53 protein-coding genes and 1 pseudogene (2 of these 54 running past the window's edge) are annotated in these 55,035 nt (G+C 69.1%); 31 read left to right on the forward strand and 23 right to left on the reverse strand.

The window, feature by feature from the left end:
* The 6 genes from phnD to BUR28_RS00675 form a co-directional block, all read left to right on the forward strand.
* Window positions 1-209 carry the 3' end of a phosphate/phosphite/phosphonate ABC transporter substrate-binding protein gene (gene phnD / locus BUR28_RS00650; RefSeq protein WP_074218348.1) on the forward strand. Its footprint begins 742 nt before the window's first position, so the window shows 209 of its 951 coding nt (coding positions 743-951); its start codon lies off the left edge, out of view; it ends in the stop codon at window positions 207-209.
* A gap of 65 nt (window positions 210-274) precedes the next feature.
* Entirely contained in the window at window positions 275-1,096 is an 822-nt protein-coding gene (phnC, locus tag BUR28_RS00655) for a phosphonate ABC transporter ATP-binding protein (protein WP_074218349.1), read from the forward strand.
* Window positions 1,093-1,899, forward strand: a complete 807-nt coding sequence (gene phnE / locus BUR28_RS00660; protein WP_074218350.1) for a phosphonate ABC transporter, permease protein PhnE — start codon at window positions 1,093-1,095, stop codon at window positions 1,897-1,899. The genes phnC and phnE (BUR28_RS00660) overlap by 4 nt, the downstream gene beginning before the upstream one ends.
* Window positions 1,896-2,708, forward strand: coding sequence for a phosphonate ABC transporter, permease protein PhnE (gene phnE, locus BUR28_RS00665; RefSeq protein ID WP_074218351.1), 813 nt, complete (start codon window positions 1,896-1,898; stop codon window positions 2,706-2,708). Before phnE (BUR28_RS00660) ends, phnE (BUR28_RS00665) begins: the two co-directional genes overlap by 4 nt.
* 89 nt (window positions 2,709-2,797) lie before the next feature.
* Window positions 2,798-3,586, forward strand: coding sequence for an inositol monophosphatase family protein (locus BUR28_RS00670; RefSeq protein ID WP_074218352.1), 789 nt, complete (start codon window positions 2,798-2,800; stop codon window positions 3,584-3,586).
* A 78-nt stretch (window positions 3,587-3,664) separates the two neighbouring features.
* The gene (locus BUR28_RS00675; RefSeq protein WP_074218353.1) at window positions 3,665-3,904 is read left to right on the forward strand and encodes a hypothetical protein; all 240 of its coding nucleotides are present in this window, start codon (window positions 3,665-3,667) and stop codon (window positions 3,902-3,904) included.
* Between the two features lie 39 nt (window positions 3,905-3,943).
* Here the strand turns inward: BUR28_RS00675 and BUR28_RS00680 are convergent, their stop codons facing one another.
* Window positions 3,944-4,678 carry a rhomboid family intramembrane serine protease gene (locus BUR28_RS00680; protein ID WP_074218354.1) on the reverse strand — a complete coding sequence of 245 codons (735 nt, stop codon included), beginning with the start codon at window positions 4,676-4,678 and terminating at the stop codon, window positions 3,944-3,946.
* Between the two features lie 31 nt (window positions 4,679-4,709).
* Window positions 4,710-8,173 (reverse strand): annotated as a pseudogene (gene putA / locus BUR28_RS00685) (bifunctional proline dehydrogenase/L-glutamate gamma-semialdehyde dehydrogenase PutA).
* Between the two features lie 104 nt (window positions 8,174-8,277).
* Here putA and BUR28_RS00690 point away from each other — a divergent pair.
* Both BUR28_RS00690 and BUR28_RS00695 read left to right on the forward strand, forming a co-directional pair.
* Window positions 8,278-8,754 carry an Lrp/AsnC family transcriptional regulator gene (locus tag BUR28_RS00690; RefSeq protein WP_074218355.1) on the forward strand — a complete coding sequence of 159 codons (477 nt, stop codon included), beginning with the start codon at window positions 8,278-8,280 and terminating at the stop codon, window positions 8,752-8,754.
* Between the two features lie 115 nt (window positions 8,755-8,869).
* The gene (locus BUR28_RS00695; RefSeq protein WP_074218356.1) at window positions 8,870-10,084 is read left to right on the forward strand and encodes an META domain-containing protein; all 1,215 of its coding nucleotides are present in this window, start codon (window positions 8,870-8,872) and stop codon (window positions 10,082-10,084) included.
* Between the two features lie 271 nt (window positions 10,085-10,355).
* Here the strand turns inward: BUR28_RS00695 and BUR28_RS00700 are convergent, their stop codons facing one another.
* The 4 genes from BUR28_RS00700 to BUR28_RS00715 are packed head-to-tail and all read right to left on the reverse strand — an operon-like array spanning window position 10,356 to window position 14,278.
* The gene (locus BUR28_RS00700) at window positions 10,356-10,916 is read right to left on the reverse strand and encodes a PqiC family protein (protein WP_074218357.1); all 561 of its coding nucleotides are present in this window, start codon (window positions 10,914-10,916) and stop codon (window positions 10,356-10,358) included.
* 1 nt (window position 10,917) lies between these two features.
* Complete coding sequence (locus BUR28_RS00705; RefSeq protein WP_074218358.1) at window positions 10,918-12,999, reverse strand: MlaD family protein; 2,082 nt, start codon at window positions 12,997-12,999, stop codon at window positions 10,918-10,920.
* Window positions 12,996-13,652, reverse strand: a complete 657-nt coding sequence (locus BUR28_RS00710; RefSeq protein WP_254813668.1) for a paraquat-inducible protein A — start codon at window positions 13,650-13,652, stop codon at window positions 12,996-12,998. The genes BUR28_RS00705 and BUR28_RS00710 overlap by 4 nt, the downstream gene beginning before the upstream one ends.
* Window positions 13,631-14,278, reverse strand: a complete 648-nt coding sequence (locus BUR28_RS00715) for a paraquat-inducible protein A (protein ID WP_074221458.1) — start codon at window positions 14,276-14,278, stop codon at window positions 13,631-13,633. Before BUR28_RS00715 ends, BUR28_RS00710 begins: the two co-directional genes overlap by 22 nt.
* Window positions 14,279-14,565: 287 nt before the next feature.
* On the opposite strand from BUR28_RS00715, the gene BUR28_RS00720 reads away from it, so the two are divergent.
* On the forward strand, window positions 14,566-15,027 hold the full coding sequence (locus tag BUR28_RS00720; RefSeq protein WP_074218359.1) for an NUDIX hydrolase: 462 nt from the start codon (window positions 14,566-14,568) through the stop codon (window positions 15,025-15,027).
* A gap of 20 nt (window positions 15,028-15,047) precedes the next feature.
* On the opposite strand, the gene BUR28_RS00725 is transcribed toward BUR28_RS00720, so the two are convergent.
* Window positions 15,048-16,559, reverse strand: a complete 1,512-nt coding sequence (locus BUR28_RS00725; protein WP_074218360.1) for a malonate--CoA ligase — start codon at window positions 16,557-16,559, stop codon at window positions 15,048-15,050.
* A gap of 312 nt (window positions 16,560-16,871) precedes the next feature.
* Between BUR28_RS00725 and BUR28_RS00730 the strand changes: the two genes are divergently transcribed.
* Window positions 16,872-19,151 carry a calcium-binding protein gene (locus BUR28_RS00730; RefSeq protein WP_074218361.1) on the forward strand — a complete coding sequence of 760 codons (2,280 nt, stop codon included), beginning with the start codon at window positions 16,872-16,874 and terminating at the stop codon, window positions 19,149-19,151.
* Window positions 19,152-19,193: 42 nt separating this feature from the next.
* Here the strand turns inward: BUR28_RS00730 and BUR28_RS00735 are convergent, their stop codons facing one another.
* From BUR28_RS00735 to BUR28_RS00745, 3 genes are read right to left on the reverse strand one after another with little or no spacing between them, the layout of a single operon-like run.
* Window positions 19,194-20,258: a TRAP transporter substrate-binding protein gene (locus BUR28_RS00735; protein WP_074218362.1), complete on the reverse strand. Its 1,065-nt coding sequence runs from the start codon at window positions 20,256-20,258 to the stop codon at window positions 19,194-19,196.
* A gap of 17 nt (window positions 20,259-20,275) precedes the next feature.
* Window positions 20,276-21,817 carry a TRAP transporter large permease gene (locus tag BUR28_RS00740; RefSeq protein ID WP_083626310.1) on the reverse strand — a complete coding sequence of 514 codons (1,542 nt, stop codon included), beginning with the start codon at window positions 21,815-21,817 and terminating at the stop codon, window positions 20,276-20,278.
* Window positions 21,814-22,320 (reverse strand): TRAP transporter small permease subunit, encoded by a 507-nt coding sequence (locus tag BUR28_RS00745; RefSeq protein ID WP_074218363.1) that lies wholly within the window; start codon window positions 22,318-22,320, stop codon window positions 21,814-21,816. Before BUR28_RS00745 ends, BUR28_RS00740 begins: the two co-directional genes overlap by 4 nt.
* Window positions 22,321-22,432: 112 nt before the next feature.
* Here BUR28_RS00745 and BUR28_RS00750 point away from each other — a divergent pair, with 112 nt between their 5' ends.
* Window positions 22,433-24,070, forward strand: coding sequence for an FAD-dependent oxidoreductase (locus tag BUR28_RS00750; protein WP_074218364.1), 1,638 nt, complete (start codon window positions 22,433-22,435; stop codon window positions 24,068-24,070).
* A 70-nt stretch (window positions 24,071-24,140) separates the two neighbouring features.
* Here the strand turns inward: BUR28_RS00750 and BUR28_RS00755 are convergent, their stop codons facing one another.
* From BUR28_RS00755 to puuE, 4 genes are read right to left on the reverse strand one after another with little or no spacing between them, the layout of a single operon-like run.
* Window positions 24,141-25,574 carry a uracil-xanthine permease family protein gene (locus BUR28_RS00755; protein ID WP_074218365.1) on the reverse strand — a complete coding sequence of 478 codons (1,434 nt, stop codon included), beginning with the start codon at window positions 25,572-25,574 and terminating at the stop codon, window positions 24,141-24,143.
* Between the two features lie 28 nt (window positions 25,575-25,602).
* On the reverse strand, window positions 25,603-26,079 hold the full coding sequence (locus BUR28_RS00760) for an ureidoglycolate lyase (RefSeq protein ID WP_074218366.1): 477 nt from the start codon (window positions 26,077-26,079) through the stop codon (window positions 25,603-25,605).
* Entirely contained in the window at window positions 26,076-26,906 is an 831-nt protein-coding gene (locus BUR28_RS00765; protein WP_074218367.1) for a bifunctional allantoicase/(S)-ureidoglycine aminohydrolase, read from the reverse strand. The genes BUR28_RS00760 and BUR28_RS00765 overlap by 4 nt, the downstream gene beginning before the upstream one ends.
* Window positions 26,903-28,321, reverse strand: coding sequence for an allantoinase PuuE (puuE, locus tag BUR28_RS00770; RefSeq protein WP_074218368.1), 1,419 nt, complete (start codon window positions 28,319-28,321; stop codon window positions 26,903-26,905). Before puuE ends, BUR28_RS00765 begins: the two co-directional genes overlap by 4 nt.
* A gap of 145 nt (window positions 28,322-28,466) precedes the next feature.
* Here puuE and uraH point away from each other — a divergent pair, with 145 nt between their 5' ends.
* A complete protein-coding gene (gene uraH / locus BUR28_RS00775) occupies window positions 28,467-28,811 on the forward strand; it encodes a hydroxyisourate hydrolase (RefSeq protein WP_074218369.1) in 345 nt (114 codons plus the stop codon).
* On the opposite strand, the gene BUR28_RS00780 is transcribed toward uraH, so the two are convergent.
* Window positions 28,796-29,728: a LysR family transcriptional regulator gene (locus tag BUR28_RS00780; protein ID WP_074218370.1), complete on the reverse strand. Its 933-nt coding sequence runs from the start codon at window positions 29,726-29,728 to the stop codon at window positions 28,796-28,798. The genes uraH and BUR28_RS00780 overlap by 16 nt on opposite strands.
* A gap of 105 nt (window positions 29,729-29,833) precedes the next feature.
* Here BUR28_RS00780 and BUR28_RS00785 point away from each other — a divergent pair, with 105 nt between their 5' ends.
* The 19 genes from BUR28_RS00785 (at window position 29,834) to BUR28_RS00875 (ending at window position 47,741) form a co-directional block, all read left to right on the forward strand.
* Window positions 29,834-31,084, forward strand: coding sequence for a urate hydroxylase PuuD (locus BUR28_RS00785; RefSeq protein ID WP_074218371.1), 1,251 nt, complete (start codon window positions 29,834-29,836; stop codon window positions 31,082-31,084).
* A gap of 201 nt (window positions 31,085-31,285) precedes the next feature.
* On the forward strand, window positions 31,286-32,665 hold the full coding sequence (locus BUR28_RS00790; RefSeq protein WP_074218372.1) for a hypothetical protein: 1,380 nt from the start codon (window positions 31,286-31,288) through the stop codon (window positions 32,663-32,665).
* A gap of 86 nt (window positions 32,666-32,751) precedes the next feature.
* On the forward strand, window positions 32,752-34,056 hold the full coding sequence (locus BUR28_RS00795; protein WP_074218373.1) for an ABC transporter substrate-binding protein: 1,305 nt from the start codon (window positions 32,752-32,754) through the stop codon (window positions 34,054-34,056).
* Window positions 34,057-34,112: 56 nt separating this feature from the next.
* Window positions 34,113-35,039 carry a branched-chain amino acid ABC transporter permease gene (locus BUR28_RS00800; RefSeq protein ID WP_074218374.1) on the forward strand — a complete coding sequence of 309 codons (927 nt, stop codon included), beginning with the start codon at window positions 34,113-34,115 and terminating at the stop codon, window positions 35,037-35,039.
* Entirely contained in the window at window positions 35,036-35,974 is a 939-nt protein-coding gene (locus BUR28_RS00805; protein ID WP_074218375.1) for a branched-chain amino acid ABC transporter permease, read from the forward strand. The genes BUR28_RS00800 and BUR28_RS00805 overlap by 4 nt, the downstream gene beginning before the upstream one ends.
* Window positions 35,971-36,696: an ABC transporter ATP-binding protein gene (locus BUR28_RS00810; protein WP_074218376.1), complete on the forward strand. Its 726-nt coding sequence runs from the start codon at window positions 35,971-35,973 to the stop codon at window positions 36,694-36,696. The genes BUR28_RS00805 and BUR28_RS00810 overlap by 4 nt, the downstream gene beginning before the upstream one ends.
* Window positions 36,689-37,384 (forward strand): ABC transporter ATP-binding protein, encoded by a 696-nt coding sequence (locus BUR28_RS00815; RefSeq protein WP_074218377.1) that lies wholly within the window; start codon window positions 36,689-36,691, stop codon window positions 37,382-37,384. The genes BUR28_RS00810 and BUR28_RS00815 overlap by 8 nt, the downstream gene beginning before the upstream one ends.
* Window positions 37,385-37,774: 390 nt before the next feature.
* Entirely contained in the window at window positions 37,775-38,065 is a 291-nt protein-coding gene (locus BUR28_RS00820; RefSeq protein ID WP_074218378.1) for a hypothetical protein, read from the forward strand.
* The gene (locus BUR28_RS00825; protein ID WP_074218379.1) at window positions 38,065-38,433 is read left to right on the forward strand and encodes a response regulator; all 369 of its coding nucleotides are present in this window, start codon (window positions 38,065-38,067) and stop codon (window positions 38,431-38,433) included. Before BUR28_RS00820 ends, BUR28_RS00825 begins: the two co-directional genes overlap by 1 nt.
* Window positions 38,434-38,436: 3 nt before the next feature.
* A complete protein-coding gene (locus tag BUR28_RS00830) occupies window positions 38,437-40,686 on the forward strand; it encodes a chemotaxis protein CheA (RefSeq protein ID WP_074218380.1) in 2,250 nt (749 codons plus the stop codon).
* Window positions 40,661-41,128, forward strand: a complete 468-nt coding sequence (locus BUR28_RS00835) for a chemotaxis protein CheW (protein WP_074218381.1) — start codon at window positions 40,661-40,663, stop codon at window positions 41,126-41,128. The genes BUR28_RS00830 and BUR28_RS00835 overlap by 26 nt, the downstream gene beginning before the upstream one ends.
* Window positions 41,125-42,027: a CheR family methyltransferase gene (locus BUR28_RS00840; protein WP_074218382.1), complete on the forward strand. Its 903-nt coding sequence runs from the start codon at window positions 41,125-41,127 to the stop codon at window positions 42,025-42,027. The genes BUR28_RS00835 and BUR28_RS00840 overlap by 4 nt, the downstream gene beginning before the upstream one ends.
* Before the next feature lie 3 nt (window positions 42,028-42,030).
* Window positions 42,031-42,417: a response regulator gene (locus tag BUR28_RS00845; RefSeq protein WP_074218383.1), complete on the forward strand. Its 387-nt coding sequence runs from the start codon at window positions 42,031-42,033 to the stop codon at window positions 42,415-42,417.
* Window positions 42,414-42,782, forward strand: a complete 369-nt coding sequence (locus tag BUR28_RS00850; protein WP_074218384.1) for a hypothetical protein — start codon at window positions 42,414-42,416, stop codon at window positions 42,780-42,782. Before BUR28_RS00845 ends, BUR28_RS00850 begins: the two co-directional genes overlap by 4 nt.
* A 271-nt stretch (window positions 42,783-43,053) precedes the next feature.
* Window positions 43,054-44,049 (forward strand): CheB methylesterase domain-containing protein, encoded by a 996-nt coding sequence (locus BUR28_RS00855; protein WP_074218385.1) that lies wholly within the window; start codon window positions 43,054-43,056, stop codon window positions 44,047-44,049.
* Window positions 44,046-44,609, forward strand: a complete 564-nt coding sequence (locus tag BUR28_RS00860) for a chemotaxis protein CheD (RefSeq protein ID WP_074218386.1) — start codon at window positions 44,046-44,048, stop codon at window positions 44,607-44,609. Before BUR28_RS00855 ends, BUR28_RS00860 begins: the two co-directional genes overlap by 4 nt.
* Before the next feature lie 468 nt (window positions 44,610-45,077).
* The gene (locus BUR28_RS00865) at window positions 45,078-45,608 is read left to right on the forward strand and encodes a hypothetical protein (protein WP_139307455.1); all 531 of its coding nucleotides are present in this window, start codon (window positions 45,078-45,080) and stop codon (window positions 45,606-45,608) included.
* A 273-nt stretch (window positions 45,609-45,881) separates the two neighbouring features.
* Complete coding sequence (locus BUR28_RS00870) at window positions 45,882-46,712, forward strand: glycosyltransferase family 92 protein (protein WP_175566866.1); 831 nt, start codon at window positions 45,882-45,884, stop codon at window positions 46,710-46,712.
* A gap of 69 nt (window positions 46,713-46,781) precedes the next feature.
* Window positions 46,782-47,741 carry a sulfotransferase family protein gene (locus BUR28_RS00875; protein ID WP_074218389.1) on the forward strand — a complete coding sequence of 320 codons (960 nt, stop codon included), beginning with the start codon at window positions 46,782-46,784 and terminating at the stop codon, window positions 47,739-47,741.
* Window positions 47,742-47,757: 16 nt separating this feature from the next.
* On the opposite strand, the gene BUR28_RS00880 is transcribed toward BUR28_RS00875, so the two are convergent.
* The 8 genes from BUR28_RS00880 to BUR28_RS00915 all read right to left on the reverse strand — a co-directional run.
* A complete protein-coding gene (locus BUR28_RS00880) occupies window positions 47,758-48,507 on the reverse strand; it encodes a 3-deoxy-manno-octulosonate cytidylyltransferase (RefSeq protein WP_074218390.1) in 750 nt (249 codons plus the stop codon).
* A 3-nt stretch (window positions 48,508-48,510) separates the two neighbouring features.
* The gene (locus BUR28_RS00885) at window positions 48,511-49,497 is read right to left on the reverse strand and encodes a class I SAM-dependent methyltransferase (protein WP_074218391.1); all 987 of its coding nucleotides are present in this window, start codon (window positions 49,495-49,497) and stop codon (window positions 48,511-48,513) included.
* Window positions 49,494-50,282: an HpcH/HpaI aldolase family protein gene (locus BUR28_RS00890; RefSeq protein WP_217693498.1), complete on the reverse strand. Its 789-nt coding sequence runs from the start codon at window positions 50,280-50,282 to the stop codon at window positions 49,494-49,496. Before BUR28_RS00890 ends, BUR28_RS00885 begins: the two co-directional genes overlap by 4 nt.
* Complete coding sequence (locus BUR28_RS00895) at window positions 50,264-50,926, reverse strand: HAD family hydrolase (protein WP_083626316.1); 663 nt, start codon at window positions 50,924-50,926, stop codon at window positions 50,264-50,266. The genes BUR28_RS00890 and BUR28_RS00895 overlap by 19 nt, the downstream gene beginning before the upstream one ends.
* 3 nt (window positions 50,927-50,929) lie before the next feature.
* A complete protein-coding gene (locus BUR28_RS00900; protein WP_074218393.1) occupies window positions 50,930-51,805 on the reverse strand; it encodes an NAD-dependent epimerase/dehydratase family protein in 876 nt (291 codons plus the stop codon).
* A complete protein-coding gene (locus BUR28_RS00905; RefSeq protein WP_074218394.1) occupies window positions 51,805-52,788 on the reverse strand; it encodes a phosphoglycerate dehydrogenase in 984 nt (327 codons plus the stop codon). The genes BUR28_RS00900 and BUR28_RS00905 overlap by 1 nt, the downstream gene beginning before the upstream one ends.
* 16 nt (window positions 52,789-52,804) lie before the next feature.
* Window positions 52,805-54,115, reverse strand: a complete 1,311-nt coding sequence (locus BUR28_RS00910) for a hypothetical protein (RefSeq protein WP_074218395.1) — start codon at window positions 54,113-54,115, stop codon at window positions 52,805-52,807.
* A 138-nt stretch (window positions 54,116-54,253) separates the two neighbouring features.
* Window positions 54,254-55,035 carry the 3' portion of a surface carbohydrate biosynthesis protein gene (locus tag BUR28_RS00915; protein ID WP_074218396.1) on the reverse strand. The gene runs 586 nt beyond the window's last position, so the window shows 782 of its 1,368 coding nt (coding positions 587-1,368); the start codon falls outside the window, past its right edge — the gene reads right to left on this strand; it ends in the stop codon at window positions 54,254-54,256.

A 55,035-nucleotide genomic window follows, 5' to 3' on the forward strand; every position in this document is an offset into this window, starting at 1 on the left:
CGGGTTACGGCACGGTCTACAACCTGGCGCCCGAGCTGCAGGAGAAGATCCGCGAGGCGTTCTTCAGCTTCGACTGGGAAGGCACGGCGCTGGCCGAGGAGTTCGGCCGCAACGGCGAGGACCAGTTCATCGAGATCACCTTCAAGGACGACTGGGCGGTGATCCGCACCATCGACGAGGCCAACGGCGTCGTCTACGAATGCCAGTGACCTAGAACCGGAACGTCAGGGCGCGGGCGGCTGCGGCCGCCCGCGCGTCATTGGGGAGGGGCGGGATGCTGCGGATCGAGGGCTTGTCCAAGACCTACCGGACCGGCGACAGGGCGCTGAGCGACGTGTCGCTGACCGTGCCCGAGGGCCAGATCATGGGGCTGATCGGGCCGTCCGGGGCGGGCAAGTCGACGCTGATCCGCTGCATCAACCGGCTGGTGGAGCCGTCCGAGGGCCGCGTGCTGCTGGGCGCGGTCGACCTCGCGCATGTCGGCAAGGCGGAGCTGCGCCGCCAGCGCCGCCGCATCGGCATGATCTTCCAGGAATATTCGCTGGTCGAGCGGCTGACGGTGATGGAGAACGTGCTGTCGGGCCGGCTGGGCTACGTGCCGTTCTGGCGCAGCTGGCTGCGCCGCTTCCCGCCAGAGGACATCCGCCGCGCCTACCGGCTGCTCGACCGGGTCGGGCTGCTGGAACACGCCGACAAGCGCGCCGATGCCCTGTCGGGCGGTCAGCGCCAGCGGGTCGGCATCGCGCGGGCGCTGGCGCAGGAGCCGGAACTGCTGCTCGTGGACGAGCCGACCGCCAGCCTCGACCCCAAGACGAGCCGCCAGATCATGCGCCTGCTGGTCGAGATCTGCGCCGAGCGCGGCCTGCCGGCCATCGTCAACATCCACGACGTGCCGCTCGCGCAGCAATTCATGCAGCGCCTCGTCGGGCTCAGTGCCGGCCGGGTCGTTTTCGACGGTGCGCCCGGCGATCTGACGGAGGCGGCGCTGACCACGATCTACGGCACCGAGGACTGGAACGCGATGCGCCGCGGCGACGAGGAACAGGCGGCCGCCGAGGCCGATGCACGGGACCGCATGGCGGCGCTGGCGCGATGACCCAGACGGCCTATCCCGCGACCTGGCGCCGCCCGCCGCAGATCGTCAAGGACCGGCGCTGGCGCATCGCGCTGCAACTGGGCATCCTCGCCTACCTGGTGCTCGCGATCGGTTCGCTCGAGGTCGACTGGAACCGCGTCGCCGTGGGGCTCGAACGCGGCCAGCGCTTCGTCATGGGGTTCCTCCAGCCCGATTTCGCCAGCCGCTGGGGCGACATCTCGCGCGGGCTGGTCGAAAGCCTGACGATGACGCTGACCTCCACCGTGGTCGGCATCGCGATCTCGGTGCCCATCGGCGTGGGCGCGGCGCGCAACCTCGCCCCGCGGGCGGTCTACCTGGCCTGCCGCGCGATCATCGCGGTCAGCCGGTCGTTGCAGGAGATCATCATCGCGATCTTCCTCGTCGCGATGTTCGGCTTCGGCCCCTTCGCGGGGTTCCTGACCCTCTCCTTCGCGACGATCGGCTTCCTCGCCAAGCTGCTGGCCGACGACATCGAGGAGATCGACGAAACCCAGGCCGAGGCGATCGAGGCCACGGGCGCATCGTGGGTCCAGCTGGTCAACTACGCGGTGCAGCCGCAGGTGATGCCGCGGCTGATCGGGCTGTCGCTCTACCGGCTCGACATCAATTTCCGCGAGAGCGCGGTGATCGGCATCGTCGGCGCGGGCGGCATCGGGGCCACGCTGAACACCGCCATCGACCGCTACGAATACGACAGCGCGGGGGCGATCCTGCTGATCATCATCGGCATCGTGATGGTGGCGGAATACGGCTCCAGCTATCTGCGGAAGTTCCTGCAATGAGCGAAATCACCCATTACAGCGAGGTCTGGCGGCACCGCACCACCCGGGCGCGGCTGCTGATCTGGTTCGGATGGCTCGCGCTGGTGGCGCTTTTCGTCTGGTGCTGGCGGCTGATGACCGAGAACACGATCTGGGCCTTCGTCGCCGACGCGCCGCGGCAGGCGGTGGATATCGGCAGCCGGATGGTCCCGCCAAGGTGGGGGTATCTGCCCGAACTCATGGTCCCGCTCTGGGACACGCTCAACATCGCCACGCTCGGCACCATCGGGGGCGTGATCATGGCGGTGCCGGTGGCGTTTCTGGCAGCGCGCAACACCACGCCGTCGGCCACCGTCCTGCGGCCCGTGGCGCTTTTCGTCATCGTGGCGTCGCGCTCGATCAATTCGCTGATCTGGGCGCTGCTGCTGGTGGCGATCATCGGCCCCGGCATCCTTGCCGGCATCGTCGCCATCGCGCTGCGCTCCATCGGGTTCGTCGGCAAGCTGCTTTACGAGGCGATCGAGGAGACCGACGCCCGCCAGGTCGAGGCGATCGAGGCCACCGGGGCCAGCGCGTGCCAGGTCCTGAATTACGGGATCGTGCCGCAGGTGATGCCGGCCTTCTGGGGCATCTCGGTCTTTCGCTGGGACATCAACATCCGCGAAAGCACGATCCTCGGCCTTGTCGGCGCGGGCGGGATCGGGCTCAAGCTGCAGGCCTCGCTCAACGTGCTGGCCTGGGGCCAGGTGACGGTGATCCTGCTGCTGATCCTCGCCACGGTGGTGCTCAGCGAATGGGTCTCGGCGCGGGTGCGGCACGCGATCATCTGACCGGCCCGGAACCGCCTGCGCGCGCTGCGGGGCCTTGGCACCGGCCGCGGCCCCGTGTATGGCCCCCGTCGGACCCCGAGGAGACCCCGATGCAAGGCAGCGCCAATCTCAACATCATGATCAAGGCCGCGCGCAAGGCCGGCCGCGGCCTCGTCAAGGATTTCCGCGAGGTCGAGAACCTGCAGGTCTCGATGAAGGGGGCGGGCGATTTCGTCAGCCGCGCCGACACCCAGGCCGAGCAGATCCTCAAGGAGGAACTCCGCGGCGCGCGGCCGAACTACGGCTGGCTCGGCGAGGAGACCGGTGAGGAGCCGGGCGAGGACCCGACGCGGCGCTGGATCGTCGACCCGCTGGACGGCACCACCAACTTCCTGCACGGGCTGCCGCACTGGGCGATCTCCATCGCGCTGGAGCACAAGGGCGAGATCGTCGCGGGCGTGATCTTCGACGCCGCCAAGGACGAGATGTTCGTCGCCGAAAAGGGCGCGGGGGCCTGGATGAACGAGCGCCGGCTCAGGGTCTCGTCGCGCGCGCGCATGGTCGAGGCGATCTTCGCAACCGGCGTGCCCTTCGCCTCGAAGACGACGCTGCCCGCGACGCTGCAGGACCTTGCCCGGCTGATGCCGCTTTGCGCGGGGGTGCGCCGCTGGGGGTCGGCCGCGCTCGACCTCGCCTATGTCGCGGCGGGCCGCTACGACGGCTACTGGGAGCGCGAGTTGAACGCCTGGGACATCGCCGCGGGCCTGATCCTGGTGCGCGAGGCCGGCGGGCTGGTGGATGCCGTCCGCGAGGGGCATCGGCCGCTGGACCACGGCGACGTGCTGGTCGCCAACCAGGCGATCTTCGATCCCTTCGCCCGCGTCATAAGAAACACTTAACGGCCTGCCACGCGCCCTTGTTATGCCCCGTTCCCCGGCGAAAACCGGGGAAGAACCGGTAGAACTGGGGAGCGAAGCATGAGTGACGTGACGCGTGAATCCGCCGCGCCCGGGCCATCGGCGCCGTTTCGGGCCTTTCTTGCGGGCGAGCGGGGGGCGGTGACGGTCGACTGGGTGGTGCTGACCGGCGCCGCCGTGGGCCTTTGCATCGGCATGTTTGCCGCCGCGAACAGCGGCGTCTACACGATCGGCGAGACGATCGGCACGACCCTGTCTTCGGCCGAGGTGCAGGATCTGGGCGTCATCAACGACTGGTAAGGCGGCCGGCCTGCCGCGCGGCCGACCTGCGCCGCCGTCTCAGCGGCGGCGCCCCGCGCGGGGCACGCTGGTGCGCCGATAGGTGACTTCGGGGTGCGGCGGGTGGCCGTGATTGCGCGCCCAGTAGGCCGGCCCGCCCCGCAGCATCCACAGCGGCAGCGTGAGCGCGAGGCCCGCGAGGAACCCGCCCGCATGGGCCCAGTAGGCCACGCCGCCGGCGTCGGCCGCGGCCACCGCCCCGGCGCCCACCTGCAGCCCGAACCACAGCCCCAGCATCAGCCAGGCGGGCACCGGCAGGATGCGGATGATGAAGATCAGGAAGATCAGGATGTCGACCCGCGCCTTGGGGAAGAGCAGAAGATAGCCGCCCATCACCGCGGCGATGGCGCCCGAGGCCCCCACCATGGGAACCGTGGAGAGGGGCGCGGCGGCATATTGCGCGACACCGGCCGCCAGGCCGCCCGCCAGGTAGAAGAGCAGAAAGCCCAGATGGCCGAATTCCTCTTCCATGTTGTCGCCGAAGATCCAGAGAAACAGCATGTTGCCCCCCAGATGCATGATCCCGCCATGCAGGAACATCGAGGTCAGGAAGGTGTGGGTCTGCAGCCCTTCGGTGATCGCCGCGGGGATCAGCCCCCAGTGCAGGAACACGAGGTTCGCCTGCACCGGCCCGAGCCAAATGTAGGACAGGAACACCCCGATATTCGCCGCCATCAGCGCGTAGACGACGTAGGGCGTTTGCCGTGAGGGGTTGTGGTCGCGCAGCGGGAACATGGCGCGCAGGCTAGCCGGTCGCGGGTCCCGGTCAAGCGGAACCGACCTCGGCCAGCAGGGCGGCGTTCCCGCCCGAGGCGGTGGTGTCGATGCACAGGTGCCGTTCGAGCCGGGCATGGGCGGTGTCCGGGCGCCCGCCGATCAGCGGGACGAGCGGGCCGTCGCGCCGCGCAAGCGCCCGGGCATAGGCGCGCGCGGTTTGCGCGTCGCCCCACCACACCACCCCGCCGAGCGGGTCCAGCGTTTCCAGCACCTCCGGGGCGACGGCGCCGGTCACCGTCACCGCCGCCCCCCCGGCGCCCCGCACCTCGTCGGCCTGCGCCTGGGCCGCCGCGCGGCCGGGGCCGAAGCACAGCAGCGGCGGGCGGGCATGGGTCGTCAGCCGGTTGGACTCGCCCGTTGGGCCGGGCAGGGCGCGCGTCTCCGGCCCGCGGGCGGGGGTGGCCGCGGCCAGCGCCATGGCCAGCGCATCAGCGGTCGCCTCGCCCTCGGCCACGCCTGCCAGCGGCGCGGCGGGTCTGGCGGTGAAGCGGGCCAGGTAGTGCGGCCCGCCGGCCTTGGGCCCGGTGCCCGACAGACCCTCGCCGCCGAAGGGCTGGCTGCCGACGATGGCGCCGATCTGGTTGCGGTTGACGTAGAGATTGCCGGCCCGAAGCCGGTCGGCCACGTGTTGCACCCGGTCGTCGATCCGGGAATGCAGGCCAAAGGTCAGCCCGTAGCCCCGGGCGTTGACCGCGTCGATCACCCGGTCGATCTCTTCCGCGCGGAAGGTGGCGACATGCAGCACGGGGCCGAAGATCTCGCGCGCCAGCGTTTCGATGCCGGGCACGCGGATCAGGGTGGGGGACAGGAAATGGCCCGTTTCCGGGACCGACTCCGACTCCCACATCACGCGGCCCTCGGCGCGCGCCGTCGCGACATAGGCCGCGAAATCGTCCCGGGCCGCGGCCTCGATCAGCGGGCCGACATCGGTGGACAGGTTCCACGGGTCGCCGAGGCGCAGTTCCGCCATCGCGCCGGTCAGCATCTTCAGGAACCCGTCCGCGATATCCTCCTGCACGTAGAGACAGCGCAGCGCCGAGCAGCGCTGCCCGGCCGACTGGAAGCTTGAGGCGACGATGTCCTGCACCGCCTGTTCGGGCAGCGCGGTCGAGTCCACGATCATCGCGTTGAGCCCGCCGGTCTCGGCGATCAGCGGCGTGCCGGGGGCCACGTGCTCGGCCATCGCGCGGGCGATGATCCGGGCGGTTTCCGTCGAGCCGGTAAAGGCCACGCCGTCGATCCGCGCGTCCGAGGAAAGCCGCGCGCCCACCGTCGCGCCGTCGCCGGGCAGGAGTTGCAGCGCGTCCTGCGGCACGCCGGCCTCGTGCAGGAGCCGAACGGCGAGATGCGCGATCAGCGGGGTCTGTTCGGCAGGCTTGGCCAGCACCGCGTTGCCGGCGGCAAGCGCCGCCGAGACCTGGCCGGTGAAGATTGCCAGCGGGAAGTTCCAGGGTGAAATGCAGGCGAAACGGCCGCGCGAGGGCGCGTCGAGGGCCTCGGCTTGGCCCGCGTAGTAGCGCAGGAAATCGACCGCCTCGCGCAGCTCGCCCAACGCGTCGGGCAGGGACTTGCCGGCCTCGCGCGCGACGATGGCGAAGATTTCGCCGAAATGCGCCTCGTAGAGGTCGGAGGCGCGGCGCAGGATGTCTGCCCGCTCGGCCGGGGTGGCATCCCAGGGCCGGGCGGCGGCCAGCGCGGTCTCGACATCGGCCGCCGAGGCCGCGCGCACCGTGCCGACGACGTCCGAAAGCGCCGCGGGGTTGCGCAACTCGACCGCGTCCTCGGGCGCGGTCGGCCCCGCGATCTGCGGGCCGGCCTCGAAGCTGGCCGTCCGGTGGGGCGCGCGGGCGGCCTCGATCCCGCCGAGGTCGGGCCCGTGCGCGAGGTCCCAGCCGCGGGAATTGCGCCGGCCGGGGCCGAAAAGGGCGGGCGCGCGCCGGATCGCCGGGTGTTCGGGCGCGTCCAGATGCGCCTCGATCTCGGCCAGCGGGTCGGCGGCGACCTCTTCGGGGGGACCTCGTCATCGACGATCTGGTTGACGAAGGAACTGTTCGCGCCGTTTTCCAGAAGCCGCCGCACGAGATAGGCCAGAAGGTCGCGATGCGCGCCGACGGGGGCGTAGATGCGGCAGCGGGTGCCGCCCGCGCCGCTCATCACCACGTCGTGCAGCGACTCGCCCATTCCGTGCAGGCGCTGGAACTCGAAGGCGTTGGGGGCCGCGCCCATCTCGAGGATCCCGGCCACGGTATGGGCGTTGTGCGTGGCGAATTGCGGATAGATGCGGTCGGTCATGCCCAGCATCTTGCGCGCGTTCGCGAGGAAGCTGACATCCGTGGCCGCCTTGCGGGTGAAGACCGGGAAGCCGTCCACCCCCATCTCCTGCGCGCGCTTGATCTCGGTGTCCCAATAGGCGCCCTTCACCAGCCGCACCATCAGCCGGCGGTCCAGCCGCTCGGCAATGGCATAGAGCCAGTCGAGCACCAGCCCCGCGCGCTGGCCATAGGCCTGCACGACGAAGCCGAACCCGTCCCACCCGGCCAGCCTCTCGTCGGCCAGCACCGTTTCGACGACGTCCAGCGACAGCGCCAGCCGGTCGGCCTCCTCGGCGTCGATGTTGAGCCCCATGCCGGCGTCGCGGGCCTGGAGCGCGAGTTGCAAGAGCCTCGGGGCCAGTTCGGCGAGCGCCCGGTCGGCCTGGGCGACCTCGTATCGGGGATGCAGCGCCGAGAGCTTGATCGAGATGCCGGGATTGGCGCGCACATCGTCATGGGCGGCGGCGGCCGAAATCCTGCCGATCGCGTCGGAATAGGCGCGGAGATAGCGCTGCGCGTTGGCTTCGGTGCGCGCGGCTTCGCCGAGCATGTCGTAGGAATAGGTGTAGCCCCTGGCCTCCATCCCCGCGGCGCGCTCCATCGCGCCGTCGATGGTTTCGCCGAGGACGAATTGCCGGCCCATCTCGCGCATCGCGCGGCCCACGGCGGTGCGGATCACCGGCTCGCCCAGCCGCCGGACCGCGCCGCGCAGCGTGGAGGCGAGCCCCGTACCGGGCTCGTCCAGCACGCGGCCCGTGAGCATCAGTGCCCAGGTCGAGGCGTTCACCAGCGGCGAGGCGGACTTGCCCAGGTGCCGGCCCCAGTCCGAGGGCGCGATCTTGTCCTCGATGAGCGCGTCCACCGTCTCGGCATCGGGCACCCGCAACAGCGCCTCGGCCAGGCACATCAGCGCCACGCCCTCTTCGGTGGACAGGCCGTATTCGGCAAGGAACACTTCCATGAGGCCGGGCCGGTCCTTCGCCCGGATGTCGCGGACGAGCCCGGCGGCGGCAGCGCCGATGCGCGCCCGCGCCGCGGCATCGAGGTCGGCCTCGGCGATCAGCCGTTCCAGGACCGGCGCCTCGGGGGCGTAGGTGGCCTCTTCGATCCGGGCGCGGAGGGCGGCGATGTGATCGGTCATGGTGTCTCCCCTGGTATCGGGGCAGTATAGCGCCGAATGGACCGCCTGTTCGGCCTCAATCGGTCGTTACCACAGGCGAATGGACCAAAAGAGGGGCTTTTTCGGTGCCAGACGATCTTCCCGCGCTGGACCGGCACGACCGGGCGATTCTCGCGTTGCTGGCCGCGGAGGGGCGTATCCCCGTGGCCGAACTCGCCCGCCGGATCGGGTTGTCCAAGACGCCGACCCAGGCGCGGTTGCGCCGCCTCGAGGCGGACGGGGTGATCGCGGGATACCGCGCGATGCTGAACCCGATCCGGCTGGGCCTCGCCCATGTCGCCTTTGTCGAGGTCCGCCTGACCGACACCGGCGAGGCCGCGCTGGCGGCGTTCAACGAGGCGGTGCGCGCGGTCCCGGAGATCGAGGAATGCCATCTGATCGCCGGGGGCTTCGACTACCTGCTCAAGGTGCGCACGGCCGACATGGCGCAGTACCGCGCGGTCTTGGCCGAGCGGATTTCGAGCCTGCCCCATGTCGCCAACACCTCGACCTATGTCGCGATGGAGGCGGTCAAGGATGCGTCCTTCGCGAACGCCGGATGACCGGCGGTCATGCAGCGTCGGGCTGCCGCTGCCGCCGCGCGACAGGCGCGGCGGGATGAGACGCGTCCCGAGCCGTGCTAGGGTTTCGCAAAATGCCCGTCCCGGAGGCCCGACCATGCGATTCGCCGTTGCCCTTCTTGCCCTCGTCGGCCTGGCGTCGACGGCCGATGCCCAGCAGAGCCGGACGGTTTCCGGAAGCCTGACCTACCGCGAACGGATGGCCTTGCCGCCCGAGGCGGAGATGCTGCTCGAACTGCGCGAGGCCTCCGGCGCCGTGGTGACGCATGCCCAGCGCCCGACCGAGGGGGCGCAGGTGCCGCTGCCCTTCGCGCTCGACGCGCCGGCCGACCGGGCGCTTTCCCTGCGGGCCGCCCTGCGGCTGGGGGGCGAGATTCGCTTTCTCGGCGGGCCGGTCGACATCGAGGCCGGTCAGGACGCGGTCGATATCGGCGAGGTGCTGCTGCGCGGCTACCGGCCGATGGGCTTTTCCTCGATGCTGAGTTGCGGCGAGGTTCGGGTCGAACTCGGCTTCGTCGGCCAGGGGGCGCGGCTGCGGATCGGGGGCACGTATCTGGACCTCGTTCCTGAGCGGACCGCGTCGGGGTCGAAATTCGTCGCCGCCGACGCCCCGGACACCTGGGTCTGGACCAAGGGCGATCTTGCGACGCTCAGCCTGAACGGCACGCAGTTGCCGGAGTGTCGCGCGGCGCTGCCCTCGGACAGCTACGCCGCGCGCGGCAACGAACCGGGCTGGCGGCTGGAGATCGCCGGCGGCCAAATGCGCTATGTCGGCGATTATGGCGAGACCGAGATCGCCGCGCCGCTCCCCGAGCCGGAGCTCGCCGAGGGCGCGCGGCGCTATGCGCCCGAGGGCGTGGACCTCGTGCTGACGCTGGGCCAGGCGCTCTGCCACGACGACATGACCGGCATGCCCTATCCCGACCGGGCGGTCGTGGAGAGCGGCGGACGCAGCCTGCGGGGCTGCGGCGGCGATCCGATGGCGCTTCTGTCCGCCCATCCCTGGCGGGTCGAGGATATCGACGGGCGCGGTCTCGTCGACAGGTCGAACGTGACGCTGGCGGTCGCGCCCGACGGCGGGATGTCGGGCGCGGCCGGCTGCAACCGCTACACGGGCGGCGTTCGCCTGACCGGCGAGGGGCTGCGGGTCGGGCCGGTCGGCGCCACGATGATGGCCTGCGCCGAGGCGCTGATGACGCAGGAGCGGCGCTTCTTCGACGCGCTCGCCCGCGCGACTCGGTTCGACATCGCCGATGACGGCGCGCTGCAACTCTTTGCGGGGGACGACCCGGTCATCACGGCGCGCCGCTAGCGATTGCGGTCTCGCGCGGCGGATCGCGGAGGTTTCGACGCGGCCCGCCCGGCGCGGGCCGTTCGGCTAACCGCCCGACGCCGCGTGTTGCGAGCACGGCCCGTCCCTGCGTCTGCCGCCTGCCGGCAGGCACCGCGCGCGCATGGCGGGCCCTGCTTCGAGGGCCCTCTCGGCCGCGGCGACCTGGCCGCGCGCTGGTGCGCGCGGTGCCTCCGGCGGGAGTATTTGGGGCCAAGAAGAAGCACGGCCGTGCGGCAGGCCGGGGCGGCCGCTAGCGCAGCCCCTCGCGCGCGATCAGCATGGCGAGGTCGCGCACCGTCCGGCCGCGCGCCGCGGCGATGGCCGCGGGGCCGCCACCCTCGGCAATGGGGGCCTCCAGCGCGAACTGGCCGGCGCGACCGCGCGCGCCGCTTTCGGGGGCCACGAAATACTGCCCGGTCAACCGGAACCGTCCGTCGGGCTCGGCCAGCATGTCGGCGATGCGTACCTCGACCGTGGCCTGGGCGCGCTCGAAGAAGGGCCAGGGTTCGGCGGCGACCGTGGCCCCGGTGATCCGGCCGAGATGGCGCGCGAGGTCGCCGGTCATCGCGCGCACCGGATCGTCGGCCCAGAGCACGTTCCGGGCCGGTTCCAGCGCACCGTCCGGGCCGCGCTCGTGGATCTCGGCGGACGCGGCATAGGTTGGCAGCGTCACCTCGCGGAGCGCGACGGTCGCGTAGGCCGCCGGGATGCGCGGGCCGACGACCGGCGCATCGGGCACCGTGTAGAGTGCGGGCGTGCCCCCGCAGGCGGCGGTCAGCATGGCGAGGGCGAGGGGCAGGGCATAGCGCATGTCAGCGTCCGAACAGGATGGAGTTGGGGTTGCGTTCCAGCGCGCGGGCGAGGTCGCTGACGGCCCTGGCCGCGCGCTCGACCTCGCGGATCGCCGGGGCGAGGTCGCGGCCGGCGCCGCGCGTGGCGTCGTAGCCGCGGATCGTGGCGGCCGCCTGGTCGAGCACGCTGCGCGCGCGCGCCAGCACCTCGGGCAGGTCCGCGGCGGCGGCCGAGATGTCGTCGGCCGCCGCCCGCGCCGAGGCGAGCGTGGCGTTGGCGTTCTCGACCACGCCGCCCTCGCGCATCTCGGCCAGCACCGCGCGCAACTCGTCCAGCGCCGCGGAGAGATCGCCGGGCAGGGCGCGGGCCGCGTCGGTGTCGATCAGGCGGTCGGCGGCGTCGAGAAGGGCCGAGAGGCGGTCGGCCAGGTCCCCGAGCGGGACCTCCTCGGCCTCGGCGGCGATCGCATCGAGCCGCGCGACGACATCGGGCACGCCGGCGACCGCCGCGTCCACCGAACCGGCGGCCGCGGTGGCCGCCTCCAGCGCCGCGTCGAGCCGCCCGGCGAGGTCGCTTTCGTTGAGCGTGGCGACCAGCGTCTCGATCTCGTCCACTGTCGCCCCCAGCCGGGCCGGCAGCGCCCGGGTTTCCTCGGCGCCCACCAGCCCGCGCGCCTCGCCCAGAAGCGCGCGCATTTCGCCGGGCAGGGCGCGGGTATCCGCGCTGCCGGTCAGGCGGCTGATATTGTCGAGCGCGGCGATGGTGCTTTCCATGACCTCCTCGATGGGCAGCGCATTGAGCCGGTTGTAAAGCCCCTCGGCGGTGGCCGCGACATCGGCGATCTCGGCGGGCGCGGTGGGCAGAAGCGGGTTCGGCGTCGCCGTCATGTCGAGTTCGGCCGGCGGGGCATCGGCGCGTTCGACGAGTTCGATCTTGAGCCCGCCGGTCAGCAGCGAGGCGGTGGCGAGCCTGGCCCGCAGCCCCTCGGCGACGCGGTCCTGCAGGTAGGCCAGCGCCGCCTCGGGGCCCGCGTCCTCGCCGAGGCCCAGCTGTCCGGGCTGGATCGCCAGCGTCACGGCGAGCCGCACCCGGTCGTCGCCGAACCGGGCCGGGTCCACGAGGCCGCTGAGCGCGGTGACCCGGCCGACATTCAGGCCGCCGATGGTGACGGGCGCGTCCACCGAGAGCCCTGCGACGTTCTCGTCGAAGATCGCGGTGAGCGAGAGCGCCTCGCGTTCCTCGCCGCCGAACAGCGTCGCGCGCGCGGCGCCCTCGTCGGGATAGACCGTGAAGAGCGTTCCCGGCGCGGCGGGGGTGCCCCCCGAGGCGACGGTGCGGAAGCTGACCCCGCCCGACACCAGCGAGGCGACCGAGGCGAAGTCGAGCTGAGCGCCCCCCGGGCCGAGGGTGAAGCGAAAGCCGGAACTGTCCCAGAAGCGGGTGGCCGAGGAGATCAGCCCGTCATGGGGGGCGAAGACGATGGCCTCGGCCTCGACGGTGCCGCCGTCCTCGGAGACCTCGGCCTTGCCGATCCGGCCCACCTCGATCCCGCGATAGAGGATTGGCGCGCGCTCGGTCAGCGTGGCGGAGCCCGCGGCGCGCAGCCGCAGCCGCAGCCCCGGCCGCCCCTCGCGGTTCAGCGGCGCCTCGGTCGAGGCCGCGTGGCGCCCGACGAAACCGCCCGCCACGTCGTCCCAGATGCCCTCGATGAAGGTGCCCGAGAGCACCGTTTCGAGCCCCGAGACGCCCTGCGGCGTCACCTCGGGGCGCACCACCCAGAACTGTGCCTCGCCGTCGACATAGTCCGCCACGTCGCGGTCGAGCCGCACGCCGACCAGCACCTGTCCGAGACCCTGGGTGAAATCCACGCGCTCCACGACGCCCACCGTGACGTCGCGGTAGCGCAACTCGGTCTCGCCGGCGCGGATACCGGAGGCGGTGTCGAAGGTCAGTTCCAGAAGCGGGCCGCGGTCGGCATAGGAGTTCCAGGCGATGCCGAGCGCGATGACCAGGGCGGCGGCCGGCACTACCCAGACGATGGACACGCGCTCCATCAGGCTCTTGCGGGCCGGTTCCACCGGGGTTTCGGGCAGGTCGCTCATGCCGGGCGGTCCTCCGTCGCGGCGCGGCCCGGGTCGGGGCTGCCGGCGGCGTCCCAGATCAGGCGGCTGTCGAAGCTTTGCGCGGACAGCATGGTGAAGATCACCGAGAGCGCGAAGAACAGGCTCGCCGGGCCGGGGCTGATCGAGGCGACGGCCCCGAGCTGCACCAGCGAGGCGAGGATCGCAACCACGAAGACGTCGATCATCGACCAGCGCCCGATATATTCGACCACCTCGTAAAGCTGCTGGCGGCGGGCCGGCGGGACGGCACCGCCGCCGCTCAGCCCCAGCGCGAGCGCCGCGATGGCAAGGAACTTGCCCACCGGGATCGCCACCGAGGCGGTCAGGATCACCAGCGCGATGCCCCAGTTGCCGTGGCGCGCAAGCTCCACCGCGCCGCCGACGATGGTCGACTCGTCGGTCAGGACCAGGGTGCGTGTGCGCAGCATCGGGTAGAGGTTGGCGGGGATGTAGGCCATCAGCCCCACGATCCACCACGCCCACACCCGTTGCAAGGCGCGCGGCGCACGCGAATGCAGCGGCTTGCCGCAGCGGCCGCAGCGCGCCGTGCCGCGGGGCCAGACCCGGGTGCAGCGCGTGCAGGCCACCAGGCCCATCTCGCGCGCGGTCTTCAGCGGTCGAGCGACTTCCATACCGAGTATCTGCACATGAAGGTATCCTGAAGGACGACGAGCACCACCAGGCCCGAGAACATCCAGAAGGCGGGCCCGAAATGCACCTGCGCGAGGTCGGAGACCTTGACCAGCGCCACCGCGCAGCCGATGGCGAAGATCTCGGCCATCGACCAGGGGCGCAGGGCCTCGGACATGCGGAAGGCGGTGGCCGCGCCGGGGGCGGGGGGCCTGTCGAGGACCAGCGGCGTCAGAACGTAGATCACCAGAAGCGCGCGCAGGACCGGGATGAAGACGATGAGCGCCGCCACCGCGAGCGCGAGCAGCGCGATCGGTCCGGCGGAGACGAAGGCCAGCGCGGCGTCGAGCACGGAGCTTGCATGCTGCCGCCCGCCGATCTCGATCGCGAGGAACGGGGCAAAGGTTGCGGCGACCACCAGCACGACGACGGTCAGCGCCACCGCGATCAGCCGTTCGCCGGCCTGCCGGCGCGGCGCGATCAGCACCGTGTGGCAGCGGGCGCAGACCGCGCGTTCGCCCGGGCGGGGCTGCACCACCCGGTAGACCGCGTCGCAGTGCGGGCAGGCGATCAGGTCCGTCGGGGCGGTGTGGCGCAGGTCTGCGCCCGTCGCGGGGGAATTTGTCATCGGCACGTCGCTTCGCTCGGCCCCTGGCCGGCCCAGCATAGACCCGGACGCGGGCTTATCCAGTGATTTCCGGGCGCGGCATCCCGGGCGGGCTGCGCGGTTGACGCAACGGAAGGCGGATTTCCGGCGGGAACGGCGGGTTTTCGTTGCCCGGCGTCATGAAATCTGCACGGTGAGCATGCCATAGAAACCGATCATGTCATGGGAACGGCATGACCGCGAGAGGCGCCGCGGCGCGGGGAGGGGATGCCCGCGGCGCTGTTTCGCGGTCTGCAAGCAGGTTGGAAATGCCAGACGGACGAGCGACGGGGAGGGGGGCCCAGATCGCCGCGCTGCCGATGCGCCGCGACGAAAAGGGTGTGCTTTACGTGCTGATGGTCACCTCGCGGGGCACCGGGCGCTGGGTCATGCCGAAGGGCTGGCGCATGGATGCGGACAAGCCCTGGCGCACCGCCGAGATCGAGGCGCTGGAAGAGGCCGGCGCGGTCGGCCGTGTCGGCACCGAGCCGATCGGGCGGTATGTCTACGACAAGATCCTCGACGACGGCACGGCGCTGCCTTGCGAGGTCGAGGTGTTTCCGATGCTGGTCGAGAAGCTCAAGCGCAGCTGGAAGGAGCGCCACGAGCGCACGCGCCGCTGGTTCAAGGCGAAGGCCGCGGCCAAGCGCGTGGACGAACCCGACCTCGCGGCGCTGCTGCGCGCCCTGGCCGAGTCGCCGCCCAAGGGGCTGGGCCGACGGCGGCCGTGACAGCGGGCTGAGGCGCGGGATCAGGCGAAGCTGTCGGCGAAGCGTGCGCGCAGAACGGTCTTTTGCACCTTGCCCATCGTGTTGCGCGGCAGCGCCTCGGCGATTTCGAAGCGCCGGGGCAGCTTGAAGCCCGCCAGGCTCTCGCGCAGCGCCGCGGCGATCGCGCCGGTGTCGAGCGCCGCGCCCGCCTCGGGCACCAGCACGGCCACCACGGCCTCGCCGAAATCCGCATGCGGCACGCCGATCACCGCGCTTTCCTTGACGCCCGGCTGCGCGTCCAGTGCCAGTTCGATTTCCTTGGGGTAGATGTTGTAGCCGCCCGAGATGATCAGGTCCTTGGCGCGACCCACGATCGTGACATAGCCGCGCTCGTCGATCTGCCCCAGATCGCCGGTGATGAAGAACCCGTCGGCGCGCAACTCGTCGCGCGTCTTCTCGGGCATCTGCCAGTAGCCCTTGAAGACGTTCGGCCCGCGCACCTCGATCATGCCGATCTCGCCCCGGGGCCGCTCCGCCCCGGTCTCGGGATCGGTGACCTTCACCTCCACCCCCGGCAGCGCGGTGCCGACGGTGCCCGCGATGCGCGGCCCGTCATAGGGGTTGGAGGTGTTCATGTTGGTTTCGGTCATGCCGTAGCGTTCGAGGATGCGGTGGCCGGTGCGGTCCTCGAAGGCGCGGTGGGTCTCGGCCAGGAGCGGCGCCGAGCCGGACACGAAGAGCCGCATGTGGGCGACGAGGTCCCGGGTGAAACGCGGGTCCTCCAGCAGTCTCGTGTAGAAGGTCGGCACCCCCATCATCGCGGTCGCCCGCGGCAGGGCGGCGGTCACCGAATCGACGTCGAACTTCGGCAACAGGATCATCGCCCCGCCCGCGACGAGCGTAACGTTCGTGGCGACGAACAGGCCGTGGCTGTGAAAGATCGGCAGCGCGTGCAGCAACACGTCATCCGCGCTGAAGCGCCAGGCCGCGGCCAGCGCCTCGGCGTTCGAGATCAGGTTGCGCTCGGTCAGCATCGCGCCCTTGGAGCGCCCGGTGGTCCCCGAGGTATAGAGGAAGGCGGCGATGTTGTCCTCGGTCCGCGGTTCCGCGTCATAGGCCTCGGGCATGCCCGAGGCCGCCGCCGGAAGGCTGCCCGTGCCGTCGGCGTTCAGCGTCTCCAGCCGGCTGCCGGCCGCCCCGGCAACCGGCCGCAGCGCTTCTGCCCGCGTGCCGTCGGCGACGAACATGCCGGCGCCCGAGTTCTCGAGGAAATAGGCCAGTTCCGCCGGGGTATAGGCGGTGTTGAGCGGCACGAAGATCACGCCGGCCTGGATGCAGGCCGCGATCAGCATCAGCGCCTCGGGCGATTTCTCGACCTGCATCGCCAGCCGGTCGCCATGAACCAGCCCCATCGCGTGGATCGCGTGGGCGAATTGCGCGGCGCGGCGCAGGAAGGCGTCATGGGTGAGCACGCCGCCGTCGGGCAGGTGCAGAAACGTGGAAGACTTGCCTTCGTGCGGTGCGAAAAGCCGGTCGTAGAGCGGGTTGGCCATCGGGTCCTCCCTCGGTCGGGCCCCGTTTCTGCGCGACCGCCGCGGCGCCGTAAAGGCCCGCGCATGCCGCACCCCGGCTTCCGGGCACCGCAAGAACCGATGGCGTTTTGGATAATGACCATGCCCGCGCCACATTCCCGTGCCGCTTTTGCTGGGGTCCGGCGGTTGATTTGTTCCCATGCCGCGAGTGGCGTCGCAATCGTGGCGTGCGCGCCGACTGTGTCGATCGCGGCAAAAGTTTGTTCGGAATGTGGCGGGTAATCGGACTGTCCGCGCCACGGTATGATTTCGCGTCACGGATTGGGGTTGGAAATGGAAACACTGGCAATCGACGTCGCCTTCGGAAGCCGGGTCGAGGGGGCCGAAACCGTCACGTCCGACCAGTTCGGCGGCATCCAGACCGGCTATGGCGGCTTTTCCCGGTTCGACGAGCAGTTCCAGGACCTCGGCCTGAACCACCTGCGCTGGCCCGGCGGCACGCTGGCCGAGACCGACGTCGATGTCTATGGTCTCGATGTGCCGGGCCTGTTCGACGGCACCCAGCTTTACACCCCCAATCCCGACCGCGACCGCCCCGACCTGACCGACACGCTGGCCTATTGCGTGGACCAGGGGCTCAGCTTTTCGATGATCCTGCCCACCGTGCGCTATGCGGCGGATATCGAGCAGGGCGTGGCCGACCTGCAGGCCTTCCTGGGCGATCTGCTCTCGGGCCGCTACGGGCCCTTGCCCGAGGATTTCACGCTCGAGATCGGCAATGAATACATGGCCCATGCCGCCCTTGCCGAGACCCCCGCGCTTTACGGCCAGATCGCCGAGCGGTTCATCCAGACCATCGTCACCGCGCTGGAAAGCCCCGCGATCAATCCGCAAGGGGCCGACCTTGCCATCGCCGTGCAGATCGGCCGGTCCGCGGGGGACGACGCCGCGATCCGCGACGCGCTCTCGCCCGAGAGCCTGGCCGAGATCGACAGCCTCGTGGCGCATGCGCTGCCGTTCAATTTCGGCGCCATCGACAAGGTTGAAAGCGACCCCGACGCCGACCTGCGGGATTTCGGCGAGGCGCTCTGGCAGAACCGCGCCGACTATGTCGATGCCTGGGAAGAGGCGATCCTGAATTCCGGCGGCAACCCCGATGCGGTCGAGCTTTACATGTCCGCCGTCAATATCGGCAAATCCGTTCAGGACGTCGATGACGCCAACCTGAATTACCAGGATTACGGGCTGAAGGCGGCCGGCGCCTACCTGGAAGTCTTCGCCACCTACCAGTCGATCGGCATGGACGCCGCCGCGATCTGGGGCGTCGCGGGCAAGCATTTCAACGCGGTCAGCTACGAAAGCCCCGACGGCATGGTGCTGGACCCCGGCGGCGCGCTGCTCAAGCTTATGGCCGACAACATCGTCGGGATGGAGCTCGTCGACGGCTTCCAGGCCAACGACCGGGGCGACCTGGCGATGACCTACGCGTGGGAAAGCGATGAGGCCGCGGTGGTCTTCGTCGCCGCGAACGACATCGCCGCGGACGGGGTGTCGGTGACGCTGGATCTCGGCGTGTTGGAGGGCGCGAGCGTGTTGGAGGCGGTGCGGCTGTCGGCGGTGCTGGCCGAGGAGACGCCGCCGGATGTCACCGGGCTGGACCTGATGGTCTACGAGGAGGCGCTGCTCGAAGACTTCGTGCCGCAGGTCTCGGGCAACACGGTCGTCTTCACGCTGCACTCCGACCACGAGGTGGTGATGCTGCATCTCGAAAAGGCGCCGCCGATCAACGTAGTGGAGGGCACGCTTGCGGCCGACATGCTTTACGGCACGGATGGGTCAGACGCGATCACAGGCTTCGACGGCGCCGACAAGCTGTTCGGCGAGGCCGGTGACGATCACCTGCTGGGCGGCGCGGGCGACGACGTGCTGCGCGGCGCGACCGGCGACGACCTGCTGGAGGGCGCGGCGGGCAATGACCGGCTTTACGCCGGCGCGGGCGACGACGAGGTTTCGGGCGGCGGCGGCGCCGACCTGATCGAGGGCCATGGCGGGGCCGACATCCTGTCGGGCGACGCGGGCGATGACGAGATCTCCGGCGGCACCGGCGCGGACGCAATTCTCGGCGGATCCGGTCATGACCGTCTGTTCGGCGGGGCCGGTGACGACGTGATCGAGGGCGCTGGCGGCAAGGACCACATCAGCGGAGAAGGCGGGAACGACACGCTTTATGGCGGGTCGTGGAAGGATCGGCTTTATGGCGGCAGCGGTGACGACGCGCTCTACGGCGGTGCGGGCAACGACCTGCTGAAAGGCGGCGACGGGGCCGACCGGCTCTCGGGGGATGCCGGGAACGACCGGCTCTTCGGCGGAGCGGGGGCGGATGTCTTCGTGTTTGCCGCTGCGGGGTTCGGCGCCGACCGGATCGAGGATTTCGAACTCGGGCTGGACGTCATCGACCTGTCCGGGCTTTCGTCCGGCCTGTCATGGGACGCGTTCGCCACGACCTGCCTGACCGACTCCGCCGAAGGCGTCCTGATCGACGTCGCCGGCAGTGCGATCACGCTTCTGGGGATCGACGCGGCCGACTTGGGGCAGGGGGATTTCCTGCTCTAGCGCGCGTCGACGGGGGCCGCCCGCGCGGACGGCCCCGCCCCGTCACAACCGCCCGGCAATCAGCGGGAGCGTCATCGCCCCGGCATAGGCGCGGGCCTGGGCCAGGTAGGCGTCGTAGCTTTCGCGCACCATCGCGACGTCGGGATTGGTGGCGGTCAGTTCGTCCTGCACCTCGGCCCAGGCCCCTTTCAGCGCCCCGATCACATCGTCGGGGAAGGGCAGGAAACGCACGCCCTGCGCGGCGAGGTCCGCCATCGCCTTCGTGTTGAAGTAGTCGAACTGCGCCTGCACCTCGAGCGCGGCGGCCAGTGCCGCGCATTCGCAGATCGCCTGGAGGTCCGCGGGCAGTTCGGCCCACGCGTCCCCGTTGAACACGACCGAAAGCCCTGCGCCGGGCTCGTTGAAGGCCGGCACGTAGCAGATATCCGTCAGCTTCTGAAGGCCGAAGGCCTGGTCGAGCATCGGCCCGACCCATTCGGCCGCGTCGATCGCGCCCGATTGCAGCGCCTGGAAGATCTCGGGCGGGGGCATCAGCACCGCGTTCACGCCGAGTTTGCGGTAGATCTCGCCGCCCAGCCCCGCGACGCGCATGTTTAGCCCCGAGAGGTCCGCGACCGAGCCGATCTCGGCCTTGAACCAGCCGCCCGACTGGGTGTTGGAGTTGCCCGAATAGATCGGCTTCAGGTTCCGCTGGGCGTAGATTTCATCCCAGATCTCCTGCCCGCCGCCCCAGCGCAGCCAGGCGTAATGCTCGTTCGAGGTCATCCCGAAGGGCACGCCGGTGAACCAGTGCAGCGCGGGGTTCTTGCCGGCGGCGTAATAGGTCGGCCCGTGGCCCACCGGCGCGTTGCCGGCCTGCACCGCGTCCTCGACCCCGAAGGACGGCACCAGCTCGCCCGCGCCGTAGACGGTGAAGGTCAGCCGCCCGTCGGACATGGCCGCCACGCGGGCGGCAAAGGTCTGCACGTTGGTGCCCACGCCCGGTGCGTTCTTGGGAAATGCCGTGGGCAGGTTCCAGGCGATCTTTCCTTGCGCAACGGCGGGGCTGGCCAGCGCGCCGGCGGCGGTCACGCCCGCGCCGGTTTTCAGGAAGCGTCTGCGGTCCATGTCGGTCCTCTCGTGTCTCAGCGGAAAATCAGGTCCGGCAGCCAGGTGGCCAGCTCGGGCACGGCTATCAGAACGCTAAGCGCGGCCACCTGCAACAGGACAAAGGGGACAACGCCCCGGTAGGTGTCGAGCGTGGTGATGTCGGCGGGCGCGACCGAGCGGAAGTAGAACAGCGCGAAGCCGAAGGGCGGCGTCAGGAAGCTGGTCTGCAGGTTCATCGCGATCAGGATCGCGAACCACACGGGCGAGATGTCGGTGCCCAGGATCGGCGGGCCGAGAAGCGGCACGACGATATAGATGATCTCGACCGCCTCCAGCAGGAAGCCGAGGAGGAAGATCAGCGCCATCACCAGCGCGATCGCCCCGAAGGTGCCGCCCGGCAGCGCAGCCATCAAGTCCTCGACAAGGTGGTCGCCGCCGAAGCCCCGGAAGACGAGCGAAAGCAACGAGGCCGCGACGACGATGCCGAAGACCATCCCCGAGATGCGCACCGTGTCGGCCATGGCTCCTTTCAGCAGGTCCGCCCGCCACAGCCGGCCCCCCGACCAGAGCGTGCCGGCGGCGATCAGGCCCGCCGCGGCAAGCGCGGCCAGCCCGGCGGGCGTGCCGGGGGCGGCGCGCCCCAGGCCCGCCATGCCGATGCCGACCAGCGCCAGCGCCGCAAGCCCGGCCCCCGCGATCAGCCAGCGCCCCGCGCGCAGGGGTTCGGCGGCATGGGCGGCCAGCAGCGCCGCGCCGACCGCGCCCAGCCCCGCGGCCTCGGTGGTCGTGGCGACGCCCGCGAGGATCGATCCGAGCACCGCGAGGATCAGCAGGATCGGCGGCAGGAAGGTGAAGAGCACCTCGCCCGCGGGCACCGCCTCGCGCGCGACCGGGAGCGCGGCCGGCGCGGGTTTCAGGCGCAGCGCGACATAGATCGCGTAGAACGCCACCAGCACCAGCCCCGGCAGCAGCGCGCCGGCGAAGAGATCGCCCACCGACACCGCGTCGGGGGCGAAGTTGCCGGCGGCCTGCTGCGCCTCCAGATACACGTTGCCGATCTGGTCCCCCAACAGGACCAGCACGATCGAGGGCGGGATGACCTGGCCCAGCGTGCCGGAGGCGCAGATCAGCCCCGCGGCCAGTCGTTTGTCCACGCCCGCCATGCGCATCGCGGGCAGGCTGATCAGCACCAGCATCACCACGGTCGCCCCGATTATCCCGGTCGACGCCGCGATCAGCGTGGAAAACGCCAGCACGCTCAGCGCCATCCCGCGCGGGGCGCCCCCGGTCATCCGCGCCAGCACGCCCAGCATGCGTTCGGCCAGTCGCGCGCGCTCCAGCAGGACGCCCATCAGCACGAAGAGCGGCACCGCCATGAGCAGGCGATTCGTCATCACCCCCCAGACGCGGGCCGGAAAGAAATTGAGGAAGGCCAGGTCGAACACACCGACCGCCGCGCCGACCAGCGCGGTGACCAGCGGCACGCCGGCAATGGCGAGCATCGCCGGGATTCCGCTGAGGATGCCGGCGAAGAGACCCAGGCCCATTGCGAGCAGGAAGCCCTCGGCCCCGGTCACTCGGCCGTCCTCCGCCCAAGCACCTGCGCGACCCCCTGCAGGATCATCAGCGCCGCGGCCACCGGCAGCGCCGTCTTCACGAGGTAAAGCCCGCCGAGGCCGCCGGTTTCGACCGAGCCCTCGCGGATCGACCAGGCATAGGCGAGGTCGGGCAAGAAGGCGCGGATCAGCAGGCCGAAGACGGGCACCAGGAAGAGCACCAGCGCCAGCGCGTCGGCCGCCCGCAGGTAGCCGGGCGGCAGGCGCTCCGACACCACCTCCACCCGGACATGGCCGTTCCGCGCCAGCGTCACCGGCAGCGAGAAGGCCATGAGCACCGCGAAGGCGTAGGCGGCGGCATCCTGCAACTCGATGAAGCCCGCGCCGAAGCCGTAGCGCAGCACGACGATGGCCAGCACCGCGCCGGTCAGGAACAGCCCCGCCAGGATGCACAGCGCCAGCGCCGCGCGGTCGAGCCAGCGGCAAAGCGCGAGATAGGCGGAAAGGGCGCGGCGGGTCTGCATTGGGCCGGGCCTTGCCACAGCCGTGCATTATGCGCAATCGGGCCATGCGTCCGCCCCCTCTGGCCCTCGCCGTGCAAGGCGCTATGCTGCGACGCAGCAAAAGGAGGCCATCATGGCGGTTCGGATCGTCGTTCTCGGGGGCGGCTTCGGGGGGATGTACGCGGCGCGGGCGCTGAAGAAGCGGCTGGGCCAGGCGGCGGAAGTGGAGCTCATCAACGCCGAGAACTACTTCGTCTTCCAGCCGCTTTTGCCCGAGGTCGGCGCGGGATCGATCACGCCGGGCCACGCGGTATCGCCGCTGCGGTTCCTGCTCAAGGGCGTGTTCGTGCGCAAGGCCGTCGTGGACAGCGTCGATTTCGAGCGCCGGATCGTCACCGTGTTCCAGGGAATCCAGCGCCGCCCGACCGAGGTGCCCTATGACCACCTGGTGATCGCGTTGGGCCAGGGCGTGGATCTGAGCCGCATGCCGGGGCTCGAGGAACACGCGCTGAAGGTGAAGTCGCTGGAGGATGCGCGGCGGCTGCGAGAGCATGTGATCGAGCAGCTGGAGCATGCCCAGGTCAGCCAGGTGCCCGCGAACCGGCGGGGCGCGCTGACCTTCACTGTGGTCGGCGGCGGCTTTTCCGGGGTCGAGACCGTGGGCGAGATGAAGGAGCTGATCGACCGTTCGCTGCCGTTCTACCCGGAAATCGACCCCGACGAGGTCAGGGTGCTGCTGGTGGAGTTCGCGCCCCGCGTGCTAGCCGAGATGCCCGAGCGCCTGGCCGCCTATGCCGGCTGGCACCTGCAACGCCACGGCATAGAAGTGAAGCTGGAAACCGGCGTGGCCAGCGCCACGGGCACGCAACTCGTGACCACCGGGGGCGAGGTGATCGACACGCGCACCATCGTCGCCACCATCGGCAACGCGCCGCTGCCGGTCGTGCGCCGCATGGGGCTGCCGAGCGCGCATGGCAAGATCGCGGTCGAGCGGTCGCTGCAGGTGAAAGACCATGGCAATGTCTGGGCGCTGGGCGATTGCGCGCTGATCCCGTTGAAGGACGGGGCCGAGGGGCGCGCCGACTACGCCCCGCCCACGGCACAGTTCGCCGTGCGCCAGGCCAAGCGGATCGCCGCGAACGTCGCCGCCGCGGTGTCCGGCAAGCCGGTCAAGCCCTTTGCCTACCGCTCTCGGGGGGCGCTTGCCTCGCTGGGGGCCAAGCGCGGCGTGGCCGAGGTGTTCGGCCTGCAGTTGACCGGGTTTCCGGCCTGGGTTCTGTGGCGCTCCTACTACCTCGCGCTTCTGCCGGGCGTCGGCACGCGCATCCGGGTGATGATCAACTGGACGATGGACATGCTCGGTGCGCGCAGCCTCGTGCAGATCCGCGCCCATGCCCGCCCGCCGCTCCGTTACGTCTATTTCCGCGCCGGCGATACGGTCTACGAGGCCGGGCAGCGGTCGGACGGGTTCTATTCGGTGATCTCGGGGGCGGTCGAGATGGAGCGCGCCGATCCCGAGACCGGCGAGACGACGACGCAGGTGATCGGCCCCGGCGGGCATTTCGGCGAACGGTTGATCCTCGGCGCGACGAGGCGCAAGACCACCGTCCGGGCCGTCGAGGATACCAAGATGCTGGTGCTCAACCGCGAGGAATTCCTGATGCTGGCCGAGGGGTTCTCGGCCTTCCGCGAATATTTCCGCCCCTACATGGAAGCCCGCGGCGTCGACTGGCCGCCGAAGCGGGAGACGGGCGAGGACCGTCGCGGTTAACGGCGCGCGTGGCGACGCGGCCGGAGACCGGCCTCGTCCTTGTCGTCCGGTTCCTCCCGCGCCGGCCGGCTCACTCGCCCGGCAGGCTGCCCCGTCCGTGCCCGGAGAGCCCACCCGAGACCTCTTCGGTCGCCTCCGAGGCCAGGTCCTCGGGCAGCACGAGGTTCAGGACGATGGCGATGACGGCCGCGGGCAGGATGCCGCTGGTCATCAGGATGCCCAGCGTCTCGGGCAGGTATTGCACCGCCTTCGGGTCGAGTTGCAGGCCGAGCCCCACCGAAAGCGCGATGGCGAAGATCACCATGTTGCGCCGGTTCCAGTTGACGTCGGACAACATAGAGATGCCGGCGGCCACCACCATGCCGAACATCACGATCACGCCGCCGCCCAGCACCTCGATCGGGATGGTGCGGATCAGCGCGCCGACCTTGGGGATCAGCCCGCAGAGGATCAGGAACAGCGCGCCGATGGTGACGACGTGGCGGCTCATGACGCCGGTCATGGCGATCAGGCCCACGTTCTGGCTGAAGGAGGTGTTCGGCAGCCCGCCGAAGATGCCAGCGACCGCGGTGCCCACCCCGTCGGCATAGGTCGCGCCCTGGATCTCGCGGTCGGTCGCCTCGCGTCCGGCGCCGCCCTTGGTGATGCCCGATACGTCGCCCACGGTTTCCACCGCCGAGACGAACGCCATCAGGCAGAAGCCGATGATCGCCGCGAAGCTGAACGCGAAGCCGTACTTGAAGGGCATCGGGGCCTCGAGCACCGCCGCCCGGCTCCAGCTTGTTGCGATGCCGTCGACGGTGACCATCCCCATCATCAGCGCGTAGAGATAGCCCGCGAGGATGCCCAGCGCGACGGCCGAAACCGACAGGAGGCCGCGGGTGAAGAACTTGAAAGCGAGCGTCACGAATATCACGACGAGTGCGGCGGACCAGTTCAGGAGGCTGCCATATTCCGGGCTGTCGATGGCGGGCACGCCGCCCGCGGCATACTGGATGCCGACCTTGACCAGCGCGAGCCCGATCATCGTGACCACCAGCCCGGTCACCAGCGGCGGCAGGGCGAAGCGGATCTTGCCGATGAAACTGCCGAGAAAGGCGTGGAAGAGCCCGCCGATCAGCACGCCGCCGAACAACGCGGGCAGCGCCTCGACGCCCTTGCCCGCGACCAGCGGGATCATGATCGGGATGAAGGCGAAGCTCGTGCCCTGGACGATGGGCAGCCGCGCGCCAACGGCGCCGATGCCGATGGTCTGAAACAGCGTCGCGATCCCGGCGAACAGCATCGACATCTGGATCATGTAGGTCATGTCGGGAAAACCCTGCGCCCCGGCATCCGAGCCGAAGCCGAAGCCCGCGGCCCCCGCCACGATGATCGCCGGCGTCACGTTCGAGACGAACATCGCCAGCACGTGCTGGATGCCCAAGGGCACCGCCTTGTGCAGCGCCGGCGTGTAGTTCGGGTCGCGCAATTGCTCGGGCGTCCCGATGGAACTGTCCACCATCTGTCTTCTCCCTTTTCGTGCGCGCCCCTCAGAGGGTGACGCGGATGGGCCGGCCCAGGCGGTGCTCCTCAAGGTTCCCTCCCGCACCGATGCGGTCGATGACCGCAAAGAGGCCGGAGCCGGCAATCGGGCACAGAACGCCATGCCAGGTGTTCCGCGCGATGTTCACGCTCTGGTGGTCGGCGGCAACGAAGGCCCGGGGCGTTCCCGGCACCCCGCCCGCGTCTGCCGCGACAATGACCAGAAATCGGCTGGACTGCATCGGAATGAAGCATTGCGAGCCCAGCGGGTGACGTTCCAGCAGCGTGCAGTCATAGGGCGGGGCGCGGATCTCGGCCTGGAACAGGCTGAGACCGGCACGGCCCTCTGCGATGTCGAAGGTGGCGAGGTCGGTGAAGCGGCGGCAGGCGCCCTCGTTGATCGTGACGAAGGGGCCGCCGGTCTCGATCACCTCGCCGAAGGGGGCGAAGGCCTCGGCGGTGAGCGGCTCGGCGGTCAGGGTCATCCGCCGGGCGTGAGCGCCGGGTGGCGATTCACGTCCTTGTAGAGAAGGTAGCGGAAGCGCCCCGGCCCGCCGGCATAACAGGCCTGCGGGCAGAAGGCGCGGAGCCACATGTAGTCGCCCGCCTCGACCTCGACCCAGTCGCGGTTCAGCCGGTAGACGGCCTTGCCCTCGAGCACGTAGAGCCCGTGCTCCATCACGTGGGTCTCTTCAAAGGGGATGCAGGCGCCCGGTTCCAGGGTGACGATGTTCACATGCATGTCGTGGCGCAGGTCGTCGGGATCGACGAAGCGGGTGGTGGCCCAGCGGCCGTCGGTGCCGGGCATCGGCACGGGATCCGTCTCGGCATCGCTGGCCAAGATCGCTTCGGGCGCGTCGACCCCCTCGACCGCCCGATACCGCTTGCGCAGCCAGTGGAACCGCGCCGGTTCCTCGCCCAGCGCGCGTAGCCGCCAGCCGCTGCCCGGCGGCAGGTAGGCGTAGCCGCCCGGCTCCACCAGGTGCGCGATCTCGCCCAGGGCGATCTCGACGGCGCCTTCGGTGACGAAGATCACCGCCTGCGCCTCCGTGTCCGGCTCGGGCCGGTCGCTGCCGCCGCCGGGCGCGACCTCCATCAGGTAATGCGCGAAGGTTTCGGAGAACCCGGTCATGGGTCTTGCGATGATCCAGGTGCGCGTGCCCACCCAGAAAGGCAGCGCCGAGGTCACGATATCGCGCATCACGCCGCCGGGGATCACCGCATACGCCTCGGTGAAGACGGCGCGCCCGGTGTGCAGCGCCTCCTGCCCGGGCAACCCGCCACGGGGGGAGAAATAGCTCGGCTTGGTCATTCGGGCAGCATGTCCTTGAGGCGGTGGAGGGCGATGCGTTCGACCTGGGCGCAGGCCTCGGCGAACTCGGTCTCCGCGTCGTTCTCCAGCCGCCGCTCGAAGGCGGCGAGGATCGAGGCCTTGTCGCGGTCGCGCACCGCGATGATGAAGGGAAAGCCGAAGCGCCCGGTATATGCCGCGTTCAGCGTCTCGAACCGGGCGCGCTCGGCATCGGTCAGTGCGTCGAGCCCCGCCCCGGCCTGTTCGGCCGCCGATTCGGGGGTCAGGCGTTTCGCCTGCGCCAGCTTGCCCGCGAGGTCCGGGTGCGCTTTCAGGACGTCGAGCCGCTGCTCGGACGGCGCCGTGCGGAAGGCGCGGGCCAGGACATTGTGAACGCCCGTTGCGCAATCATGGGCGGGGCCCAGTTCCAGTCCGTGCGCCGCTTTGGCGATCCAGGGCGAATGCTCGAACACGCCGCCGAAGCGCGCCACGAAGCGCTCCCGATCCATCTCCGACGGCCGCTCCCACTCCTCCGGCGGATGTGTCGCCGCCCAGTGCCGCGCGATGTCGATCCGGCGCGCCACCCAGACATCGTCATGCCCCGCCACGTAATCGAGGAACCGCTTCAACGCCTGCGCCCGGCCCGGACGCCCGACCAGGCGACAATGAAGGCCCACCGACATCATCTTCGGCGCGCCCGCGCGCCCCTCTTCCAGCAGCAGATCGAAGCTGTCCTTGAGATAGGCGAAGAACTGGTCGCCGGAGTTGAACCCCTGGGGCGTCGCGAACCGCATGTCGTTGGCGTCCAGCGTGTAGGGCACGATCAACTGGTGCCGATCGCCGAACTTCATCCAGAACGGCAATTCGTCGGCGTAACTATCGGCCATATAATCGAAACTGCCATCTTCCGCCGCCAGCCGCACAGTGTTGATCGAGGTCCGCCCCGTGTACCAGCCGCGCGGTGCCGCGCCGGTGACGGCCGCGTGCAGGCGCTTGGCTTCCTCCATATGGGCGCGTTCGTCGGCGTCGGAATAATCCTTGTACTCGATCCATTTCAGCCCGTGGCTGGCGATCTCCCAGCCCGCCTCTTGCATCGCGGCGACCTGGTCCGGAGACCGCGCCAGCGCCGTGGCGACGCCGTAGACGGTGACCGGCATGTCGCGTTCCGTGAACAGCCGGTGCAGCCGCCAGAACCCGGCGCGCGCGCCGTAGTCGTAGATCGTCTCCATGTTCCAGTGGCGCTGGCCCGGCCAGGGGGCCGCGCCCACGATCTCGGACAGGAACGCCTCGGACGCCGCATCGCCGTGGAGAATGCAGTTCTCGCCGCCCTCCTCGTAGTTGATGACGAATTGCAGGGCGAGCTTCGCGCCGCCGGGCCATTTCGGGTCGGGCGGCTTGGGGCCATGGCCCCTGAGATCGCGGGGATACCTTGTCATATGTCCTCCGGTCGCATCACTTTCGCATAATCCAAGAAGACCCTCGCTGTCTTTCAAGGAAATCCTGAAAGTGTTTCGGGGCGCGGGGCGTTTATCGTGGCGCAGAGCTGCGGCATGACCATCGAAGCGGCAAGGAGAGAACGCAATGCCCGGATACCTGACGACCCATGTTCTGGACACGGCCCGCGGCGGCCCGGCCGAGGGGCTGCGGATCGAACTGTTCCGGGTGGAGGGCGACGCCCGCATGGCCCTGACCGAGATGCACACCAATGCCGACGGGCGCACCGACGCGCCGATCCTGCCCGAAGGCGAGTTCGCGACGGGCACTTACGAGCTGGTTTTCCACGCGGGCGATTACCTGCGCGGGCTGGGACTCGCGGGGGATTTCCTCGACGTGATCCCGCTGCGCTTCACGATGGCCGAGGTCGATCACTACCACGTGCCGCTGCTGCTCTCGCCCTACGGCTATTCCACCTATCGCGGCAGCTGATAGTCCCGCTCGCGGCGCTTCAGCTCGGCCTTGATCCGCTCGGCCATGAACTCGATGAACAGCCGGCTCTTGGGGTCCTGGTTGCGCTTGTGCGGGAAGAGGCAGGCAAGCTGCGCGTCGGGCGGCGGGCTCGATTCGGCGACCGGCACCAGCGCTCCGCTCGCCAGGTGCTCGGCCACGTCGAAGACCGGCTTCATCACGATGCCGCGCCCGTCCAGCGCCCATTCCGTCAGCACGTCGCCGTCGTCGCAGGCATAGGGCCCCTTGACGTCGAATTTCTGCAGGCCCTCGGGGGTGTGCAGGGTCCAACGGAACTCGGTCGAGCCGGGGAAGCGCAACAGCAGGCAGTCATGGGTGTCGGCGATCAGGTCTGCCCCGGTGCGCGGCATGCCCCGGCGCGCGATGTAGGACGGGGCGGCACAAAGCACCCGCGGACAGTCGGCCAGCGTCCGGACACGCAGCCCCGAATCCGGCAGGTCGCCGAGCGCGAAGCTCACGTCCAGCCCCTCGGCGGTCACGTCCACCTTTCGGTCGCTCAGTCGCAGACGCAGATGGATTTCCGGGTATTTCTCGTGGAACTGCGCCACGTTGGGCGCGATCAGCCGGCGCCCGACCCCCAAGGGCGCCGAGACGAAGATCGACCCCCGCGGGTTCAGCGTCACCTCGTGGACCGCCGCCTCGGCCTCTTCCAGCGCGTCGAGCACCTTGACCGCCTTGGGATAGTAGATCCGCCCCTGCTCGGTCGGCTGAATCGACCGGGTCGTGCGGGTGAAAAGGCGAATCCCGAGATGCTTTTCCAGCTCGGCGATGCGCGAGGAGGCCACAGCGGCCGAGACCTGCAGATCGCGCGCCGCCGCCGACATGTTCTCCAGCTCGTAGACGCGCACGAACATGCGGATATTGTTGAGGCCGGTCATTGGGTGCGATTGTTCGGCTATTCTTGAAACTGATCGGGATAATCAGGAATTATCAGAAAGCCGGTCCCGGGTATAGCGTGCCCGCATCCCCGGAAGGAGTGCCCCATGTTCGACACCGCGATGATCCTCGACTGGCTGGAATTCGCCATCCGCTGGCTGCACGTCATCACCGGCATCGCCTGGATCGGCTCGTCCTTCTACTTCATCGCGCTCGACCTGGGACTGACCAGGGCCGCGAACATGCCCAAGGGCGTGCTGGGCGAGGAATGGCAGGTCCATGGCGGCGGTTTCTACCACATCCAGAAATACACCGTGGCGCCCGACCACATGCCCGAGCACCTGACCTGGTTCAAATGGGAGGCCTATTCCACCTGGCTTTCGGGCATCGCGCTGATGGCGCTGGTCTACTGGCTGGGGGCGGAACTCTACCTGGTCGACTACACGAAGATGGAGCTGACCCAATGGCAGGCCATCGCGATCTCGGCGGGGTCGCTGGCGCTGGGCTGGCTGCTCTACGACCTGCTGTGCCGCAGCCCGCTGGGCAAGCAGCCCACCACGCTCATGCTGATCCTCTTCGCGCTTCTCGTCGCGATGTCATGGGCTTACACTCAGGTCTTCACGGGACGCGCAGCGCTGTTGCACCTCGGCGCCTTCACCGGCACGATCATGGTGGCCAACGTGTTCCTGACCATAATGCCGAACCAGCGGATCGTGGTGGCCGATCTCAAGGCCGGCCGCACACCCGACCCGAAATACGGCGAGATCGCCAAGCTCAGGTCGATGCACAACAACTACCTGACGCTGCCGGTCATCTTCTTGATGCTGTCGAACCACTACCCGCTGGCGTTTGCCACCGAGTACAATTGGATCATTGCCAGCCTCGTCTTCCTGATGGGCGTCACGATCCGGCACTATTTCAATACGATGCACGCGCGGAAGGGCCGCCCGAACTGGACCTGGGGGGCGACGGCGGCGGTGTTCCTGGCGATCATGGCGCTGTCGGCGGCGCCGATGATGAAGCGGGCCGAACCGGTGGAGGAGGCCGCGCTGCCGGCCCATGTGCAGCGGGCGCTTGCCGCGCCCGGCTTCGCCGAGGTGCGCGAGATCGTGGCAACGCGCTGTGCGATGTGCCATGCGGCCGAGCCGCTGTGGCCCGGCCTCGCCACCGCGCCCAAGGGTGTGCGGCTGGAAACAGAGGCGCAGATCGCGGCCGAGGCGAAGCGTATCTACATTCAGGCCGGACTCAGCCGTGCGATGCCGCCGGGCAACCTGATGATGATCGAACCGGATGAGCGTGCCCGGATCGTGGCCTGGTACCGCGGGATGGGGACGGGCCCGGTGCTGGCGGCGCGCTAGGCAGGCTGCGCGCCGGGCCTCGCGGCAGGTCCGTCGGAACCGTGCCGGCTCCGGCGCGTCCGGGCGAGCCCCCTGTCCCGGCGTGCAGAGCGCGCGTCCGGCTCGGCTCGCCGAGGACACGACAGGCATGCGCGGGAAGCAGGCTTGCCGCGCGACGGCGCCGGCATTCCCTCAGGCGCGGAAATGCCGCATCCTGTCCCCATGCGGTTCCTGATCGTCCTTTCCGCCGGTCTCGCGCCCGCCCCGGCGTTGTCCCACGCGACCGAGGGCGGGCTTGTCCTGCTTCTGCCCACCGATCTTTACATCGCGGGCGGGGTAGCGGCGGTGGTCCTGACGATCCTGCTCGTCACCGTGCTGCCGGACCGTTTCGCGCTCGCCCTTTTTCGTCCGGTGCCGCTGTTCCGCAGCCGCCGCAGGCGGGCGGGCGCCATCCCCGGCCTCCTGTCTTTCCTCGCGCTGGCGGGGCTTGTCGGACTTGGCCTCCTGGGGGCCCGGAACCCGATGGAGAACCCGCTCTCGCTCGCGGTGTGGAGCCTGTTCTGGATCGTGCTCGTCCTGGTGCAGGGGCTGGTCTTCGACCTCTGGCGCTGGATCGAGCCCTGGGGCGGCCCCTATGCGGTGCTCCGCCGGCGGTTCGGTCTTGCCCGCCTCCTGCGGTTGCCGGGATGGGTGGGCCACTGGCCCGCCCTGCTGAGCTTCGCGGCCTTCGCCGCCGTGCTCCTTGCCCACCCAGCGCCGGCCGACCCCGCCCGGCTGGCCGCGATGGTCGCCTGCTACTGGGCGTTTCATTTCGCCCTGACACTGGTCTTCGGCCCGAAATGGCTGCGCCGGGGCGAGGGGCTGACCGTGCTGATGCGGGCCTATGCCCGCATGGCGCCGTTCGGTACGGCGCGCGGGCGTGGCCGGGTCGGGCTCCACGGCTGGCAGGTCAAGGCAGGGCGCGCGCCGCCCGCCACGGTCGCGATCTTCATGGTCGCGATGCTGGCCGTCGGCAGTTACGACGGGCTCAACGAGACGTTCTGGTGGTTCGGGCAACTGGGTTGGAACCCGCTGGAGTTTCCGGGCCGCTCGGCGGTGGTGCGCGAGAACCTTGCCGGGCTTGCCGCCGCGCTGATCCTGTTGCCGCTGGTCTATGCGGTTGCCGTCGCCGCGGGCCTCGCGCTTGCCCGCGAAGCGGCCCGCTTCGGCCACGCCGTGCGCGCCTTCGCCCCCGCGCTGCTGCCCATCGCGCTCGCCTATCACTTCGCGCATTACCTGCCGGTAATCCTCGTCGAAGGGCAGTACATGCTGGCCGTGGCCAATGACCCGCTCGACACTGGCGCGCATCTGCTCGGGCTCTATCATGTTCATGTCACCACGAGTTTCTTCAACACCCACGACACGGTGCGCCGCATCTTCCTGGCGCAGGCCGGCGCCATCGTCATCGGCCATGCGCTGGCGATCGTGCTGAGCCACGCGCTCGCCGCGCGGCTGCTGGACACCCCGCGCAAGGCGGCGATCAGCCAGGCGCCGCTGGCGGGGTTCATGGTGCTTTACACGCTGTGCGGTCTCTGGCTGCTGGCCTCGCCCCGCGGCGTGTGATCGCGGGCAAGGCCGTGGACAAAGCCGCCCCGCGCCGACAGACTGTAGCCACCCGGCTAACCCCGTCACCATCAGGGATCAGAGCTATGTCCGACATCAAGACGACGCGCCCCGCGCCGGCGGACCCGTCGCGCCGGCGGGCCATCACGACGCTTGCGGGGGCGGGCGCCGCGGCCGCCGGCCTGCCGTTCTGGGCACGCTACGCCCAGGCGCAGAGTTCCGAACCGATCCGCATCGGCTTCCAGATGCATGCGACCGGCATCGGCGCCGCCTATGGCCGCTGGTACGATCGCACCACGCAGGCCGCCGCGCGCCTCATCAACGAGGCCGGCGGCATCAACGGGCGGTCCGTCGAGATCGTCACGGAAGATGACGGCACCGATCCCAAGCGGGGTGCCGAGGTGGTCGAGAAATTCGCCAACCAGCACAAGTGCGACGTGGGCTTCGGCACGCTGTTCAGCCATGTCGTGATCGGCTCGGCCCCCCGGGCGGGCGAGTTGAAGCTGCCCTATTTCGTGGTGTCCGAGGGGCATCACGTGGCGTCGGGCATGCTGAACCGCTGGACGATCCAGCCCGGCATCACCGACGTCAAAAGCCAGGTCCTGGCCATGGCGCCCTTCGTGGCCGAGAACCTGGGCAAGAAGGTCGCGCTGATCTTCCCCGACTATGCCTACGGCCACGATCACCGCGATTTCTTCAGCCAGGCGATCGAGGCGCAGGGCGGCAGCGTCACGGCGAAACTGGCGATCCCGCCGACCGAGACCTCGTTTACCAAGTACTTCCCCAAGATCCCGCGCGAGACGGAGGTGATCTATCACGTGATGGTCGGCCCCGCCGTTCTGACCTTCGTCAAGGAGATGGGCGAGTTCTTCGGGCCGAGCCGCCCCGAGCTTTTCGGCTTCATCGACAGCCTGGAGGCGGTGGACCTGGCGAGCCCGGGCCTGGAATTCCTCGACGGCACCTATTTCTGGGAGGGTATGCCGCGCCACGCCCAGCCCGACCAGACGGAGCACGACAGGTTCTATCGCGCCGAGGTCGGTGTCGACGACATGGGGGCCGCGCTGAGCGATAGAAAGGACGTCTCGACCTTCGCGCACATGTTCGGCTGCTGGGAGACGCTTTACGTCATCAAGGCGGGGATGGAGGCGGCCGGCTATGCCGGGCCGGGCGACCGGCAGGCGCTGATCGAGGCGGTCGAGGCGATGACCGAGATGCCCCTGTCGAACGCGCATCCGCAAGGCCCGAAGCTCTTCAACGGCAAGACCCACCAGGTCTTCGGCCAGCAGCACATCTCGCGGCTCGAGGACGGCAAGCTGAGGGTGGTGCGGACGGTGCCGCTGGACCAGACCTTCTATCCCGACGAGGTGGATTACACCGCGCAGTCCTTCTGACCCCTCGCCCGGGCGCGTCGCGCGCCCGGCGCGCCCTGCGAAAGGTTTCAGACCGCATGGAGTTCGGTCCCCATCTCGTGCTGGCCTCGCTCGAAGGCGCGGTGACGGCCGCGGTTCTGGCGCTGATGGCGTCGGGCCTCAGCCTTGTCTTCGGGGTCATGCGGGTCGTGAACGTCGCGCATGGCGAGTTCTACATGCTGGGCGCGGTGCTGGCCTGGGCCGTCGCCTCGACCCTGGGCGGCGGGCCGGCGCTTGGTTTCGTCGCGGCCCTCCTGGTGGTGCCGCTGGCGGTCGGCGCGGTGGCCGTCGCCGCCGACGTGACCGTGCTCAAGCATCTCGACTACGACCCCGAGCGGACCATCGTTGCGACGATCGGGTTGCTCTACATCCTCCAGCAGCTCACGCTGATGGGCTATGGCCCGGAGGCGCGCCCCGTCGAGGCGCCGTTCAACCAGCGCCTCGCGCTGCCCTGGGTGGAATGGGGCGAGGGGGGGGTGCAACTCTACTGGCCATGGGGGCTTTCGATCACCACCTACAAGCTTTTCGTCATCGGGTCGGCGGCGGCCGTGCTGGCGGGGCTGTGGGCGCTGATGACGCGCACGCGCATCGGCCTTGTGATGCGGGCGACGCAAATGGACGGCGAGATCGCCCAGGCTTTCGGCATCCCGGTGGAGCGTGTCTATGCCCTTGTGTTCGGCCTCGGCGCGGCGCTCGCCGCCCTGGCGGGCGTGCTGATCGTGCCGATCCAGCAGGCGCATTACCTGATGGGGGGCGACGCGCTGTTGCTGTCGTTCATCGTGGTCATCATCGGCGGGCTGGGCAGCCTTGCGGGCACGGTGATCGCCGCGATCCTGATCGGCATGTCCGACGGCATCATCTCGGTCTTCTTCTCGCCGACCCTGGCCAAGATCATCGCCACGCTGCTGGTGGCCTTCGTGCTGGTGTTCCGGCCGCAGGGGCTGATGGGGAAAGCGCCGCGATGACCGCCCGGGTGCTGGCGCTGCATGGCGGGCTGATCGCGGGGCTGCTGGCGCTGCATTTCCTGCTGCCGGCCTATCACCACGGCAATCTCGCCCGCGTTATGGTGCTGGCAGTCTATGCCATCGGTTACAACCTGCTCTTCGGCTACACGGGGCTTCTCAGTCTCGGCCACGCGATGTTCTTTGCCGCCGGCATGTACGGGATGGGGCTGCCCTTGCACTTTCTCGGGATCGGGGCGGAACTGGCCTTTCTCGCGGGGCTGGTGTCGGCGGCGCTGCTGGCGCTGGTCGTGGGCCTCCTGGCGCTCCGCACCGTGGGTGTCGCCTTCATGATCGTGACGCTGATGTTCTCGGAGGCAGTCTATCTCACCATCCTGCTCGCGGGACGGTGGACCCGCGGCGACGAGGGGTTGGTGCTTGCGCGGGCCGAGCGGGTGTTCTTCGGCCTCGATCTGTCGAACCCCGATATCCGCTACCTGGTCGCGCTGGCCCTTTTCGCACTCTGCCTCTTCGGCACGCTCTGGCTGGTGCGCCAGCCGGGCGGTCGCGTGCTGATCGCGATCCGCGAGAACGAGGAGCGGGCCGAGCTTCTGGGCTATGACATCTTCCGCCACAAGCTGGGCGCGGTGGTCCTCTCGGGCACGCTGTCGGGCGCCGCGGGGGCCGCTTACGGGCTGCTCTTCGGCTATGTCGGTGCCACCTTCGCCGAGGTGCAGTATTCGATCCTACCGCTCCTGTGGGTGCTGCTCGGGGGCGCGGGAACGGTCGTCGGCCCGTTCCTCGGCACGCTCTTCATGTTCTACCTGATCGATCTGTCATCGGGGCTGACCTCGGCCTACATGCTGGTGGCGGGGATCGCGCTCGTGCTCCTGACGCTCTTCGCCCCGCAGGGGCTGGCCGGCGAACTGCGCCGGCGCTGGGCGAGGTGGCTGCCATGAGCGCGCTTCTGTCCACCCGGGCGCTGTCGAAATCCTTTGCCGGCCTGCGCGCCGTGCACGACGTCGATTTCGAGTTGCCGGAGGGGCAGGTCCGCGCGCTGATCGGGCCGAACGGGGCGGGCAAGACCACCTTCGTCTCTATGCTCATCGGCCGGCTCGCGCCCAGTTCGGGCAGCATTTCGTTCGACGGGCGCGACATCACGCGCATGCCGCCGCATGACCGGGTGGCGCTGGGCATGGCCTATACCTTTCAGATCACCTCCGTCTTCGCCCGGCTCGACGTGGCCGAAAACGTCGCGCTTGCCGCGCGCCGCCGGCTGGGGCGCGACCGGGCGGCGGTGGCCCGCGAGACGGCCGATGCGTTGCACCGGGTCGGGCTCGCGCGGCATGCGGACGCGCCCGCGGGCGATCTCAGCTACGGCCACCAGCGTCTTGTGGAACTGGCGATGGGGATCGCGCAACGGCCACGCCTGTTGATCCTCGACGAACCGACGCAGGGCCTTGCGGAGAGCGAGATCGCCGCGTTCGAGACGCTGATCCGCGCGCTGGCCGCCGAGACCACGATCCTGCTGATCGAGCACAACATGAACGTGGTGATGGAACTGGCCGATTGCGTCACCGTGCTGAACTTCGGCGAAGTGCTCGCGGAAGGCACGCCGGCCGAGATCCATGCCTCGGCCGCGGTGCAGACCGCCTATCTGGGCACCGGTGCCGATGCTTGAGGTCGACGGCATCGACGCAGGCTATGGCCCGGTGCAGGTGCTGCGCGGGCTCAGCCTCACCGCGCGGCCGGGCGAGATCACCTGCCTTCTGGGCCGTAACGGCGCAGGCAAGACCACGACGATGAAGGCGATCATGGGGCTGGTAGCGCTGACGGCGGGGCGCATCACGCTTGACGGCGAGGATATCGGCCGCTTGCCGGCACACCAGGTGCCGCGGCGCGGCGTCGGGTACATCCCGCAGGGGCGGCGCCTGTTCCCGGAACTCACCGTGGCGCAGAACCTGGAAATCGGGATGCGCGTGAAACCGAGTCCGCCGAAGGTGTTGGCCCGTGTCCTCGACCTGTTTCCGCGTCTCGCCGACCGGATGGGCCAGCGTGCCGAGACGCTGTCGGGGGGCGAGCAGCAGATGCTGGCGACCGCGCGCGCCCTGTGCCTCGAGCCCCGCGTGCTGCTGCTGGACGAACCGACCGAGGGGCTGCAGCCTTCGATGATCGAGGCGATCCGGCAGGTGGTCGTGCGGATGAAATCCGAGGGCGTGGCGATCCTGCTGGTCGAACAGCGGCTCGATGCGGTTCTGTCCTCGGCCGACCAAGTGGTGTTCATCGAGAACGGCCAGAGCCGTGAACGGACCGATGCGGCCGGGTTGCGCGCGCGTCCCGACCTGCTGAAACGCTATCTCGGTGTGTGACCCGCGGCCGAATCGCGCCACGCAACGCCACTCCGACGGGCGGGATCGGGCGGTGATGCGACGTCCGGCGACCCCGCTCATCGAGCAGGTCCGGCGCCGACACACTGCGCCCGTGCCCGCCGGTGGGTCATCCGTTGGACCGGCGCGGGAAACAGTTTCGCATTTTAGCTAGAATACCGGCTGCGTGGACGACGGTGCCAGCCCCCTGCGCCGGGGCGCATCGGCCACCGTCACCGCAAGGCCCCGTCTCGGCCCAAGAATCTCCCAACCGCACTGTCAGGAGCGCGAGTCCGACCGGGCTGCCGCAGCGCTTCCATTCACCAGTTCTTAGGCTTCGCAGAGGTAAGCATCCGGGAGAGATCGATTGAAATGCAGACCCAAGGATTCGCCATGCAAGCCGAAAGCCAACTCGACTTGGACATCAGCGATCAGGCCTGGGCCGACGCGCCGGGCGAGATCGTCAAGGCGGTGATGGGCAAGGATGCCTGCACCGTGACCGTTCGGGCCGCGGCGGCTGCGGCCCCCAACGCGCTTTCGGCTCAGCTTCTGGCCTTCCTGCGCCAGCATGTCGAGATCCGCGGCGGGCGCTTCTGCGTCGAGGAACCGTCCCAGGCCTTCACTGAGGGTTTGGCGCTGCTCGGTCTCGACGGGGTGATCATCGGCAGTGAGGACGCAGATTAATGAGGAACATTCTTGCCATCGACGATTCGCTGACCATCCGGGAGATGGTGCGCGAAGTTCTGAGCTCGGCGGGGTTCGAGGTGACCACCGCCAATGACGGTCAGGACGGCGTGGCCGAGTTCGCACGCGACGAGTACGACGCGGTCATCACCGACATCAACATGCCGAAGCTGGACGGCTTCGGCGTGATCGAACACATTCGCGGCGGCGACACCAATGCGCGTGTGCCGATCCTGGTGCTCACCACGGAAAGCGGCGCCGCGCTCAAGGAGCGCGCGCGTGCGGCGGGCGCGACGGGCTGGATCGTCAAGCCGTTCGAGGACGAAGGGCTGGTCAACGTGATCCGCCGTGTGACGGGGGCTCGCTGAACCATGTCGCGCGACGATCTCAAGGCCACCTTCTTCGCGGAATGCGAGGACCTTCTCGAGCAACTCTCCGAAGGTCTGCAGGACCTCATCGCCGGCGAGGCGTCGGAAGACACGGTTCACGCGATCTTCCGCGCCGTGCACTCGATCAAGGGGGCCGCCGGTGCGTTCGGTCTCAACAACCTGGTCACCTTCGCCCATTGCTTCGAGACCGTGCTGGACCGGGTCCGTTCCGGCGAGCTCGATCCCGATGCCGAGACGCTGCAGACCTTTCTGAGGTCCGGCGACATCCTCGCCGATCTCGTCGAATACGCGCAGGCCGACAGCGACGACGTGCCGGAGGCGATGCCGGCCATCCTCGAGCGCCTGAACGAGATGACCGGGGCCGCGCCGGCGGCGGCGGCCGAGCCGGAGACGGCCGACGAGGCCGAAGGCGAGGAATTCTTCGGATTTCAGCCCTTGGGACTCGGTCCTATCGTGCCCGCGGACGATGCGGCCGGGGACGACGAGGACGCGAACGGGGCGCGCGTCTTTCGCATCCGGCTCGCCGCGTCGTCCGACCTGTTTCGGAACGGCCACGACCCGGTGCTTCTGTTCTCCGAACTCGCCGCGCTCGGGACGCTCGAGACCCGTTGCGATCTGTCGGCGCTGCCCGTCGACGAGCGGTTCGACCCCGAGCATTGCTATCTGAGCTGGGAACTCACGCTGACCGGCGCCGTGGATGACGCGGCGATCCGGGATGTCTTCATGTTCCTCGAGGATCTCTGCAGCATCGAGGAAGTCGCGGCCCCCGCGACCCCGCCGCTGCCGCAAGAGGATGAGGCTCCGGCACCGTTTGCTCCGATCGCCGAAGAGCCGCCCGCCGCGCCCGAGGTTGCGCCCAGCGCGCCGCCCGCCGTGGAAGAGGGACCCGCGCACCCCGTGGAGGCGGCTGTTCCGACCTCGCCGATGCCGGCCGAAGCGCCCGGCTCCGCCGAGCCTGCGGCCGAAAAGCAGCGCACCCCGGCGAAATCCAATCATACGGTCCCGCAAACCACCCTGCGGGTCGATCCCGAGCGCGTGGACCGTTTGATCAACACCGTCGGCGAACTTATCATCAACCAGGCGGTGATCGCCCAGAAGCTGGCCGATTCCGGGCTTGCGTCGAATTCCGACATCATGGGCGACCTCGATGACTACCAATACCTCGCCCGCGAGTTGCAGGAAGGGGTGATGGCCATTCGCGCGCAGCCGGTGAAGCCGCTGTTCCAGCGGATGCAACGCATCGTGCGGGAAGCCGGCGACGGGCTCGGCAAGGACGTGGTCCTGGTGACAGAGGGCGAGGGCACGGAGATCGACAAGACGCTTGTCGAGCGTCTGGCCGAACCGCTCACGCACATGATCCGAAACGCGGTCGACCATGGCATTGAGGATGCCGAACGGCGCGCGGCCGCGGGCAAGCCGGCGCAGGGGACGATCCGGCTTTCGGCCGCGCATCGGTCCGGCGACGTTCTGATCGAGATCGCCGATGATGGCGCGGGTCTGAACCGGAAACGGATTTTCGAGAAAGCGGTCGAAAAGGGGCTCATTTCCACCGATGCGAAGCTCGGCGACGCGGAAATCGACAACCTGCTGTTCATGGCCGGCTTCTCCACGGCTGAAACGGTGACGAACCTGTCGGGCCGTGGCGTGGGCATGGACGTGGTCAAGACTGCGATCACCTCTCTCGGCGGCAAGGTGGCGATCACCAGCCGGCCGGGCGAGGGGACGGCCTTCTCGATCTCGCTGCCGCTCACGCTCGCCGTGATGGACGGAATGGTCATCCATGCCGAGGGCCAAACGCTGGTCGCGCCGCTGTCCAGCGTGCTCGAGACCATCCGGCCGCGGCCCGAGGACGTCCTTCCCTATGGCCGCCAGGTGCGCCTGCTTGCGAACCGCGGCAACTACATCCCGATCGTTCACCTGGGCAACCTGCTTGGGTTCAGCGACTCCGGCGACATCAGTTCCGAGAATATCCTGCTGCTGATCCGCTCCGAACGCACCGGGATTGTCGCGCTGGCCGTCGACGAGATCTCGGACCAACGTCAGGTCGTGGTGAAGAGCCTCGAAGGAAACTACGGGGCGATCGACGGGATCTCTGCCGCCACCATTCTGGGCGATGGCCGCATCGCCCTGATCATCGACACAGATGCCATTCTGACCCTGGCCGGTGACTGCGGCCGGGACCTGGCACCGATAGAGGAGACGCATCATGCCGAAGCCGCAGCAATGGGGTGAGGACGACGTTCTGGAATTCGTCACGCTGAAGGCGGGCGGCCAGAGCTTCTGCATCGAGATCACGCAGATCCGCGAGATACGGCGCTGGTCGCCCGTGACCGCGCTGCCCCATGCCGAGGATGCGGTCCTTGGCGTGATGAACCTGCGCGGCGCGGTCATCCCGATCGTTGACCTCGCGGCGCGTCTGGGGCTCGGCGCCTGCGACGCCTCGCCCCGCCACGTGATCATGGTGGTCGCGGTCGGCACGCGGACGATCGGGCTTCTCGTGGATTCGGTCTCAGAGATCCTCACCGTGAACGGCGATCAGATCTGCGAGGCGCCCAGCATGGGCAATGGAGAACTGGCGAACAGCATCCTCGGGCTGGTCTCGGTCGAGGAAGACATGTCGCGCATCCTCGCCCCCGAAACGCTTCTCCCGCACGGGTTTCAGGACGCCGCATGAACACGCAGCCCGCCTCTCTCCTGCCGCGCAGGCCGGCCGATATTCCCTTTGACGAGGGCGATTTCGGACGAATCGCGACCTTCGCGAAATCCGAATACGGGCTGCATCTGGAGCCCGCGAAGAAGGCGATGATCCACTCGCGCCTGAGCAAACGGATCATCGCGCTCGGGCTTGCGGATTTCGACAGCTACCAGGAGTACCTGCGGGCGAATCTCGAGGAGGAAGGCGACCATCTGATCGCCGTACTGACGACAAACGTCACCCATTTCTACCGCGAACAGCACCATTTTACCCAACTCCAGGACGAGGTGCTTCCCGCGCTCGTGGCGCGTGCGCGTGCGGGCGGGCGGGTGCGGCTGTGGTCGGCGGGGTGTTCGACAGGTCCCGAACCCTATTCCCTCGGCGGAAGCGTCTTGCGGCTTTGTCCCGAGGCCGGACGCCTCGACATCCGCATCCTCGCCACCGATCTCGATCCCTTCGTGCTGCATCGTGCGGCAGAGGGCTGCTACCCCGCGGACGAGTGCAAGACCCCCGATGGCACCTGGGAAGCGCAGGTCTTCGACTCCGCCGATCGCAGCGCGGCCAAGCGCCGGGTTCGGGCCGATGTGCGCGCACTGGTCACGTTTCGGAGGCTGAACCTCAACGGCGCCTGGCCGATGCCGGGACGTTTCGACGTCATCATGTGCCGCAACGTCGCGATCTATTTCGACAAGCCGACCCAGCAGGCGCTCTGGCGCCGCTTTGTCGACAAACTGAACGACGGCGGGATGCTGTTCATCGGGCATTCCGAGCGGGTGACGGGGCCGGCCGTCGCTCAGCTCGAGACCGCCGGAGTCACCGCTTACCGAAAATGCGCCGCGGCCGGGCCGCGGACCGTGCACCCAGAAGGAAAGGACTAGAAGATGTCGCTCAAGGATAGTCTTCGCGTCATGGTGGTCGACGACATGGCGGTCAGCCGTGGGCTCGTCACGCAAGCGCTTGAAGAGATCGGGATTTATCAGGTGAGTGCCGAAAACAACGGCCAGTCGGCGCTCAACCGGTTGGTGGGAGACCCCGTGCATCTCGTTCTCGCCGACCATAACATGCCGGGCATGGACGGGCTGCAACTGCTCGAGGGCTTGCGCCGGAACCGCTCGACCAGCCGCATCGGCTACATCCTCGTGACCGGAACGCCGACGCCGGAACTGATACAGAAAGGCACGCAGCTGGGCCTCAACAACCTCGTGAAGAAACCGTTCACGACCGCCACGATGAAAAAGGCGATCGAGGCTGTGGTGGGGCGCTTGTGACGGCCGCTTCGCTGGCCGACGGCCCAGACGCCAAGGCGCTGGAGGCCCTCCTCGCCGGGTTGGGCGACGAGTTGCTGCACGCGGCCGAACTGCTGCGCCGTTACGAGCGCGCGGTGCTCTCGCACAAGGCTGTGGCAGACGTCGCCCCGGGCGGTGCGCGTGAGTTGCAACTCGTCGATCTCGTGATCCAGATTCTCGAGGATCTGGGCCCGCTGAGCCAGGCCATGGCAGCCGCAGCGCCGCCGGATGCTTCCGTGCCTGCAGAGCTTGTCGACAGGTTGCGGCTCGATCAACTGCGCGCGGTGCTGGGCGGGGCGACCCCGCGCGAAACCCCTCATTCGGGTGGCCATATCGACTTTTTTTGAGAAGTCTCCGCCGGGGATCTGTGCGTCACGTCGCCCAGGGTAACCCAATCTCAACGGCTTGGAGTGCTTGGTGTAAGAGGATGCACGCGCCATCGGCGTGATGCCGCAGCGGAGTTCGGGGCATGGTCGTAAAGCTTGGGAAGATGCCGACGTGGCGCGGTGTGCCCGCTTCGACCGCGGTGGAAGAGGGCGGCAACCTGTGCGGATACTGCCAACCAGCCGGCCAACCGGAGCGGAACGCCGCGGGATCGACAAGGGGGAGGGCGCTGAGATGCGTGTGATGATCGCAGACGACAACCCCGAGACCCTGCAACGGCTTGCCACCACGCTTCGAGCGGTACGCGGCGTCACGCTGGGGACCTGCACCGGCGATCTCAGCGCGACCTATCACGCCGCCGAAAGCCGCCCGCCGCAGGCCGTCATGATCGCCGAACGGCTGACTCGCCTGCCCGAATTCGAGGTGATGCAGAAGCTCTTCCAGGCCCTTGGAATCCGCTGCGTGGTGGTGGCCGACGGGGATGCGCCCCAGGCCCGCCTCGCGTCTCGCCTCGATGGGAGCGGGATACGCGTGACGCATCTCGACGCCTCTCCCGAGGAGGTGCGCCAATGCCTTCTCGAACTCCTGCTCGACCGTTCCACCGCTGTCGAGCCGCCCGACGGGCCCGCGCCGTGCGACATGGCCTTCCAGCCCGGCCGGCTGATCCTGATCGGGGCCTCGACCGGCGGGGTCGACGCGTTGATCCGCGTGCTTTCGGGATTTCCCGCGAACTGCCCGCCGACGCTCATCGTCCAGCATACGAGCGGGACATTCAGCGCCGGGCTCGCCCGGCTGCTTGACCGGCGCACCTCTGCCCACGTGACCGAGGCGGAGGACGGGATAGCGCTCGAGCCTGGGAAGATTCTCATCGCGCCGGGCAAGGACCATCATCTCGAACTCGCCCGTGCCGGAAGCCTTCGCGGCCGGCTCCGTGCCGAGCCGCCGCGCAGCGGGCACCGTCCGTCGGTCGACGCGCTGTTCCAATCGGCCGTTCCCGTGGCCGCGAGGGTCAGTGCTGCGATCCTCACGGGCATGGGCCGGGACGGGGCGGCGGGCATGGCGGCCCTGCGCAACGCGGGGGCGCATACGATCGGACAGGACCAGGCGTCCTCGCTCGTCTACGGCATGCCGCGGGCGGCGCATGAAATTGGCGCCGTGGCTATCCAACTGCCGCTCGAAGAGATCGGGCCGGCGCTTCTGCAAAGCTGTATCCGGAGGAGTGCCGCATGAGTGTCCGCACAACCGCCGCCACCGCCGGCGGCGACTGGCCGGCGCACCGCGTCGAGGCCGTGGTCCAGGGCGAATACCGCATCTCCCGCGAGCCTGATACCGTCCTGTCGACGGTCCTAGGCTCCTGCGTCTCGGCCTGCCTGTTCGATCCCGTCGCGGGCGTGGGCGGGATGAACCATTTCCTGTTGCCCGGCGATACGAGCGCCCGCTCCAGCGAACTGAAATACGGCGCCATGGCGATGGAACTCCTGATCAACGAACTCTTGAAGGCCGGTGCTCTGCGCAGCCGGATGCAGGCCAAGCTGTTCGGGGGCGCGCGTGTGAGCGCCGCGTTCGGCGATATCGGCGAGAAGAACGTGATCTTCGCGCGTTCCTACATGGCGCGGGAAGGGTTCGATGTCGTGTCCGAAAGCCTCGGCGGCCTGCAGGCGCGGCGGCTGCACTTTCGCCCTGCCACGGGCGCGGCGCGTCTTGTGATGCTGCCGCCTGCCGAGGCTCCGCCGGAACGTCGGCCTGCGCGGCAGCCGGCCAACACCGACCGCGGAATCACCCTGTTCTAAGCGACGCCACGTGCGACCGGGCCCTGCAGGAAGCGGTGGCGTGGGATGCCAGCCGTCGTTACGCGCCTGCCGCACATCGTGTCGCTCGGCCCGGTCCGTTGGGGCTTTCGGGAGGGGATCGCCGGGCCTGTCAAGCGCGGTGACGTGCGCGCTGGCCTGTGGTCCTTGTGACTCCGTCGCCTTCGGGGACCGAGGAAACCGGCGGCCGGCCGCGGACGTCATCGCGATGATCCACCACGCCCGCGCCGGGTGCCCGGCGGCGCTGTCCCGGCCGGCGATCGAGCCCTGAACCGAACAGAAGCCCGATGCCCTGCAGGACGACTGGGCTCGCGCCCTTGCAGGGCTTGGGATAGCCGAGGCCAAGCTACCCGGCTGGACCCCGATGTCCGGCATTGAGGCTCCGTTAACCCCTGCACGTCATCCTGCACGGAACCGCATTCGGCGCAGAGCAGGGATTTGGAAAGCAACATGGACGACCCCCAGACGATCTATCGCGCCATCGAGGACGTCATGCGCGACCTCGCGCCTCCGGACGCCCGGGTCATGGTATGCGAGGGCAAGGATTACCCAGATTTCGCGAGCGCGCGGATTCACTGGCTGGACCGTGAGGGCAATTGCGGCCGCCCGTTCGACAGTTGCCATGTCAGCAAGCCCATCCTGCAGATCGGCGATCTCGTCCGCAGGCTCCGCGCGATCGAGCCGTTCGCCTCGCAGCGGCCCTTCACCCATTACCGCATCCGGTCGAGTGCCGAGATGCCACTTTCCGTCGAGTTTGCCGATATCCCGCCCGAACAAACCTGGGCGCGGGTCTATATGCGCGCCGTGGGCGCGCTCAGCGAGTCCGAGGCCGCCGCGATGATGGTGCCCCGCGAGCAGTGGCTGCTGCGCAAGCAGCTGCATGATCGCGCGATCACGCTGACCGAGTTCGATGCCGCGCTCGCCCGTCTCGAGGCCGGCAGCGGTATGCGCCGGGTCGGTCACGGCGACAGGCTGACTTGAGCGCCGCACAGCGGACGTGACATTCTCGGGACCAGTCTCAGTTGCGGTGCGCCTCGCGACGGGATAGGAGAACAGCTCGTCCCGGACAGAAAGGCAGGCCGCAGGCCCGCGCGGCCCGGCCGGGAGCGCCTTGCAAACTCAGGGACGGCCCGCCGGATGTTTCTTTCCCATGTCGTCGCCCTCCGCTCGTCGAAGGCCCGCAGACTGGCCGTCGAACCGCCTCCCCCGGCACCGGATCGCGCCGGTCTCGCCATTGTGGCCATCGTCCGGGACGTGGCACCCTATTTGGCGGAATGGCTCGATTTCCATGTCGCCGCGGGGGTGGAGCGCTTTTTCATCTATGAGAACGGCAGCACCGATGCGACCCCCGCGATGCTGGCCTCCGGCTCCCATGCCGGGAGGATCACGGTCATTCCGTGGAAGCTCGGCGCGCGTGACGCGGGCACGGGGCGTGTCTTTTCGCAGCAGGTGACCGCCTATGCCCATGCGATCACCACCTTCGGGCGCCTGGTCGAACGGATGGCGTTCATCGATATCGACGAGTTCCTTGTGCCGCGGGGCGACCGCACGCTGATGGAGGAACTGCACGCGATCGGGCCGGTCGCCAACATTTCGCTGCCCTGGATGATGTTCGGCCATGGCGGTCATGCGGTCCAGCCGGAGGGTGGGGTGGTCGCCAATTACACGCGCCGCGCGGCCACGCCCTATGGGCGCGGGTCGAGCCTGTTGCGGTTCAAGTGCATCGTCGATCCGTGCGACGTGACCGGTGTGGGGGTGCATGCCTTCGCCACGCGGTCGATGGGCGAACGGAGCGCCAATACCCGCGGCGAGGTCGCCCTGAACCGCGACCGCAAGCGCCCCGACTTCTTCTCGGATGCGCGCATCCAGTTGAATCACTATTACTGCCTCTCCGAGGAGGAACTCCACCGTAAATGCTCCCGCGGGCCGGTGAACTTCGCATCCGATGCAAGCTACGGGCGCCGGGTGCGGCGGAAGGTGGCCGAGATCGAGCGCGCGACCGTTGAGGACCGCGCGGCGCCGGATTTCCTCGCCCGCGTCGGGCGGTCGGCTGCGGCCGGGCTGGAAGCGCGGCACGTCCGGTGATAGCGTCGCGCATTCGCGGAGGAGGGGGCTTGCCCTTTGCGGTCGCCAGGCCCGACTGAGGAGGAGAGGATGGAGCGCCTTCTTGTCATCAACTCGTTCGGGCCGATGGCAAGCACGCTTGTCGCCGGATTGGCCGAGAAATTCGGCTATTCCAACATCCCCCTGCGAAAGCTGCGTCTGAACAAGTACATTTCAGGGGACTTGTCCCTCGACTCGGGCGTCATGCAGAACCGGCTGCGGGAGAACCTCGAGGCGCACGCCAAACCCACGAAATCCGGCGGGGTCAGCGTGATCGAGCGCGACAACCAGGCGCCGGTGCGACTTGTCGATATCGACCGGGTGCGCGACCGCCTGCACCGAATGCAGAGCACCCGGTACCGGGAAATCTCGGAGCTCTTCTCCGACTGCCACGAGACCTACAGCGACGCGGTGATCTACAAGACACCCGTCCACACGCCCGGCTGGCATATCGAGTTGTGCGTGGACTTTCACAACTTCGACCCGGCGCGGCTTTATGACGGCTACCGGCGGCATTTTCCGCAGGTTCATTTCATTCACCTGCACCGCAGCTTCCGCGACTGGATCAACTCGCTGGCCTCCCAGGCGATGCACCAGTCCCGGCTCAAGCGCCGGATCAAGTTCTTTCCGCCCGCGCGCTACCGCGATTTCCAGCGCTACGAGCATGCCACAAGCCGCGTTCCCGGCCTGCACCTCGGGTTCGATGAGATGTTCGACACGCCGATCGAGGCGTTTGCCGAACGGCTCGCCTCCTACCTCGGGCTGCCGGTGCCGGATGTCGATTTCCGGCAGGAGAGTTACGACATGTACGGCAAGCTGCGCCCCTACGATGTCGCGTTCAAGCGGTTCGATGACGGCCGGAGCTACTTGCAACCCGGAACGCTCGACCGGCTGGAGGCGGCGGTCGAAAGCGGACGGATCGCACGTTTTCCGATGAATCTCGGGCTATGGGCGGATTACGTGCGGGACATGAGCCGATACAGGCGGACGATCGGGGAACCCGGGAAGTAACTGCGGCTGCGCGCGCTCAGTTCCCCGCCGATTGCATGATCTTCTCCACCCGCCGCAGGTCCTCGGCGGTGTCGACCGGGTAGGTCTCGTGCTTCGTGGGCACCATCTTCACCTTGTGGCCGTGTTCCAGCACCCGCATCATGTCCACGGACTCCGTGATCTCGTGCGGGGTGGGGGCGAGGTCGAGATATTTCAGCAGGAAGTCGCGGCGGAACGGGATGATGCAGACCTGCTTGCCGGAGTCGACGCCCTCGCCCGGCTTCCCGGTCGGGATCGCCATGCGCGAGAAGCACAGTGCGTTGCCCTGCAGGTCGCAGACCACCTTGATCACGTTGCGGTCGTGGAACTCGGACTCGCTGCGGATCTCGCCGAGAAGGTTGGTGACCCGCACGCTCTCGTCCTCGAAAAAGGGCGCCACCGCCTCGTCGATCATCTCGGGCCGGGTCATCGGCTCGTCGCCCTGGACCATGACGACGACGTCATAGGTCTCGCCGCGCATCGCCTCCAGCTTCTGCAGTGCCTCGGCGCAGCGGTCGGACGCGCGCTCGTGGCGGTCCGAGGTCATGATCGCGGTGCCGCCGATGCTTTCGACGAAGTCGCGGATTTCCGCGTCGCAGGTGGCGACGACCGTCTCGGACAGAAGCTTCGATCCGCGCGTGCCCTCGTAGACATGCTGGATCATCGGCTTGCCGGCGATCTTGGCCATCGGCTTGCCGGGAAAACGGCTGGAGCCCATGCGGGCGGGGATGAAGGCGACGATTTTCATGTCTCAGGTCCTGAATCGGGCAACGATCATCATGTGCGAGCTCAGCCCCGCCGCGGCGAGGGCGTCCTGCATCCGGGCCTTCTCGGCCTCGGACAGATAGGCGGCCATGGTGCGCCAGAACCGGTCTTTCAGGCGGTCGGCATTGTTGGCCATGATATCCATGTCGAGCCGGCCGGGCGTGGTCGCATCGAGCACCTCGAAGCCCATCCGCTCCAGCAGCTGCGCGGCGGATTTGGGGTTGAAGAAGTTCAGGTGATGCGGCGGCGAGACCGACTTGGAGTCCTCCCACAGCGCCTGGATATCGGCGCCCACGCCCGACAGCGTGGTGAACACGAACAGATCGCCGGGGGACATCAGGCGGCCCAGCGCGCCGATGAAATCGCGCGGGGAATGCAGATGCTCGAACAGCTCGAAGCTGACGAAGACCCGCGGGGCCGGGGGCAGGTCGCCCGGCGCGACGTCCTCGAGGAACGCCTCGATGACGGCCAGCCCCTTCTCGCGGCAGGCGTCCGCCAGGCCGGGGCCGGGCTCGATCACCACGGCCGGGCGCTCGGTTAGCTTGCCGATCTCCTCGGCGAAGATGCCGTAGCCGCCGCCGATATCGACGACCGTCGCCGCGCCTGCATCGTCCAGATGGGTCTCCATGATCTCGACCACGCGGCGCGCCTTCGGCTTCCACAGCTTCTCGCGCCGGGCCTCGGCGGTCTCGCGGTAGAACCGCGTCGCCCAGAAGCGGGTCGAGGGCGCCTCGCGGTAATAGGCCGAAAACGCCGAGGCCGGGGGGCGGGGGCTGACATAGAGTGTCTGGCAGTCGGGGCAGAGATCGTAGGTGAAGCCCGACTTGGTGAATTCCGGCGCGCCCTCGGCGCCGCAGGCCGGGCAGTCGATTGGCTCGCGCGGCGCGGTGCCGAAATAGGTCTCGGCATCCTCGGCGGCGAGCTTGAGGTATTCGTCGAACATTGCCTGGGGTCGGATGTCCTCTTCCTTCATCGGGCGTCTCCGTCCTGGGCCTCGGCGGCGAGCGGGTTGGCGATGGCGCTGCGCAGCGCGACCGAGTCGATCGAGTAGGCGAGGAAGCGGTAGCCTTCTGCGATCCGCGCGTGAAGGGCCTCCGGCGAGAGGTCCACGACATGAAGCCCCGCCGGCACGCCCGCCTGGCCCGCGACCTCGCGGATGCGGGCCAGCGCGGCGGTGAACTTGGGCGTGTCGAAGGCGCCTGTCTGTCCCAGCGAGGCCGACAGGTCGTAAGGCCCGATCAGGAGCGCGTCGATCCCCTCGACTGCGAGGATCCCGGGCAGGTTCTGGACGCCCGCGCGGGTCTCGATCATCACCGCGACGAAGGGGGCCTGGGCGAAGGCGCGGTAGGCCTCGAAATCGGTGCCGAAGAGGTTCGCGCGCGAGAACCCGACGCCGCGGGTGCCCGCGGGGGGCCAGCGGCAGGCATCCACCACGGCGCGGGCCTCTTCGGCGGTCGAGATCGTGGGCGCGATGACGCCCGCGGCGCCCGCATCGAGCGCCCGCTTGCATTCAAGCGGCGTCGACTCGGGCAGACGCACCATCGGCAGCGTGCCGCCCAGTTCGAGCGCGCGGAACATGTCGGGCAGCCGGTCATGGGCGATGGAGCCATGTTCCAGGTCGACCGCGACCCAGTCGTAGCCCGCACGGCCCATCACCTCGGCCACGTCGCTGTCGCCGAACTGCATCCAGCTCCCCACCGAGACACCGCCACCGGACAGGCGCTGCCGGAGCGCCGCGACTAGATCCGCTCTGACCACCCGGAAAAATCCTCCGTTTGCGGGCCGTCATGGGCCTGCTGCAGCGGCCCGTTCTCGGGCGTGCGGCGCAGGATGAAGCTGAGCCCGTGGGTTTCAGCCGCCTCCAGATCGGAGCCGGCATCGCCGATGAAGGTGCAGCGCCCGGGCGTCAGCCCATGGGCGGCGAGGCAGGTGGCCACGCCCGCGCCCTTGGCCTCGGGCGCGCCGCGCACGTCGCGGAACGCGTCCGCCAGCGACAGCGCGTCAAGAATGGCGCGGATCTCGTCCGTGGGCGTGCCGGTCACGAGGAAGAAGGGCCGCCGGTTCCGGTTTCCGCGCAACAGCGGCTCGACTCCCGGCACCCAGTCGGCGGCGATGACCTCGTCCACCACCCGGCCGGCGAAGCGGTCCAGCATGTCCCCTACGGACTGCTCGGTGACGGGCAGCCCGGCCCATCCGAGATAGAGCGGGATTTTCTCGTACCGCGACATGCCGCCATGGGCGTTGTGATGGTCGCGCACACGCGCCTTCAGCGCCTCGGGATGGCGGTCGAACAGCGCGACATAGGCGTCGGCCTTGGCCCGGACCGACTCCTTGATCACCCCGTCGAAATCCCAGAACACCGCTTCGGCGTTGCGGAAGGTTTCCAGGGGAGCGGCCGGCACGGCTCAGTCCTCCGTCCCGTTGCGGACTTCGTCGATCAGCTGCAACAGCCCCTGGCCCAGGTCGACATGCAGCGGCGAGACGTATTTGCGCCCCGGTTTCGGCATGTAGGCATAGGGCGTGCGCACGTAATGGCCGGTGCCCGTACGCTCCTCGAAGAGCACCTCGGTTTCGTAGCCGAGGATTTCGGAGATCATGTGCAGCACCTCGCGGATCGGCAAGAGTTGCTGACCGGTCAGCACCAGGCTGTCGTTGCGGAACTCCTCGCCCAGCGCGGCGACACTGGCTTTGGCCGCATCCTCGACATGGATGTATTCGCGCAGGGCGTCCGGGCTGCCGGTATAGGTGACCATGCCGTCGCGCAGCGCGTTGCGCACGATCCGGAAGAGCCCGTTGCTGTCGTCCGAGCGGGGGCCGTAGAGCGAGCCGTAGCGCAGGATCGTGTAATCGAGCCCGTAGGCGCGCTGGTATTCCTCGACATAGGTTTCGGCCGACTGCTTGGAGCAGCGGTAGAACCCGCCGGTCTGGCTGTAGACGTAGATGCTGCTGGCGAACACGAAGCGCTTGGCCCCCGCCGCCCGCGCGGCCTCCATCGCCAGGGCGTTGCCCAGGATGTTAACGCGGATCGTGTCGAGCGGCCGGTCCAGCGCCTTGTCCAGATCGGCCACGGCGGCAAAATTGTAGACATAGTCACAGCCGTCGATCGCCTCGGCCAGCGCCGCGGGGTCGGTGATGTCGCCGACGATCATCTCCTGCCCCTCGGCCAGCCATTTCGACGGTGCCCGGTCGAAGACCCGCACGCCGTGGCCCGCCGCCTGCAACGCGTCCGCGACATGGCTGCCAAGGAACCCCGCGCCGCCGAGGACCGCCGCCCGGCCCATCACGTCTCGTCCTTCTGCAGCACGTATTCGGTTTCGGGCACCGGGCTGCGCAGATCCTTGCCCCCGAAGAAGCGGACCACCTCTTCGGTCGCCTCGATCTCCATCCGGGTGCGGCAATCGACCGACATCGAGCCCATATGCGAGGTCAGGAGGCATTGCTCGATTCCGCTCAGCGGGCCGGCATAGGGCTCGTTCTCGAACACGTCGATCGCCGCGCCGCCCAGATGCCCCTCGCCCAGCACGCGGGCGAGGTCGGCCTCGTTCACGATGCCGCCGCGGCTGGTGTTGATGATCATCGCGTCGGGCTTCATCATCCGCAGGTGTTCCTCGCGGATCATGTTGCGCGTCACCCGGGTCATCGGCAGATGCAGGGTGATCACGTCGGCCTCGCGATAGATCGTCTCCTTGTCGGACCACTCGATCTTGAGCGCGTCGGCCACGTTGGGGTTGGGCTGGATGTCGTTGACCAGCACCCGGGGCGTGCCGAAGGCGGCCAGCCGGCGCAGCACGCGCCCGCCGATGCGCCCCGCGCCGATCACGCCGATGGTCAGGTCGGGGATGCGGCGGCCGAAGAACCGATGCCACTCGCCCTGGTGCATCTTGAGGTTCGAGACATGGACATGCCGGATGAGCGAGAGCAGCAGCCCGATGGTCAGTTCCGCCACCGCGGGCGCCGGTGCGTCGGGCGTGTAGGCCACCGCGATGCCGCGTTCGCGGGCGGCGTTCAGGTCCACGCTGTCCAGCCCGATGCCCACGCGCGAGATCAGCTTGAGGTTCGGACAGGCCGCGATCACCCGCCCGGTGATCGGCTCGGTCCCGGCGACGATGGCCACCGCGTCGCCCACCTGCTCGGCGATCTCCTCCTCGCGCAGCCGCCGGCCGATGGGGTTGATCACGTAGTCGAGCCCGGCCCCGCCCAGAAGTTCGAAGGGCAGCCGGTTGCGCTCGCCGAAGGGCACCGTGGAAATGAACACCTGGCTCATGTTCTGTCGTCTCCGTTCATCCGGGCGCGCTAGGCGCCGCTGGCGGGGCAATCCGATCCGCCACGCGCGCCACCGCGCCGCGCGGGTCCCCGAATATCTCGCGGTAGCGTGCGGTCATCGGCGCCGCCGTTTCTTCGCGCCGTTCAATGGCAGCTTGGGCAAACCGGCGCAAGTCCGCCTCGGTCGTGGCTGCCGCGACGAGGCCGAGATACCGGTAGGGGAAGGCTGGCGTTCCGTCCGAGGCGCGCAACGCATCGGCGGTATCGCACTCCGGCAGCCCCGCGAGGTCGAGCCACTCGACCGCCGGCACGCCCAGCGCGGCCATGTCGGTGACCACCCCGGAAAAGAAGGACAGCGCGAAGGCGCAGCGCGGGGCGAGCGCGAACCAGTGCGCGTTGGTCTCGAACCAGGTGCGTCCCAGCCCGGCGGCGCCGAACGCGGTTTCGTAGAGGTCGGTCTGCGCAAGAGGCACAAGCCGGCGGCCCCGCTGCTTGGGATGCCGCTTGACGACGATCGGGAGGTCTACCTCGTCGGCCACCCGCTTCAGTGCCTTGAGGGCCGCGAGCTTGCGCCCCTTGGGCAGATAGGAGGGGTTGTGCGACCGCGAGATCAGCCCGATGAACCGTTCTGGCAGCGGATCGAGCGCTGCGGCGTCCTCGCGCCGGACGCGAGCGACCCAGTCCGGCTCGTGGCGGGGGATCCCCACCGCGTGGAGCCTGTCTTCGGGCAGTCCGTAGGTTTCGCGGTAATAGGGGCGCTCCAGCTCGCTGAACAAGAACGTGTCGGGCTTCAAGGCGCTCTCCGTCGCGCGGAAGCCTGGCCGTGCGCTCGGGGTGCGGCCTCCATCCGCGATGTTGATGCCGTGGCAAAGCGAGTAGCTGGCGGAGAACAACTCATCCGGAACGATCCCGGCGTTGTAGGGCTTGTGTTCTTCATAGACATCGTAAAGCAGCACCGGGCGAGCCCCGATCAGCCGTGTCTCCGCAAGCGGGACGGGCCGGTCGGACCGACCACGCCCCCTGCCAAGTGCGGCCGAGATCCGGCCGGTGAGGGGCTTCTGCGCCCCGGCCGCGCCGATTATCGCCATGAGGCTGTCCGACTCGCGCCAGGTGCCCGACGGCGCGCGCCATATCACGCGGTCGGTGAGGCGGTCGAGCGAACGGATGAGCAGGGACCTCGACCTGATCTCGTCGACGAATTTCGGCTGCGGCAGGATCACGGTCAGACGGTGCGCCGGGTCGCGGGTCTTCAACTCCGCCAGCACCGGCAGCCAGTTATCGACGATGCCGGTACTGGGCGAGACGAGGAAGGCGAGTTCGCGGCTCATCGTGCACCGGTTGGGGCCGGGCCGTGGTCGGCCCCGGCCGCCCGGAAGCCGTGCCGGGGAAGGAGTGGCTTGGTCGTCATCGCGACGGGTATAGAGTGCCGGGCGCGACCGGTGCAACGGCCGGGATGCCGGGGCGGGCTAGCCGCGCGCGGTGATGTGGAAGACGCCGTCGCCGGTCAGCCTGCGCGCGGCGACGCGGTGGAACCGGTCGAGGCGGCCGCGGAACAAGGCAAGGCGGTCGTCGATCTCGGCATCGGTAAGACCGCCGGGCCATTTCGGATCGCTCGGGCGCAGCCGGTCGCGGCCAAGCAGCCGGCGCAGGGGGCCGATCACCGGGTGGTCTGGGCGCACGGGGCCGGGCGCGGCGCAGAGCCCGCGCGCGGCGGCGATCCGTTCCAGATCGTCGACGATGCGGTCGGCGGAAGCGCGCGTCTCGTCCCAGTCGAAATAGCCGTGCAGGTGTGCCTCGGTCACGGGGTCGCGGGGCAGGGCGCCCGCAAGCGCCCGTGCCAGCAGGTCGAGCAACGCGGCTACGTCCTCGGCCACCGGGCCGGTCGTATTCAGCACCGGGTCCTCGTAGCGCGGGTCGCGCCCGGGCAGGTAGGAGACCGTCGGCCGGCCCATGAAGAAGGACTCGATCGCCGTTGTGCAGCCATGGTGGAACATCGCGTCGGCAGCCATAAGCCAGGGGCCGACCGGTCCCTCGTATACGACATGGCAGCCGGGCCGGCCGGCCAGCGCGGTGCGCCAGGCGCCCTGGTCGTCGCTCGGATGCGGGCGCACCACCACCGCGTGATCGGGGAAGCGCGCGCGGATCGCGTCGATGGCATCCACGAACGCGGCCAGCGCGGTTTCGCCATGGGCGATGGCGCCCATGAACCATTCCCGTTCCGCCTCGGTGCGGAGATTGCCGTTCTTCT

Origin of the sequence: Rhodovulum sp. ES.010, from assembly GCF_900142935.1 — a bacterium.
Classification (GTDB): domain Bacteria; phylum Pseudomonadota; class Alphaproteobacteria; order Rhodobacterales; family Rhodobacteraceae; genus Rhodovulum.

What these genes read in the sequence shown, in the direction of transcription:
- BUR28_RS00875 (WP_074218389.1), top strand. Translation starts at nt 46,782, where the DNA reads ATGGAGCGCCTTCTTGTCATCAACTCGTTCGGGCCGATGGCAAGCACG.
- BUR28_RS00730 (WP_074218361.1), top strand. Translation starts at nt 16,872, where the DNA reads ATGGAAACACTGGCAATCGACGTCGCCTTCGGAAGCCGGGTCGAGGGG.
- BUR28_RS00865 (WP_139307455.1), top strand. Translation starts at nt 45,078, where the DNA reads ATGGACGACCCCCAGACGATCTATCGCGCCATCGAGGACGTCATGCGC.
- BUR28_RS00855 (WP_074218385.1), top strand. Translation starts at nt 43,054, where the DNA reads ATGCGTGTGATGATCGCAGACGACAACCCCGAGACCCTGCAACGGCTT.
- BUR28_RS00810 (WP_074218376.1), top strand. Translation starts at nt 35,971, where the DNA reads ATGAGCGCGCTTCTGTCCACCCGGGCGCTGTCGAAATCCTTTGCCGGC.
- BUR28_RS00675 (WP_074218353.1), top strand. Translation starts at nt 3,665, where the DNA reads ATGAGTGACGTGACGCGTGAATCCGCCGCGCCCGGGCCATCGGCGCCG.
- phnE (WP_074218350.1), top strand. Translation starts at nt 1,093, where the DNA reads ATGACCCAGACGGCCTATCCCGCGACCTGGCGCCGCCCGCCGCAGATC.
- BUR28_RS00820 (WP_074218378.1), top strand. Translation starts at nt 37,775, where the DNA reads ATGCAAGCCGAAAGCCAACTCGACTTGGACATCAGCGATCAGGCCTGG.
- BUR28_RS00800 (WP_074218374.1), top strand. Translation starts at nt 34,113, where the DNA reads ATGGAGTTCGGTCCCCATCTCGTGCTGGCCTCGCTCGAAGGCGCGGTG.
- BUR28_RS00715 (WP_074221458.1), bottom strand. Translation starts at nt 14,278, where the DNA reads ATGACAAATTCCCCCGCGACGGGCGCAGACCTGCGCCACACCGCCCCG.
- BUR28_RS00815 (WP_074218377.1), top strand. Translation starts at nt 36,689, where the DNA reads ATGCTTGAGGTCGACGGCATCGACGCAGGCTATGGCCCGGTGCAGGTG.
- BUR28_RS00910 (WP_074218395.1), bottom strand. Translation starts at nt 54,115, where the DNA reads ATGAGCCGCGAACTCGCCTTCCTCGTCTCGCCCAGTACCGGCATCGTC.
- BUR28_RS00760 (WP_074218366.1), bottom strand. Translation starts at nt 26,079, where the DNA reads ATGACCCTGACCGCCGAGCCGCTCACCGCCGAGGCCTTCGCCCCCTTC.
- BUR28_RS00700 (WP_074218357.1), bottom strand. Translation starts at nt 10,916, where the DNA reads ATGCGCTATGCCCTGCCCCTCGCCCTCGCCATGCTGACCGCCGCCTGC.
- BUR28_RS00805 (WP_074218375.1), top strand. Translation starts at nt 35,036, where the DNA reads ATGACCGCCCGGGTGCTGGCGCTGCATGGCGGGCTGATCGCGGGGCTG.
- puuE (WP_074218368.1), bottom strand. Translation starts at nt 28,321, where the DNA reads ATGACAAGGTATCCCCGCGATCTCAGGGGCCATGGCCCCAAGCCGCCC.
- BUR28_RS00860 (WP_074218386.1), top strand. Translation starts at nt 44,046, where the DNA reads ATGAGTGTCCGCACAACCGCCGCCACCGCCGGCGGCGACTGGCCGGCG.
- BUR28_RS00705 (WP_074218358.1), bottom strand. Translation starts at nt 12,999, where the DNA reads ATGAGCGACCTGCCCGAAACCCCGGTGGAACCGGCCCGCAAGAGCCTG.
- BUR28_RS00835 (WP_074218381.1), top strand. Translation starts at nt 40,661, where the DNA reads ATGCCGAAGCCGCAGCAATGGGGTGAGGACGACGTTCTGGAATTCGTC.
- BUR28_RS00745 (WP_074218363.1), bottom strand. Translation starts at nt 22,320, where the DNA reads ATGCAGACCCGCCGCGCCCTTTCCGCCTATCTCGCGCTTTGCCGCTGG.
- BUR28_RS00885 (WP_074218391.1), bottom strand. Translation starts at nt 49,497, where the DNA reads ATGAAGGAAGAGGACATCCGACCCCAGGCAATGTTCGACGAATACCTC.
- uraH (WP_074218369.1), top strand. Translation starts at nt 28,467, where the DNA reads ATGCCCGGATACCTGACGACCCATGTTCTGGACACGGCCCGCGGCGGC.
- BUR28_RS00750 (WP_074218364.1), top strand. Translation starts at nt 22,433, where the DNA reads ATGGCGGTTCGGATCGTCGTTCTCGGGGGCGGCTTCGGGGGGATGTAC.
- BUR28_RS00695 (WP_074218356.1), top strand. Translation starts at nt 8,870, where the DNA reads ATGCGATTCGCCGTTGCCCTTCTTGCCCTCGTCGGCCTGGCGTCGACG.
- BUR28_RS00830 (WP_074218380.1), top strand. Translation starts at nt 38,437, where the DNA reads ATGTCGCGCGACGATCTCAAGGCCACCTTCTTCGCGGAATGCGAGGAC.
- BUR28_RS00755 (WP_074218365.1), bottom strand. Translation starts at nt 25,574, where the DNA reads ATGGTGGACAGTTCCATCGGGACGCCCGAGCAATTGCGCGACCCGAAC.
- BUR28_RS00795 (WP_074218373.1), top strand. Translation starts at nt 32,752, where the DNA reads ATGTCCGACATCAAGACGACGCGCCCCGCGCCGGCGGACCCGTCGCGC.
- BUR28_RS00710 (WP_254813668.1), bottom strand. Translation starts at nt 13,652, where the DNA reads ATGGAAGTCGCTCGACCGCTGAAGACCGCGCGCGAGATGGGCCTGGTG.
- BUR28_RS00785 (WP_074218371.1), top strand. Translation starts at nt 29,834, where the DNA reads ATGTTCGACACCGCGATGATCCTCGACTGGCTGGAATTCGCCATCCGC.
- phnE (WP_074218351.1), top strand. Translation starts at nt 1,896, where the DNA reads ATGAGCGAAATCACCCATTACAGCGAGGTCTGGCGGCACCGCACCACC.
- BUR28_RS00720 (WP_074218359.1), top strand. Translation starts at nt 14,566, where the DNA reads ATGCCAGACGGACGAGCGACGGGGAGGGGGGCCCAGATCGCCGCGCTG.
- BUR28_RS00825 (WP_074218379.1), top strand. Translation starts at nt 38,065, where the DNA reads ATGAGGAACATTCTTGCCATCGACGATTCGCTGACCATCCGGGAGATG.
- BUR28_RS00900 (WP_074218393.1), bottom strand. Translation starts at nt 51,805, where the DNA reads ATGGGCCGGGCGGCGGTCCTCGGCGGCGCGGGGTTCCTTGGCAGCCAT.
- BUR28_RS00880 (WP_074218390.1), bottom strand. Translation starts at nt 48,507, where the DNA reads ATGAAAATCGTCGCCTTCATCCCCGCCCGCATGGGCTCCAGCCGTTTT.
- BUR28_RS00735 (WP_074218362.1), bottom strand. Translation starts at nt 20,258, where the DNA reads ATGGACCGCAGACGCTTCCTGAAAACCGGCGCGGGCGTGACCGCCGCC.
- BUR28_RS00840 (WP_074218382.1), top strand. Translation starts at nt 41,125, where the DNA reads ATGAACACGCAGCCCGCCTCTCTCCTGCCGCGCAGGCCGGCCGATATT.
- BUR28_RS00725 (WP_074218360.1), bottom strand. Translation starts at nt 16,559, where the DNA reads ATGGCCAACCCGCTCTACGACCGGCTTTTCGCACCGCACGAAGGCAAG.
- BUR28_RS00670 (WP_074218352.1), top strand. Translation starts at nt 2,798, where the DNA reads ATGCAAGGCAGCGCCAATCTCAACATCATGATCAAGGCCGCGCGCAAG.
- BUR28_RS00845 (WP_074218383.1), top strand. Translation starts at nt 42,031, where the DNA reads ATGTCGCTCAAGGATAGTCTTCGCGTCATGGTGGTCGACGACATGGCG.
- BUR28_RS00765 (WP_074218367.1), bottom strand. Translation starts at nt 26,906, where the DNA reads ATGACCAAGCCGAGCTATTTCTCCCCCCGTGGCGGGTTGCCCGGGCAG.
- BUR28_RS00790 (WP_074218372.1), top strand. Translation starts at nt 31,286, where the DNA reads ATGCGGTTCCTGATCGTCCTTTCCGCCGGTCTCGCGCCCGCCCCGGCG.
- BUR28_RS00680 (WP_074218354.1), bottom strand. Translation starts at nt 4,678, where the DNA reads ATGTTCCCGCTGCGCGACCACAACCCCTCACGGCAAACGCCCTACGTC.
- phnC (WP_074218349.1), top strand. Translation starts at nt 275, where the DNA reads ATGCTGCGGATCGAGGGCTTGTCCAAGACCTACCGGACCGGCGACAGG.
- BUR28_RS00905 (WP_074218394.1), bottom strand. Translation starts at nt 52,788, where the DNA reads ATGAGCCAGGTGTTCATTTCCACGGTGCCCTTCGGCGAGCGCAACCGG.
- BUR28_RS00780 (WP_074218370.1), bottom strand. Translation starts at nt 29,728, where the DNA reads ATGACCGGCCTCAACAATATCCGCATGTTCGTGCGCGTCTACGAGCTG.